The organism is Rhizobium sophoriradicis, from assembly GCF_025200795.1.
GTDB lineage: Bacteria > Pseudomonadota > Alphaproteobacteria > Rhizobiales > Rhizobiaceae > Rhizobium > Rhizobium sophoriradicis.
Map to the genome: position 1 here is coordinate 1 of NZ_CP104152.1, position 56,828 is coordinate 56,828.

The window sequence follows — 56,828 nt, forward strand, 5'->3', positions numbered from 1 at the left end:
ATGCAGATGAATACGATGACGGCAGGCGGGCACGACAATGGGGATGCGGCACCGCAGGCGTTCGGCTCCATTCGCCTTGAAATGGGAGAAGCAAAGGCGGAAATGAAGCAGAGCATATTGTTCGAGCGCGTCAGCGCGCGCTTGAAGGCCCAGGTCGGTCCTGACGTCTATGCCAGCTGGTTTGCCAGGTTGAAGCTGCATTCGGTTTCGAAGAGCGTCGTTCGCCTGTCGGTTCCCACGACCTTCCTGAAGTCGTGGATCAACAATCGTTATCTTGATCTCATCACCGGTCTGTTCCAGGCCGAAGACCCGGAAATCTTGAAGATCGAAATCCTGGTGCGCACGGCAACGCGCAGCGGCATGAAGGGCGCCGACGAGGCGGTCCAGCCCGAGCCGGCCGCTCCCGCGCAGATGCGCCGCCCGGCAAGCGCCCAGCCGGCCAGCCAGGCCGTGCAGCAGGCGGTTTCGGCTGCTGCCGCCGCAAGGCCGGCAAGCCTGGGTTCGCCGCTCTTCGGCTCGCCGCTCGATAGCCGTTTCACCTTCGATACCTTCGTGGAAGGCAGCTCGAACCGCGTTGCGCTTGCGGCTGCCAAGACGATCGCGGAAGCCGGTTCCGGCGCCGTGCGCTTCAATCCGCTCTTTGTCCATTCAACGGTCGGGCTCGGCAAGACGCACCTGCTGCAGGCGATTGCCAATGCCGCGGTGCAGAACCCGCGGGCTCTGCGCGTCGTCTATCTGACGGCGGAATATTTCATGTGGCGCTTCGCCACCGCGATCCGCGACAACGACGCGCTGACGCTGAAGGATTCGCTGCGCAACATCGACCTCTTGATCATCGACGACATGCAGTTCCTGCAGGGCAAAATGATCCAGCACGAATTCTGCCATCTCCTCAACATGCTGCTCGACAGCGCCAAGCAGGTGGTCGTCGCCGCCGACCGCGCGCCCTGGGAGCTGGAATCGCTCGATCCTCGTGTCCGCTCGCGCCTGCAGGGCGGTGTGGCGATCGAACTCGATGCGCCGGATTACGAAATGCGTCTCGAAATCCTCAAGCGGCGCCTTGCGGCTGCCCGCCAGGAGGATCCGTCGCTCGAAATTCCGGCCGATCTGCTCCAGCACGTAGCCCGCAACATCACGGCCAGCGGCCGCGAACTCGAAGGCGCCTTCAACCAGCTGATCTTCCGCCGCTCCTTCGAGCCGAACCTGTCGATCGAGCGCGTCGACGAACTGCTTGCTCATCTCGTCGGCTCCGGCGAACCGCGCCGTGTCCGCATCGAGGATATCCAGCGCATCGTCGCCCGGCATTACAATGTCTCGCGTCAGGAACTGGTCTCCAATCGCCGCACCCGCGTCATCGTCAAGCCGCGCCAGATCGCCATGTATCTTTCGAAAACGCTGACGCCGCGCTCCTTCCCCGAGATCGGCCGCCGTTTCGGCGGGCGTGATCACACCACCGTGCTGCACGCCGTGCGCAAGATCGAGGAGCTGATATCGGGAGACACCAAGCTTTCCCACGAAATCGAGCTGCTGAAGCGGCTGATCAACGAATAATTGGTGGATTTTCCAGGACATTCGGCGGCCGGAAGCGATTCCGGCCGTTTTCCTTTATAAGCTTTTTATTCTATACCTCCGCCCATTCCGTGCACGCCGATCTGAAGCGGCGCGCATCGGACAAAATGAAAGCGCCGAAGCGGGCGCGTGGGAGGATATGCATGAGTTTCAAAAAGATCGCCGTTCTCGGCCTGGGCAAGGTCGGACGGCTGGCGGCGACGCTGTTGCATGAAGGCGGCTTCGACGTCATCGGCGTCGATGCACAATTGCCGCTGGGCGATTTGCCCTTCAAGTGCCGCACCGGCGATATTTCCGACGTTCAGGTGATCGGCGAACTGCTCTCCACTGTCGAGGCGGTGCTCTCCTGCCTGCCCTATCACCTCAACATCGAACTGGCCCGCGCCGCCCATCTTGCCGGCATCCATTATTTCGATCTGACCGAAGACGTTCCCACCACCAATTTCATCATCGAACTGTCGAAGACGGCCCGCGGCCTGATGGCGCCGCAATGCGGGCTGGCGCCGGGCTTCGTCGGCATCGTCGGCGCAAGCCTTGCCGACGGCTTCGATCGCTGCCGCTCGATCCGCATGCGCGTCGGTGCCCTGCCGCAACATCCAACCGGCCTTCTCGGCTATGCCTTCAACTGGTCGCCGGAGGGTGTCGTCAACGAATATCTGAACGATTGCGAGGTCATCGAGGGCGGTGTGCGCAAGCTGGTCTCGCCGATGGAATGGCATGAGACGGTCTATGTCGGCGGCGTCAAGCTCGAAGCCTTCACCACTTCGGGCGGTCTCGGCACCATGTGCGACACCATGCTCGGCAAGATCGACAATCTCGACTACAAGACCATGCGTTACCCCGGCCATATGGAGCTGATGAACTTCTTCTTCCATGAGCTTCTGATGCGCGACAAGCGCGCACTCGCCGGCGAGATCCTGACCAATGCCAAGCCGCCCGTCGAAGACGACGTCGTCTACGTCCACGTCGCCGCCGAGGGGACGGAGAATGGCAGCCTGCGCCGCAAGGAATTCGTGCGCGCCTATTATCCGATCGAGATTGCCGGCGCGCGCCGCACGGCGATCGCCTGGACGACCTCGGCTTCGGTCGTCGCCGTCATCGAGATGGTCCGCGATGGGCTGTTGCCGGCGACCGGCTTCCTGCACCAGGAGCATATTCCGCTGGAGATGTTCCTGAAGACGCCGACCGGCAGCCTGTTCAAGGCGGGCGCTACTACAGCGCCGCGCGTCTCTTCAGGCGCGCAAAGGACGCTGTAGCACTTTGAATTGCTGCATATTTATCCTTAAATCGATTTCGATTTAAGGAATTATGCAGCGGCCACGGCTGAAAATGATATCGGCGCGGCGGTAAGGTTATCACTGGAAACAATCCGTTGTCCGACATCAGCAGGCGAGGTCGGCGACGACGGAATCGAGGATCAGCATGCCGGCCGGTGTGCAGCGCAGCCGTGAATTGCCGATCCGCTCGATGAATTTATGCTCAAGCAGAAATTCTTCGCGCTTCGGGTCGAGCTCGCGGCCGGAAAGCTGCTGCCAGCGGGCGAGATCGACACCTTCCCGCAGCCGCAGCCCCATCAGCAGCAATTCGTCGGACTGCTCCTCATAACCCAGCCGCTCCTCGTCGAGAATGCCGTGGCCGTCGCGCTCGACCATGTCGAGCCAGGCTTCCGGCTTGCGCTCGGTCGCCGTCGCGATCTTCTCGCGGCCGCGCGTCAGCCGGCCGTGCGCGCCCGGCCCGATGCCGGCATAATCGCCGTAACGCCAGTAGGTCAGATTGTGCCGGCTTTCCGCACCCGACCGGGCGTGGTTGGAGACCTCATAGGCGGGCATGCCCTCGCGCGCGGTGATCTCCTGCGTCGCCTCATAGAGCACGGCCGATTGCTCGCCATCCGGCACGATCAGCTTGCCCGCCTTGTGCAGACCGTAGAAGGGCGTGCCTTCCTCGATGGTCAGCTGATAAAGCGAAAGATGGTCGACCGCGTAGGAGATCGCCTGCCTCAGCTCGCGTTCCCATTCCTCGACCGTCTGGTTCGGCCGGGCATAGATGAGGTCGAAGGACATGCGCGGAAAAATGTCGCGCGCTAGCCGGATCGCCTTCAGCGCGTCGGCGACATCATGCAGCCGGCCGAGGAATTTCAGGTCGCGATCATCAAGCGCCTGCACGCCGAGCGAGACACGATTGACGCCGGCTGCCCGGTAGCCGCGGAAGCGCTCGGCCTCGACGCTTGATGGATTGGCCTCCATGGTGATCTCGATACCGTCAGGCACGTGCCAGTGCCGGGCAATGCCGTCGAGAATGGCGGAAACCGTTTCCGGATGCATCAGCGAGGGCGTGCCGCCGCCGAGGAAGATGCTCGTCACCGTCTTCGGCCCGCTCATCGCCCGCACCGCCGCCGTCTCCATCAGGAAGGCGGCGGCAAAGCGCTCCTGATCCACCGGCTGGTGGCGCACATGGCTGTTGAAGTCGCAATAGGGACACTTCGCGGCGCAGAAGGGCCAATGGACATAGACGCCGAAGCCGGGCTCGCCGGTATCGGGCAGCAGCGCTGCATCGCGCGGGGAGCTTGGCGTATCGAAATTGTCCACGTGGTGACCTTATGCCTCCAGGCAGGTTTCGACGAAGAGTTTGAAGGCGCGCGCCCGGTGCGACAGCGCCTGCGGCTTGCCGATATTCCAGCCGTGTTTTTCCTCGCCGCTCATCTCACCGAAGGTAACGCCGTAACCCTCCGGCTGGAAGACCGGATCGTAGCCGAAGCCCTGCGTGCCGCGCGGCGGCCAGACGACATTGCCTTCCACTTCGCCGCGGAAGAGTTCGGTATGCCCGTCCGGCCAGGCGAGGCAGAGCACGCTGACAAAACGCGCGGTGCGCTGTTCAGGCGTCGTGGCGCCGGCATCCTGCAGCGCCTTTTCCACCTTCGCCATCGCCATGTCGAAATCGCGCGTGCCGTCGGCTCTTTCCGCCCAATTGGCGGTGTAGACGCCGGGATCGCCGCCGAGCGCGTCGACCACCAGCCCGGAATCGTCCGACAGCGCCGGCATGCCGGCGGCATGGGCGGAGGCGACCGCCTTGATCGTCGCATTTTCCTCGAAGCTGGTGCCGGTTTCGTCGGGCTCGACGAAATTCAGCTCGGCTGCCGATTTTGCGGTGAAGCCGAGCGGCCCGATCAGTTCCTGGATCTCGCGGATCTTGCCGGCATTGTGGCTGGCGACAACGATGGTCTTCGTTTCAAGCTTGCGCATTCAGATATCCTGTTCGATGCCCCAGATTTTCGCCTCCGCGCATTCCAGGCTGTTGCCGGCCGGATCGCGGAAATAGATCGAGCGGCCGCCATTCGGCCAATGCACCTCGGATTCGATCGCCACACCTGCCGCCTTCAGCCGTTCGGCCATCGCATCGATATTGCGGCCGGCGACCCGGAAGCAGGCATGGCCCTCGCCGCTCGTGCCGTGCGGCGGCACCTGCAGCGCATTGGGCGCCGGCGGCTTGACCGTTTCCTCGGGGTTGAAGATCAGCAGCACGCCGGGGCCGCAGCGGAAGAAGACATGCCGGTTGGCCGCACGGGTGATCTTTTCAAGTCCGAGAACGTCTTCGTAGAAGACCTCGGCCGCATCGAGATCCCGCGCATAAAGCGCCGTTTCCAGCATGCCTTCCAGCATGGGGGTCATCCCGCAATCGCTTGTTTCTGCAGGGCGACGAGTTCGCCGATGCCGTTCTTGGCAAGACCCATCAGCGAGGTGAATTCCTCTTCGGTAAACGGCGTGCCTTCGGCCGTGCCCTGGATCTCGACGATGCCGCCGGCGCCGGTCATGACGAAATTGGCATCGGTCTCAGCCGAAGAATCCTCGAGGTAGTCGAGGTCGATCACCGCCTGGCTGGCGAAGACGCCGCAGGAGATGGCGGCGACATGATCCTTCAGGACCCGGTCAACCTTGATCATGTTGCGGCTTTCCATCCACTTCAGGCAATCGTAAAGCGCGATCCAGCCACCGGTGATCGACGCGGTCCGCGTGCCGCCATCGGCCTGGATGACATCGCAATCGAGGGTGATCTGCCGTTCGCCGAGCGCCTGCAGATCAACGACGGCGCGCAGGGACCGGCCGATCAGCCGCTGGATTTCCTGGGTGCGGCCACCCTGCTTGCCGGCGGCCGCCTCGCGCTTCATGCGTTCGCCAGTCGCCCGCGGCAGCATGCCGTATTCGGCCGTCACCCAGCCTTTGCCGGTATTGCGCAGCCACGGCGGCGTCTTTTCCTCGAGGCTTGCGGTACACAGCACATGCGTATCGCCGAACTTCACCAGGCAGGAGCCTTCCGCATGCTTGGAAAAGTTGCGCTCGAACGAGACCTTGCGCATCTGGTCGGTTTTTCTGCCTGAAGGCCGCATTCTTATCTCCTGGAGTTGCTGACCGCTTCTACGATTGGCTGCGCCCATTTGCAAATTCCCTTTTGCCACGGGGCTGAGTTTGACTATATTTTCGGGAAGCATCATCAGTGTGGGTTCGAGAGCTTCATGGGCATCAGGTCGACGTCGGTTTCAGATGCCGTTGCCGTGCTGGACGAGCGCTCCCGGGAAATCTTTCGCCGCATCGTCGAAGGGTATCTGGAAAGCGGTGAACCACTCGGCTCGCGCAATCTATCCCGCCTCCTGCCGATGTCGCTGTCGCCGGCCTCGGTGCGCAACGTCATGAGCGATCTCGAAGAACTCGGCCTGATCTATTCGCCGCATGTCAGCGCCGGCCGGCTGCCGACCCAGATCGGCCTGCGCTTCTTCGTCGATGCCTTCATGCAGATCGGCGATCTCTCCGCCGAGGAGCGCGCAAATATCGACCGTCAGGTGCGGGCCGAAAGCGGCGGCAATCCGGTCGAATCGATGATGAATGAGGCGAGCCGCATGCTGTCGGGCATTTCGCGCGGCGCCGGCCTCGTCATCACCTCGAAGAGCGATCCGGTGCTGAAACATGTCGAGTTCATCCGGCTGGAGCCGACAAAGGCGCTCGCCGTGCTCGTCGGCGATCACGACCAGGTGGAAAACCGCATCATCGAGCTGCCGGCCGGCGTCACCTCCTCGCAGCTGACGGAGGCGGCAAATTTCCTCAATGCGCACATGTCCGGCCAGACCCTGCCGGAGCTGCGCAAACAATTGAGCCGGCTGAAGGATGATGTCCGCCACGAGCTCGATGCGCTCTCGCGCGATCTCGTCGAGCGCGGCATCGCCGTCTGGGCCGGCAGCCCGGACGAAGGAAAGCCCGCCCAGCTGATCATTCGCGGCCGCGCCAACCTGCTCGAAGGGCTCGGTGGCGCCGAGGATCTCGACCGGCTGCGCATGCTGTTCGACGATCTCGAAAAGAAGGACAGCCTGATCGAGATCCTCAATCTGGCCGAAAGCGGCTCGGGCGTGCGCATCTTCATCGGCTCGGAAAACAAGCTCTTCTCGCTGTCGGGCTCATCGCTGATCGTCGCCCCCTATCGTGATGATGACGATCGGATCGTCGGCGCTGTCGGCGTCATCGGCCCGACGCGGCTCAATTATTCCCGCATCGTGCCGATGGTGGATTACACCGCCCAGCTCGTCTCCCGCCTTTCGCGCAATCCGCTTTGACGCGCTTTAGCTCATTGTTTTGATCCATGTCGTTATCCCGGAACCGCTGCACACTTCCGGGCGACATGCATTAGCGCGCAAGTCCGCGGAATTTTCGCTTCTTTGTCACGCAGGCTTGATTTTTTTCGGTCAAACCTCGATATCGGGCGCATCTGAAGACACCAACCGGAGACCGTCATGATCGATGAAACGACGAAAAACGGACCTGACGCAACTGCGGCCGATTCCGCAGCCGACGCTGCCGCCTACGTCGAGAACGATACCGTGCAGGAAGAGACCGCCCAGCCAGACCCGCTTGAGCTTCTGAAAGCCGAAAACAGCGAGCTGCGCGACCGCTACCTGCGCCTTGCCGCCGAGATGGACAATCTGCGCCGCCGCACCGAGCGCGAGGTCAAGGACGCCAAGTCCTATTCGGTCGCCGGTTTTGCCCGCGACATGCTCGCCGTCTCCGATAATCTGCGCCGGGCGCTGGATGCCATCTCTCCGGAAGCCAAGGCCACGGCCGATGCCGGCCTGACCACGCTGATCGAGGGTGTGGAGATGACCGAGCGGGCCATGCTGTCGGCGCTCGAGCGCCATGGCGTGCGCAAACTCGAGCCGGTCGGCCAGAAGTTCGATCCGAATTTCCATCAGGCGATGTTCGAGGTGCCGAACCCGGAGGTGCCGAACAACACGGTCGTCCAGGTCGTGCAGGCGGGCTTCACCATCGGCGAGCGCGTGCTGCGTCCGGCCATGGTCGGTGTCGCCAAGGGCGGGCCGAAGCCGGTCGAGGCAGAGGCCAATTCCGTCTTCGACGAGAAGGACGCCTGAGATCGCTTCCTTCTCTTTTGTTGGAGAAGGAAGACAAAATCAGATGCGGGCGAAGCGCTCGATCAAAAGATCGAAGAAGCCGTCCGCATCGACATGGCGCATCACCTTCGCATTGCGCTTGCGCTCCGTCACATGCCACCAGTCGACCACGGTCATGCCGACGGTAAGCTCGGACTGCACCTCGATTTCGACATTGCAGTCCCGGCCCTGGAAAAGCTCCGGCTTCAGGAGGTAGGCGATAACCGTGGGGTCGTGCAGCGGCCCGCCGTCGGAGCCGTATTTCTCGATATCGAAGCGCTCGAAGAATTCCAGCATCTCGACCATCGCCTTTGCCGGCGCCGTGCCGATCTCGGCCATGCGCTTCACCCGGTCCTTGCGGGTCAGCAACTGGTGCGTCACGTCAAGCGGCATCATGACGATCGAAATACCGGAGCGGAAGACGATGTCGGCGGCTTCCGGATCGACATAGATGTTGAACTCGGCCGCGGGCGTGATGTTGCCGCCCTCGAAGAAGCCGCCGCCCATCATCACCAATTCGCGAATGCGCGGGATGATATCGGGTGCCTTCTGAAAGGCCATGCCGATATTGGTGAGCGGCCCGAGCGTGCAGAGCGTCACGGTTCCTTCCGGCTCGCGGCGCAGCGTCTCGATGATGAAGTCGACGGAATGGGCCGGCTGCAGCGCCATCGTCGGCTCGGCGAGCTCGGGACCGTCGAGGCCGGTCTTGCCGTGCACGTGCTCCGCCGTCACCAGCTTGCGGGCGATCGGCTTATCGGCACCGGCGAAAACCTTCGTCTCCGGCCGGCCGCAGAGCTCGCAGACGATGCGCGCATTGCGGCTGGTGAGGGTTAGCGGCACATTGCCGGCGACGGTGGTGATCCCCAGCACCTCCAGCTCGTCGGGGCTGCCGAAGGCCAGCATGATGGCGGCCGCGTCGTCCTGGCCGGGATCCGTGTCGATGATGATTTTTCTTGCGCTTGCCATGCGATCGTCCCGTCCTTGCCATGCCCGTTGCTGCGGCATGCACCACTTCTTCATTTCCCGTCACAAATCAGCACATGTCGCCACGGGAATGTTTTGATGCGAGGCGATAGCCGCTTTGTCAAGCAAGGAGACCGGTGCCGGCCATCTTAGGCTTGAGACGAGTTAAATTCGGGAGGCGTCGCCGATGGACCGCCTGTGCCTTGCAGCGCCGGGGTCCTGTCCCCATATTAGCGGCATCCGGATGCTGCGCTTGAGGTCCGGGATGGTCGCTTGCATCAAGGACTTGAAAAGAGATGAGCCGCATTACCCCTTTCGCCAGCCCGCTGCTTCTGGGCTTCGATGCCATGGAAAAGACGCTGGAGCGCATTTCCAAGGCGAGCGACGGATATCCGCCCTACAATATTGAACGCATCGCCGCTGACAGCGGCGCGCCGGAACGTCTGCGCATCACCCTTGCGGTTGCCGGCTTCAGCGAGGAGGAACTCGACGTTTCTACCGAAGAGAATCAGCTTGTCATCCGCGGCCGCCAGGTGGAACATGGCGAGCGGGACTTTCTCTATCGCGGCATCGCCGCCCGCCAGTTCCAGCGCACCTTCGTTCTTGCCGACGGCATGCAGGTGCTCGGCGCCGGCCTGAAGAACGGCCTGCTCTCCGTCGATCTAATTCGGCCGGAACCCGCGCGCATGGTCAAGAAAATTAACATTTCGGTTTCACAGTAGCACAACGGTTTGTCGAACCGTTGGTCCCTTCTTCCGGAGGAACAGGAATGTTGATGAAAGAAGCCACGTCTCACTTGACCAAATCCGAGCTTGCCCACATCGGCAACGGCGAGGTCGCCTATATCAGAAAAATGCGCACCGAAGAGGTCGCCAAGTGTTTCCCCGAGGCGCCGGATATCGATCCGAACGTCGATCTCTGGGCGCTCTTCGGTGCCGACGGCACGCCGATCCTGTTGACAGACAACCGCTCCAGCACCTTCTTCAAGGCTGCCGAGGACGAACTGAAGACGGTCAGCCTGCACTGACCGTCAGATAGCGCCTAATGTCGCGACGTTGCTTCAGGATGGGCTGATCGCCCGATGGTGCTGTGCCTGTGGCCCCCTCATCCGACCCTTCGGGCCACCTTCTCCCCGAGGGGAGAAGAGGGAGCAAGCTGTGCAGACACTGCCTAAAATGAACCTGTCTGCTTAAAGGCACTCCGTCCAAATGGGGCAGATGCCGAAGCGGCATTCTCCTTCTTCTCCCCAGCGGGGCTATGGCATTCACACATTTAGAATTGCCTATGGAATGGCGTTCTGATTCTCTTGCTGCAAGCAGGAGAATTGAGCGATGGATGATTTGAGCCTGGGGCGGTTTGGCGACCGTCGCCTGGAAAAAGGGGGGCGTTCTTGCTGGAGCGCCTTATTGCGACGGCCGGCCAGGGAATGCGGGTGCGCAAGCTCGGCGGCAATCGGGCCGGAGAGATCCGCTTGACCCGGTTCTTACGCAATGGAGCGGTCGATCCGCAGGCGATGATCGATGAAGCGGCCTTGCGCACGGCCGGCCGCTGCGCGGATCGGCACATCCTGGCCATTCAGGATACGACGGTGGTCCGTTCCAGCGGCGGTGGCGGTCTTTATCTGCATGCGATGATCGGGGTCGACGCCGACGATGGCGCGATCGTCGGGGCGATCCATGGACAGTTTCTAAGCCGCGACCAGGGCAAGCGCGGCACCCAGCGGGCGCGTGCGATCGAAGAGAAGGAGAGCTATCGCTGGCTGGAGGGCGCCGACCGGGCGGCTGAGGTTTGCGCAGCGGCGCGCCACATCACCGTCATTGCCGACCGCGAAAGCGATATCTACGAGGCCTTCACCCGCAGGCCTGCCAATGTCGACCTTGTCGTGCGCGCCGCCAAAGACCGCAGTTTCGGCAAAGACCAGCCGTCGCTATTTGCCATGGCCGATGCCTTGCCGGTTGCGGCAAACCTTGCCTTCACCCTGCCGGCCAAGCCGGGCCGCAAGCAGCGCGACACGCAGCTGGCGATCCGCTTCAGCGCGGTGACATTGCTGCCCCCGAAGAACGGCATCTACAAGAAGACCCCGGGTGGGGTGCGCCTTTATCTGCTGGATGTGCGCGAGAGCACGCCGCCACCGGGCGAGACGCCGATCCATTGGCGGCTGCTGACGACCTACGCGGTGTCGGATGCCGACCAGGCGGCGGCGGTCATCGCCCTTTATCGCCGCCGCTGGACGATCGAGCAATTGTTCCGCACCCTGAAGACCCAGGGCTTCGACATCGAAGGCCTGCGCATCGAGGACGCGGGGGCGCTGAGCAATCTGGTGACGGCCGCCTTCGTCGCCGCCGTCATCGTGCAACAACTGGTTCATGCTCGCGACGGCGCCCCACCCGGCAGCACCTTGCGCCCCATCGAAGACGCCTTCGAGCCGAGCGACCGGCCGCTGCTGGAAGCCTTCTGCGCCAAGCTTCAGGGCAACACCGCCAAACAGAAGAACCCGCATCCCAAAGGGTCGCTGGCCTATGCCGCCTGGGTCTGCGCCCGCCTCGGCGGATGGACCGGCTACTACGGCAAGCCTGGGCCAATCGTCATGCTCGACGGATGGCAGCAGTTCCAGGCCGCCAAACGCGGCGTAGACCTCCTCTTATCAGCTTTCGACAATGTGTGAATCTAATAGCCCAGCGGGGAGAAGGTGGCCCGAAGGGTCGGATGAGGGGGCCGCACGGCACGCCCGTCACTATTGCCCTTTAGCTGCCGTCGAAACTCAAATTTTCCGAAACGTCAGATAGGCCGAAGACCGGCCCTCGCGCCGCGCCTTGGCCTCGTAGCGGGTGCTCGGCCAGCCCTCGTAGGGCGTCAGCCAGTCGGCTGCATTGTCGGCGAGCCAGTCGAAGCCGCTATGGTCCCGGCATTTGAGCAGCGTCCAGTTCACATAGGTGTCGATGTCGGAGGCGAAGCAGAACAGGCCGCCGGCCTTCAGCACGCGATGGAAGCGGTCGAGATTGGTCTTCGACACGAAGCGGCGTTTCCAGTGCTTGCGCTTCGGCCAGGGGTCGGGATAGAGCAGATCGATCTGGTCGAGCGACGCGTCCGGCAGCCAGTCGAGCAGCTGCGTCGCATCATCATTATAGACGCGGATATTGCGCGCGCCGGTGTCGCCGATGCGCGACAACAGCTTCTGCATGGAATTGACGAAGGGCTCGACGCCGATGAAGCCGGTCGCAGGCCGTTCCAAGGCGCGGTGCATCAAATGCTCGCCACCGCCGAAACCGATTTCCAGCCGCAATGTTTTGACGGGAACCGGAAAGAGGGATGTCAGCGGCTCCGGAGGAGCCGCCGAGAGGTCGACGAGGAATGCCGGGAGCAGGCTGTTTAACGTCTCAGCCTGCTGTTCGCGCAGGGCCTTGCCCTTACGGCGACCGAAAAAGGCTTCGGTCGCCCGGCCCCGGCGTTCCATATCCGTCATGCAGCAGCCTTGATCTTGACGGCTTCCTTCAGCGCCTTGACGAGGTCGGTGCGCTCCCAGGAGAACGAGCCGTCGCGGCCGGCCTTGCGGCCGAAATGGCCGTAAGCGGAAGTCTTGGCGTAGATCGGCTTGTTGAGGTCGAGGTGACGGCGGATGCCCGACGGCGACAGGTCCATATTCTCGCGGATCGCCGCTTCGACCTGGTCCTCGGAAACGCCCTTGCCGGTGCCGTGCAGATCGACATAGATCGACAGCGGCTGGGCGACGCCGATCGCGTAGGAGAGCTGGATCGTGCAGCGGTCGGCAAGGCCGGCGGCCACGACGTTCTTGGCGAGATAGCGGGCAGCATAAGCGGCCGAACGGTCGACCTTGGTCGTGTCCTTGCCGGAGAATGCGCCGCCGCCATGCGGTGCGGCGCCGCCATAGGTATCGACGATGATCTTGCGGCCAGTGAGACCGGCGTCGCCGTCCGGGCCGCCGATGACGAACTTGCCGGTCGGGTTGATGTACCACTTGCAATCATCGGCAATCTTCAGCTCGCCGAGCGCTTCGCGGATATAGGGTTCGACGACGGCGCGGACCTTCTTCGAATCCCAGCTCTCATCGAGATGCTGGGTGGAAAGCACGATCGAGGTCGCTTCCGACGGCTTGCCGTCGAGATAGCGCACGGTCACCTGGCTCTTGGCGTCGGGGCCGAGCTTGGCGACTTCGCCATCACCCTTCTTGCGGGCGGCCGCCAGCAGCTGCAGGATCTTGTGGGAATAATAGATTGGCGCCGGCATCAGGTCCGGCGTCTCGCGGCAGGCATAACCGAACATGATGCCCTGGTCGCCGGCGCCCTCGTCGCCCTGCTGGTCGGCGGCGCTGTCGACGCCCTGGGCGATGTCGGCCGATTGCGAGTGCAGAAGCACGTCGATCTTGGCCTTCTTCCAGTGGAAGCCGTCCTGCTCGTAGCCGATATCCTTGATCGCGCGGCGGGCGGCGGCCTTGAACTTGGACGGATTGATGACGTCGTTGCCGTCCTTGTCCTTCTTCATCAGGCTCGGCGGCAGGCGGACCTCGCCGGCGATGACGACGCGGTTGGTGGTCGCCAGCGTTTCGCAGGCAATGCGCACGCCCCACGGATTGACGCCGGTCTTGGCCGCTTCGCGGTAGACCAGATCGACGATCTCGTCGGAGATGCGGTCACACACTTTGTCCGGGTGACCTTCGGCAACAGATTCGCTGGTAAAGAGATAATTCGCGCGCATTCCGGGATTCCCCTCAAAGAATAAAAGCTTGCTAGTAGGTACTCAGTTCGTGCGCTGATGACAAGCGCAGAAGGACATAAATATATCTTTATATCTGCGGCAAAGTGACAAATTTTGCCCCAAAAACGCAAAAAAGCGGCCTTTCGGCCGCCTCCATGCTGCGAAGGGAGCTGTGATCAGTCGGCGTCGGCTTCCGCGGCAAGCGCCTTGACCAGTTCCACGACCTTGCGGCGAACCTTGGGATCGGAAATCTTCACGAAGGCGCGGTTCAGTTGCAGGCCTTCGGAGGAGGAGAGGAAGTCGACGACATAATTCGAGCTCGAGGTTTCGGCCATGCCGCCAATGGCGCCGGAATGTTCGCCGGGCGCATCCTCGAAGAAGAAGGAGACCGGAACATTCAAGATGCTCGAGATGTTCTGCAGACGGCTTGCGCCGACGCGGTTGGTTCCCTTTTCATATTTCTGGATCTGCTGGAAGGTGATGCCGAGGCTTTCGCCAAGCTTTTCCTGGCTCATGCCCAGCATTGTTCGGCGAAGGCGAATGCGGCTGCCAACATGGATGTCGATCGGATTTGGCTTCTTTTTGTTTTCAATCATGGTCGTGCCCTAGCTACGAATTTCAACCTGTTTCTAACCGGCATGCCCCTGATCCATCCCAAAACGCCACGTTGCAGTTGGTGGGAACCCACCTTCCAACATCCGTTAAGAACGCCGATTGTCATCACTATGCAATTTTAGGGGTTTTTGGTCAATTCAACCCTAAAATAAAACCTCCGCGTGAAATCAGCGCAATCAAAATCAGCAGAGCCTCGGTCAACCAGAAGTATGTCTGGTGGGGGTATGTGGTTCCGAACCCTTCACCGAAGCTATCGACAGTTGCATCAATAAAGCCGGTTTCTCCAAGATCGAAGCCGGCGATTATTTCTCCATGGGCGTTCACCAGCGCCGAAATACCGCTATTGGCATCGCGAATCAGCGGCAGGCCGGTCTCGACCGCCCGCACCCGCGCCTGTAGGAAATGTTGGTAGGGGCCGGGGGTCATGCCGAACCAGGCATCATTGGTGAGGTTGAGGAGGGCGTTGGCGTCTTTTATGTCGCCGGTCATTTCACCCGGAAAAATGATCTCGTAGCAGATCAGCGGATAAAGATTGAGGCCGCCGGGCAGCGCCAGCAGGTGCCGGCTTGCGGCAGCCGAAAACCCGCCCGGTATCTCCACGACGTTCTGGATTCCGAATTCGGTCAGCAGGTCTTCGAAGGGCAGATATTCGCCGAAGGGCACCAGATGCACCTTGTCGGAGGCGGCGATGATCTGACCGCGGCCGTCGATCACATAGATGGAATTATAGTAGCGCACCGGCGTGCCCGGCCCCATTTCCTCGGCGCGCACTGCGCCGGCGATCAGGATCTGGTCATCGTCGAGCGTATCGGCGATCCGCGTCAGCGCATCCTGGTTGTCGGTCAGGATGAAGGGGATCGAGGTTTCCGGCCAGACGATGATATTGGGCTTGCGCCCGCCATTTTTAGGCGCCTCGGCCGAAAGCTTCAGATCCGTCTCGAAGATCGCATTGCGATCGGCGTCGTTGTCCATCTTCGCCGCCTGGTCGATATCAGGCTGCACCAGCCGCACCACCGGCCGCTTGTCCTCGGGCAACGGCGCCGGCCGCGGCGCCAGATAGAGAGCGTAGGCGCCGTAGCCGAGATGGGCGGCAAACAGCAGGACGGCAAGCGCAATGCCGGTGCGAGCGCCCTGCCGGGTCCCGACAAGGGCGGGCGCGGAAAACACGAAAACGGCAAGGGCAGTCACCCCCATCGCCCCGATCACGTGCGCCGACTGCATCATCAGCGGAACCGGCATCAGGCCGTAGCCGATGGCGTTCCAGGGAAAACCGGTGAGGATGACGCTGCGAAGCCATTCCATTAGCCCGAAGCCAGCCGCAAGTGCGGCGATCCGCCCCATGCCGTCGGACCAGAAGATGCGGGCCAGCGCAACAGCCAGCCCGTAGAAGATCGCCAGACAGGCCGGCAGACCGAGGATGGCGAGCGGCAGCGCCCAGGCGAACTCCTCCGAATCGACCAGCAGCGCATGGCCGAGCCACCAGAGGCCGGCGACGAAATAGCCGAAGCCGAACAGCCAGCCGACCGCGAAGGCCGGCCACAGCCTGCCGATCAGGCCGCTTTCAGGCGAAGCCGCTGCCCCGTCGATCAGCCAGACGAGCAGCGTGAAGGAGAGGAACATCGCCGCGAAAAAACCGAAGGGCGGCAGCGCCAGCACCGCGAACGCGCCTGCGCCGATCGCCAGCAACGACCGTTTGAACCCCCAGACGAGGATAACCCTGTCCGCAAGCCGCTCCATGCACACTCCCGTCAAGCCGCGAATCAACCGATCCGCAGTCTTTCAAAAAAGCGGCGCTTTGTCCTGTTAGAGCATGTCGCGCAAAAGTGTGCCGCGGTTTTGCGGCAACGACATGCGCAAAAACAAAGAGCCAAATTAAAGCGCAAGGAGCGAATCTGAAAGATCGCGACACGCTTTAATGCATGTCGTCAGGAACTGTGCGGCAGTTCCTGACGACATGTTCAAGCAAGGGACTAGTTGGCGGTCGATTCGGCTGGCCGGTCGTCGCCGGTCTCGGAGCCGGGCGTGATGTCGCCGGCCTCTTTGGCGCGGCGGCGGATCGCGTGGCGCTTGCGGGTGATGCGCAGCCGTTTGATGCGGCGCGGATCGGCGTCGAGGATGTGAAACTCGAAATTCGGCAGCGCCTGAACGACCTCGCCGCGCACCGGAATGCGGCCGAGTGCCGAGAAGATCAGCCCGCCCAGCGTATCGACCTCGTCGACCTGCTCGCTGATGTCGAAATCCGGCCCGATCGCTTCGGCGATCTCTTCCAGTTCGACCCGGGCGTCGGCGATGAAAACGTCTTCGGCGACGCGTTTGAACATCACCTCTTCGTCATCATGTTCGTCGTCGATGTCGCCAACCACCATTTCGACGATGTCCTCATGCGAGGCGAGACCGTCGGTGCCGCCATATTCGTCGATGACGAGGGCCATCTGCGTGCGGTTCACCTGCATGCGGCGCAAGAGATCGGAGGCCAACATCGACGGCGGTACGAACAGGATCTTGCGGATGATGCCGGCCTCGGCCAGCGTCTTCTGCAGGTCGACGCGGGCAAGATCGAAATTCGACTTGGCCGAACGCGGCGGCTTCTGGATATTCTCAGGCGCAACCTCGATCGCCGGCACCGCGAACGAAGGTTTCGTCGGGCCGCGGCGCTTGTTGCGCGCCTGCTTGGCGACATAGGAGAGCAGGTCGCGGATATGCACCATGCCGCGCGGATCGTCGAGTGTATCGGCATAGACGGGCATGCGCGAACGGCCGGATTCCTCGAACAGGATCATCAGCTCGCCGATGGTGATGTTCTGATCGACCGCCTCGATGTCGGCGCGCGGCACCATCACGTCGGCAACGCGCACCTCGCGGAAGCGCAGGATATTGTGCAGCATCGCCCGCTCGTCGGGAGAAAAGGCGTCGTCGCCAGCCGCGTCGGTCATCAGCGCGTCGGCGAGATCCTCGCGCAGTCGTGACCCTTGTTGTGGGCGAAGTATGCGCGCGGCGCGCGACCAGAAGGATTGGGATCGGCCGGATGGCCGACTGCTACTGCCCGCCTCGTCCGAAGAAGAGGATGGCTCAGAGTCCTTGGCGTCTGCCGCCGGCTTCGTCGTAAAGTCGCTCATGGTTCCATTTTAAGGTCTTGACCCTCGTAAGGATCAGATAGGCCGAGCTGCGCCAAAATGCGAGTCTCCAGCCCCTCCATAATTTCGGCTTCGGTACTATTCATATGGTCGTAGCCGAGAAGATGCAAGAAACCGTGCACCAGAAGATGGGTCAGGTGGTCGTCGAAACTTTTTTCGAGCTCATGGGCCTCCCGCTCCACCGTCTCCCGGGCAAGGATGATGTCGCCGAGCATCGGGCCGGGCATTTTGCCCGGCTTGACCGGAAAGGCCGGAAAGGACAGCACGTTGGTCGCCTTGTCCTTGCCGCGCCATTCGGCGTTGATGTCCTGGATCGAGGCGTCGTCGGTAAAGACCAGCGACACCTCGGGCGGCATCGTCGGAAAGGGCTGCTTTTCGCTGTCGCGGAGATAGATCGCCGCTGCCCCGAGCACGTGGCCGCAAAAAGCCAGCAGCGTCTCCTCCTCGGGCCAGCCGATGTTCTCGATGCTGATCTGGATGTCGAGCTCGGCCATCAGTCGGGCCGGCTGACGTCTTCGGCTTCGACGGCATAGGTGGAATCATAGGCTCTGACGATGCGCCCGACCAGCGGATGACGCACGACGTCGGTATCCTTGAAGCGCACGATCGAGATGCCCTCGACGCCGTTCAGCAGTTGCAGGGCCTCGACGAGGCCGGATTTGACGCCGCGCGGCAGGTCGATCTGGCTCGGGTCGCCGGTGACGATCATCCGGGCATTCTCGCCGAGGCGCGTCAGGAACATCTTCATCTGCATCGATGTGGTGTTCTGCGCTTCGTCGAGGATGATCGCGGCATTGGCGAGCGTGCGGCCGCGCATGAAGGCGAGCGGCGCGATTTCGATGACGCCGGCGGTGATCGCCCGGTCGACCTTGTCGGCCGGGATCATGTCGTAGAGCGCGTCATAGAGCGGGCGAAGATAGGGATCGACCTTTTCCTTCATGTCGCCCGGCAGGAAGCCGAGGCGCTCGCCGGCCTCGACGGCCGGACGCGACAGGATGATCTTTTCGACGGCGCCGCGTTCCAGCAGCTGGGCGGCATGGGCGACGGCGAGATAGGTCTTGCCGGTGCCGGCCGGTCCGACGCCGAAGACCAGTTCGGAGCGTTCCAGCGCCCTGATATAGGCGTCCTGGGTCGGCGTGCGGGCGATGATCGTCTTCTTGCGGGTGGAAACCTGCGCCATCGTCAGCTTGGCCTTGCGCTCCATCGTCGGCAGGCTGAGCTGGTCGTCGGCGGCGACCGCCATGCGGATTGCGCCCTCGACGTCGGATCGTTCCACGCTGCCGCCTTTCTGAAGCTTTTCATAGAGATAATCGAGCGTGCGCCGTGCCTGGTTTGTGGTCACGACATCGCCCGATATGACGACGGAATTGCCGCGCGCCCGCGCATCGATGTTGAGCCGCTCCTCGAGCAGCTTGAGGTTCTGGTCGAATTGACCGAAGAGCTCGCTTGCGAACCGATTGTTCTCGAACGTCAGGACGAAGTGATTGGTGTCGCTCGGCGTGCGGGGGTGGCGCGGTGAAGAAGAAACCAATTCTTGTCCGTTCAAGCGGTCGGGCTCCTTGGGTTAGACCGCAGCCTCTGCGCGTTCGGCAAACAGGCTGTTCGTTCCGGTTCCGGTGATTCGCACTTTGATAATGTCACCGATTTGCGATGCTTTTGCATCAACATTCACAGACTGAAGCCAGGGAGAACGTCCGATCAGCTGGCCGGGCATGCGACCGGGCTTTTCGAGCAGCAGATCGATCTCTTTGCCGATGCAGAATTCGGCAAATTCCTGCTGCTGCTTCAGGAGAAGCGCTTGCAGGCGTTCCAGCCGTTCTGCCTTGATTTCTTCCGGCACCTGGTCCTTCAGTTCCGCGCCGGGCGTGCCCGGCCGTGTCGAGTATTTGAACGAGAAGGCCTGCGCATAGCGCACCGTCTTCACAAGTTCTAATGTATCCTCAAAATCTTCGTCTGTCTCCCCCGGAAAGCCGGTAATGAAATCGCCGGATAGGGCAATGTCGGGTCGCACCGTGCGGATGCGTTCGATCAGCGAGAGATATTCGGCCGCCGTGTGGCGCCGGTTCATCGCTTTCAGGATGCGATCGGAACCCGATTGCACCGGCAGATGCAGATAGGGCATCAATGCTCTGAGGTCGCGATGCGCCTCGATCAGCCGGTCGTCCATGTCGCGCGGATGGCTGGTTGTATAACGCAGGCGGGCGAGGCCGGGGATTTCGGCGAGGCGGTAGAGTAGGTCGCCGAGGCTCCATGCCTCCCCCTGCGGCCCGGCGCCGTGCCAGGAATTGACGTTCTGCCCGAGCAGGGTGATTTCGCGCACGCCGGCTTCGACGAGCTTTTCGGCTTCCTCGACGATCTGAGTGACCGGCCGCGACACTTCCGAGCCGCGCGTGTAGGGCACGACGCAGAAGGTGCAGAACTTGTCGCAGCCCTCCTGCACCGTCAGGAAGGCGGTGACGCCGCGGGCGCGGATCTTCCGGCTTTCGGCGATGGGCAGATGCTCAAACTTGTCCTCGATCGCATATTCGGTGTCGACAACGCGCTGGCCCTGTTTGGCCCGACGCAAAGCTTCCGGCAGGCGGTGATAGGTCTGCGGACCAATGACGACGTCGACGGCCGGCGCCCGGCGCAGGATCTCCTCGCCTTCGGCCTGGGCGACGCAGCCGGCAACGCCGATCATCATCTCCCGGCCGTCTGCCGCCTTCTTTTTCTTCATCTCGCGCAGCCGACCGAGCGCGGAATAGACCTTCTCGGCCGCCTTCTCTCTTATATGGCAGGTGTTGAGAAGGACGAGGTCAGCCTGTTCCATGTCTTCCGTCGGCTCGTAACCGTCGCGGGCGAGCGCATCACTCATGCGCATGGAATCATAGACGTTCATCTGGCAGCCATAGGTCTTGATGAAGACCTTGCGGCTGTTGGAGCCGTCGCGGAGCATCGGCTCCGGGGCCTGGAGAAGGGCGCTGTCCTGTGTCATGCCGCGCTATTTAGTGGGTTTTGCCGCCCGAGAAAATCGAAATCTTGTTTTCGCAGCTTGCTAGGAGATTTCCCTCCCGCGCAGGCGGCTGTTGAGCAGGTTGCGAATGCGCGAAGCAATGGTCGCGCTGACCTCCTTGCGATTGCTGTCGGCGCGGTAATCCACCGCCTCGCCGAAGGAAACCTCGGCGTCGATGGCGCCGCAGCGCACGATGTCGAGGAGGTGCGGTAAAAGCTCGATATCCCCCGGCCAGGCGGCGAGCGGCCGGTGATAGCGCCCCATGGCGATACCGTGCACCCTTGTATAGGCGACGGCCACCGGCTGAACCACGACGGTTCCGGTCGGCGAGGCGGGCACGGCCATCGCGGCGGCGCCGAACAGCGAGGATTTCACCTCCAGCAGCCGGTTGCCGTCAGAGGTCGTGCCCTCGGGGAAGAGCACGATGATTTCGCCGTCGGCCATGCGCCCGGCGATCTCATTGGCCTGATGGCCGGTTTTGCGCCTCTCCTCGCGCACGACGAAGACGCTTTTCTGCAGCTTGGCGAGCGTGCCGAAGATGGGCCACTCGGCCACCTCGATCTTGGCGATGAAGGCGACGTCGGCAACCGCCGACATCACCATGATATCCATCCAGGACGAATGGTTGGAACAGAGCATCAGCGGCCGGCGATCTTCCAGCCTGCCGGTGACGCGCACACGAATGCCGAGACAATAGCAGATGATGCGGTGCCAGACTCGCGGCAGCCGGCGGCGCAGCCGCCAGTCGAAATTGAGCGCCAGCAGTTGCAGCGGTATGAGCACGATGCTGACGGCGAGGATAACGACCGCAGCCAGAGCAATGCGCAGCCAGGCGATCAAATGTGCTGCTCCCGGGCACCCATTGCTTCAGAGATCGTCCTTCTTCAACGGAATGCCGTAGAGCTCCAGGCGGTGGTCGACCAGCTTGAAGCCATGCTCGCGGGCGATGCGCTCCTGCAGCGCCTCGATCTCCGGCGAGCGAAATTCGATAACCGTACCGGTTTTCAGGTCGATGAGGTGGTCGTGATGCTCTTCCGGCACTGTTTCGTAGCGCGAGCGCCCGTCGCGGAAGTCGTGGCGGGCGATGATGCCGGCATCCTCGAACAGTTTGACGGTGCGATAGACGGTCGAGATCGAGATTTTCGCATCGACTTTCACCGAGCGGCGGTAGAGCTCTTCGACGTCGGGATGGTCTGCCGAATCTTCCAGGATACGTGCGATCACGCGGCGCTGCTCGGTCATGCGCATGCCGCGTTCGGCGCAAAGCTCCTCAAGGGTCTTGGCTACATCAGGCATGGCCCGCCTTCAAAACTATCCACGTTTCGACAACGCCCGCACGGTCGTCGCGCCAGCCTGTCTTCTCTGCCAGGGAACTATCGAAGAACGCGCTTCATGACAAGCGCCGTGGAAAGGGCGCCGTTTTCCTGCTTGTAATAGCCCTGGCGCTCGCCGACCTTCTCGAAACCGAGCTTGCGGTAAAGGCCGAGGGCGGCCGTATTACCGTTATCGACCTCGAGAAACATGCTCTCGCCGCCGCGCGCCCGCGCTTCCCGCATCGCGGCCTGCATCAGCCGCCAACCGAGCCCGGCCCGGGCTGCCTTCGCCTGCACGGCAATCGTCAGGATTTCCGCTTCGCCGGCGACCTGGCGGGCAAGGATGAAGCCGGGAAGCGGCTTTTTCAGGATGGCATTGGTCTGGCGCGCGACGAAGCCGAACACCGTCTCCTGCGACAGCAGGCTATGGAACTCGCCGTCGCCCCAAGGCCGCGCGAACCGCTCGCCATGCAGCACGGCAACATCACGGCAATCCTCGCGCTCCATGGCGATGATTTCGAATTCGGGCTTCAGCGTCAGATAGGCTTCCAGCATCGTCATACTCGTCGGGCGATCGCATATCCGGACTGCGGTTTGGCATCCGGTCCACGCAGATAAAGGGGCTTCGGCTTTCCGGCATCGGGGGAGGCGGCAGCACCGAGGCGCGCCACAATGGAAATCGGGAATCTGTTGGCGTGGTCGCCGCCGGCGCCCGCCTTCAAGAGCGGCGTCGCCGAACCGGTAATCTCGCCGTCGAAGCCGGCGGCGAAAGCCTGGGCCTCGGCGACGCTTGCCGCCCGCGGCGCATCGAGGGCCGAACCGTCGGCTGAAAAGGATTGGAGGTAGATCTCGTCGCGCTTGGCGTCCATTGCCGCCAGCACCGCGCGGCCGGGCGTCTTCTCGCGCTGGGCTGATGCCATGACCTCGAGCGTGGTGACGCCGACGGCAGGCACATTGAGGGAAAGCGCAAAACCCCGGGCTGCGGCAACGCCGACGCGGATGCCGGTAAACGAGCCGGGGCCGACGGTGACTGCAAGCCGGTCGATGTCGGACAGTGCCAGCCCGGCCTGATCGAGTGCGCGATCGACGATACCGATCAGATGTTCAGCATGCCCCTTGCCGATCATGTCCGATGCCTCCCCCAGCATCGTATTCCTACCGCTGTCATAAACAGCGGCAGCGCAGTCTACACCTGCCGTGTCGAGCGCCAGAACAATCATGCCATCAATTTCCGAAAAATCTATTGTCGCTCGATCATAATTTCATCCGGCCGAACGGGAGATGAACGGCCGGACGAACCTACGTTTTTAAGCGGCAATCACTTCCTGCACTTCGGGGACGAAATGGCGCAGCAGGTTCTGGACGCCGTGCTTCAGCGTCGCCGTCGAAGACGGGCAGCCGGAGCAGGAACCCTTCATGTTCAGATAGACCTTGCCGTCCTTGAAGCCGCGGAAGGTGATGTCGCCGCCGTCCTGGGCAACGGCCGGGCGCACGCGGGTCTCCAGCAGCTCCTTGATGGTTAGCACGATCGATTCATCGCCTTCGTCGAAGAATTCGTCGCCGGCATCGGCGTCTTCGGAAAGGATGGAGGCGTCGCCCATGACCGGCTTGCCGGACATGAAATGCTCCATGATCGAGCCTAATATAGCCGGCTTAAGATGCTGCCATTCGGCATCGTCCTTGGAGACGGAAATGAAATCATAGCCGAAATAGACACCGGTCACCCCAGGGATTTCGAACAGCCGGGCGGCAAGCGGCGAGGCCTGAGCTTCTTCGGCGCTGCGGAACTCGGCCGTACCGTTTTCCATCACCACCTTGCCCGGCAAGAACTTTTGCGTGGCGGGATTGGGGGTGGCTTCGGTCTGAATGAACATCTGGGTCTCCATGCGGCTGCCCATGGCTTCGCCGTCTTTAGAACTCTTCAAAAGAAGATAAGCCGATTGCCGGTTCCATTCAAGAGATTTTTACTCAAGAATTTCTCAGCAGAGGGCGTCGATTTCCTCATTGGTCAGCGTATCCGGCAGCACCGTGACCGGGATCGGAAACGCCGCCGCGCGGCCGGCGATCGATGAGACCAGCGGTCCCGGACCTTCCTTCGCCGAACCGGCGGCTAGGACCAGGATCGCCACATCGCGGTCGTCCTCAATCACCGCGTTGATCTGTTCGGCCGCACCGCCTTCGCGGATGACGATCTCCGGCTCGATGCCGATCGTCTCGCGCACGATCTGGGCGATCTTGGCGACCACCGCCTCGGCCTCTTCACGCGCTTCCGCCCGCATGATCGCCTCGACGCCCAGCCATTGCTGGAAATCGCCATCGGGGATGACGTAGAGCAGCACCAGCCCGCCATTGGAATTCTTCGCGCGCCGGCCGGCATAATGAACGGCGCGCTGGCATTCGGGTGTACCGTCGATCACCGCCATGAATTTGCGGCGATGACCTTCGAGCCGTGAGAGTCGCTTCGATACCATGGGACGGACTCTGACACCCGAAGCGAAAAAATTGCAAGCTCAGTTTTTGCTCCTCTTCGCCCAGCAGGGAGAAGAGGAGATCGGCCTCAATATAGGAAGCCGATGACGTCGCGTACCTGTTTCATCGTCACCTCGGCTCGCTCCCTTGCGCGCTCGCCGCCCTTGCGCAGGATGGCGTCGATATGGCTGGTGTCGTCCATAAGCCGGCGCATCTCGCCGGTGATCGGCGCGAGCACGTTGATTGCCAGATCGACCAGCGCCGGCTTGAAGACGGAGAACTGCTGGCCGCCGAATTCGGCAAGCACTTGCGACTTCGACTTGTCGGCGAGCGCGGCGTAGATCGCCACCAGATTGTCGGCTTCCGGCCGGCCCTGCAGCCCGTCGGTCTCGCTCGGCAAACCATCAGGATCGGTCTTTGCCTTGCGGATCTTCTTCGAGATCGCATCTTCGTCGTCCATCAGATTAATGCGCGACAGGTCGGAAGGGTCGGATTTCGACATTTTCTTGGTGCCGTCGCGCAGCGACATGACGCGCGGCGCCGGCCCGCCGATCAGCGGTTCCACCATCGGGAAATAGGCATGCACCGGCTCGTCGCCGACGGTGATGTCGACGCCGTAGCCGGTCCTGCCGATATGCTCGGCATAATCGAGGTTGAACTTCATGGCGATATCGCGGGCGAGTTCCAGATGCTGCTTCTGGTCCTCACCGACCGGCACATGGGTGGCACGATAGACGAGGATGTCGGCGGCCATCAGGCTCGGATAGGCGTAAAGGCCGAGCGAGGCCTGCTCGCGGTCCTTGCCGGCCTTGTCCTTGAACTGCGTCATGCGGTTCATCCAGCCGATGCGGGCGACGCAGTTGAAGATCCAGGCGAGTTCGGCATGCTGCGGCACGGCCGATTGATTGAAGACGATATGTTTTTCCGGATCGATGCCGGCGGCGATGAAGGCGGCGGCGATCGAGCGCGTCTGGCTCGGCATGTCCTCGTGGACGAGCTGAGCGGTGAGCGCATGCATGTCGACGACGCAATAGATGCAGTCATTGCCTTCCTGCAGCGCCACGAAGCGGCGGATCGCGCCGAGATAGTTGCCGAGATGCAGATTGCCGGTCGGCTGCACGCCGGAGAATACGAGTTTCTTGAATTCGCTCATGTCGTCCTCAAAAGGCTGGTGGAGGGCCTACAGCGCGCGCGTCTTTCAGACGCGCAAAGTGGGCTTTTCGCCTATGTTGCTAACGCCGCGGCTTATGCACGGGCAACCCGTCGCAATCAAGGGGTTCAGCCTGCGGCATGCTGGATCAGATCGAAGCTGTTGCCGTAAGGATCGGCAAAGACCGCGACCGTGCCGTAAACCTCATGCCGTGGCTCCTCCAGAAAGCGCACGCCGGCTGCAAGCATCGCGGCATGATCGCGAGCGAAATCGTCGGTCTTCAGGAAGAAGCCGACCCGGCCGCCCGTCTGGTTGCCGATTGCTGCCCGCTGTACTTCGTTTGCTGCCTGCGCCAGCAGAAAGGCGGCGCCGTCTCCGCCTCGTGGCTTCACCACCACCCAGCGTTTCCCCGCCGGCTGCTTCTCGTCCTCAAGGCAATCGAAGCCGAGGGCGCCGCAATAGAAGGCCTTGGCGCGGTCGTAATCGTCGACGACGAGGGTGACCAGGAAAAGAGACTGGATCGTCATGCGACCTCCTGCGTTTGGATGTTTTTTTCATTTTGAGGCAGGCGCTGCCCCGGTTTTAAGCCGAACTGATCAGATGGTTTAGTTATAATTGAGTATAAAATTTCACAGAAAAGCTTTCATTGAACTGAAAATCCTCAACCGCGCGCAGTGTCGGCGGAAGGCCGCCGTTCCAACCGCCCGGAGGGATCATGCAGAACCTCGCTTCGCTCGCCATGGCAGGCCTTTTCGCCCTACAATCAGCAACCAGCGCCGTCGGTCAAGACAACAAAAGGCCGGCCATTCATCTGACGAAACACGAGGCGCGTCTCGCCTATACGGTCCAGACCGTCAGTGTCCGTGCCGGGTGTTTTCCAAATCGTCTTCGGGCGATCCTGTCGCATATCGCTGCAAAAACCGGCCGCCGACCGGTAATCACCTCCGGTCACAGGCCGCATCCCCGCCGTCATGGCTCCCTGCATGGCAAATGCCTTGCGGCCGATTTCAGGATGCCGGGCCTGTCGGAGCGCACCATCATCGCCGCCGCAAAAAGCGCACCCGGCATCGGCGGCATCGGCAGCTATTGCAACGGCATCATTCATGTCGACGTCGGGCCGCAAAGGCGATGGGTCGATTGTTAGAGCTTATGCATCTTCCGCCGCCGCCGGCTTGCGGTTCAGATTGCGCCGGATCATGCCGAGATTTGCCCCGCCGATCAGGAAGGCGATGGCGAAATAGACCAGCATGGAAATCGCGATCAGCAGCCCCAGCGTGCCGATCTTTGTGAGAAGCGGCGCGCCTGATGCAAGCCAGGACGCGAAATGTTGCTTGAGGAAGACGATCGCTGCGCCCATGACGGCGGCAGCGACGATCAACAGGGCGGCGCGTTTTGCCAGCGCCCATTCCCATGTCAGGTGGCCGCGGCGCAGCAGCGTGGTGAACAGCAGCACGGTGCTGATCCAGCCGGCGGTGGCTTCGGCGACCGCGATGCCGGGTGCGCCCATATAGGGGAAGAGTGTCAGCGCCGTGGCGCAGTTGGTCGCAACGGCGATCGCCGAGAAACGCATCGGCGTCTTGGTGTCCTCGCGGGCATAGAACCCGGGCTGCAGCGCCTTGATCAGCACGAAGGCCGGCAGGCCGATGCCGTAGATCGCCAGGATCGAGCCGACGACGGCGGTGTTTTCCTGATGGAAGGCGCCGCGCTCATAGAGCACGCGGATGATCTCGTCGGACAGGATCCACAGCGCGAAGGCGGCGGGAATGGTCAGGAACAGCACGAATTCGATCGAGCGATTCTGCAGGTTGCCGGCCTCGCGCAGCGCCCCGCCCTTCAGCGCCCGGGCGAGCTCCGGCAGCAGCACCACGCCGACGGCGACGCCGACGACGCCGAGCGGCAGCTGGTAGATGCGGTCGGCATATTGCAGCGCCGCGATCGCGCCGTCGCGCGAGGAGGCGATCGCCTGGCCTATCAGCTGGTTGATCTGGGTGATGCCCCCGGTGACCGCGGCCGGGACGGCCAGGATCAGCAGCCGCTTGACGTTCGGGGTCATTTTCGGGAAGCGGAAGCCGATACTCATGCCGGCGGCAAGCACGCCGACATAGACGACGGCGAGCTGCAGCACGCCGGCGGCAAGAACGCCCCAGGAGAGATACCAGGCGGTCGCCAGCGGATCGGCGCCGGTATAGAGCGCATAGAACAGCGCCCCGATCATCACCACGTTGAGGAAGACGGGAGCGATGGCGGCGGCGAAGAAATGATGCAGCGAATTCAGCATGCCGCTCATCATCGCCGTCAGCGACATGCACATGAGATAGGGAAACATCACGGCCGCCATGCGGATCGTGATCGAGAACTTCTCTGGATCGTCGGCAAAGCCCGGCGCGATGACGAAGCGCACGAGCAGCGGCATGCAGAGCTCCATCACGATGGTGATGAGGAGCAGCACCGAAAACAGGACGCCGAAGACTTCCTCCGAAAAGCGCTTGGCGCCGTCCGTGCCGTTCGCCTCGATCTCCTTGGCAAAGAGCGGCACGAAGGCGGCGTTGAAGGCGCCCTCGGCAAACAGCCGGCGGAAAAGGTTCGGGAAGCGGAAGGCGGCGTAGAAGACGTCGGCCATCGGTCCGGTGCCGAGCGCCGCCGCCATCAGGGTTTCGCGGGCGAAGCCGAAGATGCGGCTGCCGAGCGTGGCGCCGCCGACGGTCGCGAATTTCTTGACGAGACTCATGCTGGGGAATCGGCTTTCTTTTCGGCTGTGGTCGAAGTCCGGGCGGTGGCGGCGGGCGCGATGATGCCGGAAGGCATGCGCTCGCGCAGTTCGTCCTCCTCCTCGGCCATCACGGCCTTCATCCGGGCGGTGATGTTGGCGCGCTTGCTGTCGCCCGAGATTTTCTGTCCCACAAGATCGGTGACGTAGAAGGTGTCGATCACCTTCTCGCCGAAGGTGGTGATGCGGGCCGACTGGATGTCGAGCGACAGATCGGAGAGCACGGCGGTGATCTCCGACAACAGGCCCGGCCGGTCGAGGCATTCGACCTCGATGACGGTGAACTTGTTCGACAGGCTGTTGGTGATGTTGACCGACGGCGGAATGACGAAGGCCTTGTTCTTCTTGCGGTTGCGCGCCCGCGTGGCGATGACCTCGGGCAGGCGCTTGCGCCCCGACAGCACGTCCTCGATCATCCGTCCGATCGTGCCGGCACGGCGCAGCTCGTCGGCATCGTCGGCAAATTCACGGCTGACATGGATCGTGTCGAGCGCCCGTCCGTCCGAGGTCGTGAAGATCTGCGCGTCGACGATGTTGGCACCGGCCGCCGCACACGCCCCGGCAATGACGGCGAGCAGGCGCGGATGGTCGGGCGACAGCACGGTGATCTCGGTGATGGCGTGGAAACTGTCGGTGCGCACCATGGTGGCGAGCGCCTGGCCCGCCTTGTCGGCCTGGCGGATGAACTGGGCGTGGCGGAGCTGGTCTTCCAACGGTACCGAAAGCAGATAGGGCTGGTAATGCAGCTTGGTATAGGCGTTGCGATCCTTCTGGCTCCAGTCGGAGAGCGCACCGCGCAGCGCCTCGGCGGCGGCATTCGCCCGCTCCTTGCGGGAGACCTCCGAGAAGCCGCCGGCCAAGAGCAGCTCGGTTTCATAATAGAGCGTACGCAGAAGCTGGCCCTTCCAGCCGTTCCAGACGCCGGGGCCGACGGCGCGAATATCGCAGACCGTCAGGATCAGCAGCATCTTCAGCCGGTCGAGCGACTGCACGCGATCGGCGAAATCCGTGATGGTCTTGCGGTCGGTGAGGTCGCGGGTCTGCGCCACCATCGACATGGTCAGATGTTCCTCGATCAGCCAGACGACGATTTCCGTCTGCTTCTGCGACAGGCCGAAGCGGGCGCAGAGCTTGCGGGCGACGCGGGCGCCGGCGATCGAATGATCCTCCAGCCGGCCCTTGGCGATATCGTGGAGAAGAACGGCCAGGTAGAGCGCCTCGCGGTCCTCGATATTCGAAATCAGCTTGTTGGCGAGCGGGTGCAGATCCTCCGAACGCGACTTGTCGATCTCGGAGAGAACGTCGACGGTGCGGATCAGATGTTCGTCGACCGTATAGTGGTGATACATGTTGAACTGCATCATCGCGACGATTTTGCCGAAATCGGGAATGAAACGGCCGAGTACGCCGGCCTCGTTCATCCGCCGGAGGATCAGCGCCGGGTCGTGTTTCGATGTCAGGATCGACATGAACAGGCGGTTCGCCTCGTCGTTTTCCCGTAAGCTGTTGTCGATCAGGGCAAGCGAACGGGTGACGCGTTTCAGCGCATCGGGATGAAATTCCAGGCCGTTGATGTCGGCGACATGGAAGAGCCGCAGGATGCTGACCGGATCGCGCTTGAACACCTCCGCGTCGGCGAGTGCGATGCGGCCGCGGTCTTCGACGAATTCGACGCTGCCGGCGATCTTGCGGGTGCGATGGGTGAAACGGCTGATGACGCCGGTGAGGCCGGGGATCGACTTCGCCTGCTGGTCTTCGAGTGCGGCGCATAGGATGCGGGTCAAATCGCCGACATCCTTTGCAACGAGGAAATAATGTTTCATGAAGCGCTCGACGGCCGAAAGGCCGGGGCGGGTGTGATAGCCGAAGGCTTCGGCAATCTCGCGCTGGATGTCGAAGGACAGCCGCTCCTCGGCCTTGCCGGTCAGGAAGTGCATATGGCAGCGCACCGCCCAGAGGAAATCATCGGCCTTCTCGAGCAGGCGGTATTCGTGTTTTGACAGGACGCCGAGCTTGACCAGCTCCGCCTGGTCGCGCACGAGATAATAATATTTCGAGATCCAGAACAGCGTGTGCAGGTCGCGAAGCCCGCCTTTGCCTTCCTTGACGTTCGGTTCGACGAGATAACGCGTGTCGCCGGCCTTGCGGTGTCGTTCGTCGCGCTCGGCAAGCTTGGCGGCGATGAACTCAGGGCCGGTGCCGGTGACGATTTCCTTGTCGAAGCGGGTCTCGAGCTCGGTTTCCAGCTGCTGCAGCCCGCAGATAAAGCGCATCTCCAGAATGGCGGTGCGGATCGTCATGTCGGATTTGGAAAGCGCGATGCATTCCTCCACCGTGCGGGTGGCGTGGCCGACCTTGAAGCCCATGTCCCAGAGCACGTAGAGCATGAATTCGACCGCCTTGTGCGTCTCTTCCGCCGGCCGCGGCAGGAAAAGGAAGAGCAGGTCGATATCGGAGCCGGGCGCCAGCGTATCGCGGCCATAGCCGCCGACGGCGGTGACGGCGAACTTGTCCTTCTGCTGCGGAAAGACATGGGCGGTGGCGAAATTGTAGAGGACGGTGATGATCTGGTCCTGCAGCCAGGAAATCCGGTAGGCGCAATTCAAGCCGCTGCCGTCGGCGGCAAGGGCCGCGCGCGCCTTCTGCCGGCCTTCGGTGCTCGCCTTTTTCAGCACGGCGAGGAGATCGGTGCGCATGACATCGGGCCGATTGCGGTTGGCTTCGGCAACGGCGTCGCACTGCTTCCGCAGCAGCTCGGTGTCAAGGATCGTGGAGAAATCGAGGTCGCGCATTGCTTTCGCCGGAGTGGCGTCCTGTTCATGCCGGGCTGCCGGTTCGCGGCCTGCCGCTGGTTTCGTCTGCATGCGCTATAGCCTCTTTATCAGGCGATTGACACAGGTCCTCATACTGCAAGACCCTTTAAATTTGGCGAAATGGTGTTGGCCCTGCGGCAGGGTCGGGACGCTTTGACGCAAGCAGTGGCTTTCGGCAAAAGCCTCAGTCGGCCGCCTGCGCTCTCAGCGCATAGAGCACTTGGCGTGTCTCGCTCAGGATCTCCTCGAGCGTCTGCCTGTCGCATTCGCGATAACCCGCCTTGGCGATCGCGGTTGCGAGCTCCGAGATCATAGCGCAACTGCGGGTGATTTTCAGCAGGCCAATCGGGGAGGTCCAGCCGCGCGCATTGCGGTCCCGGTCGGCGCGCCGCATCGTGTCGAGCATGGAGCAGATCAGCGAGAGGCGCTCGGTTTCGCGAACCAGCTTTTCCATGAACATCGGCCGCGCTCCTATTTCAGCTTCTTCTTGAGATCGTAAAGCGCATCCATCGCCTCGCGCGGCGTCATGTCGTCGAGGCTCATCGCCTTCAACGCCTCCTCGACCTTGGACGGACCGCGGGCCGCGTCCTCGCGGCGCACGGCCACCTGGAAGAGCGGCAGGTCGTCGATCAACTGGCTCGCCGGGTTCTTGCGGTCGGCATCCTCGAGGCGGGTGAGCACGTCGCGGGCCCGCGCCACGACCGAGGCCGGAAGTCCCGCGAGGCGGGCGACCTGAATGCCGTAGGAGCGGTCGGCCGCACCCGGCCCGACCTCATGCAGGAAGATGACGTCGCCGTCCCATTCCTTGACGCGCATCGTGGCGTTCGATAGCCGGCCAAGCTTCTCCGACAGCACGGTCAGCTCGTGGAAATGCGTGGCGAACAGGCCGCGGCAGCGATTGGCCTCGTGCAGGTGCTCGACGGCCGCCCAGGCGATCGACAAGCCGTCGAATGTCGCGGTGCCGCGGCCGATCTCGTCGAGGATGACGAGCGAGCGGTCGCTCGCCTGATTGAGGATCGCAGCCGTCTCGACCATCTCGACCATGAAGGTCGAGCGCCCGCGCGCCAGGTCGTCGGAGGCGCCGACGCGCGAGAACAGCCGGTCGACGATGCCGATATGGGCCGATGTCGCCGGCACGAAAGAGCCCATCTGCGCCAGGATCGCGATCAGCGCGTTCTGGCGCAGAAAGGTCGATTTACCGCCCATATTCGGGCCGGTCAGCAGCCAGATGGCGCCATCCTTGGCGCCATCCTTCGGCGAAAGATCGCAATGGTTGGCGACGAACGGGCCGCCCGCCTGCCGCCGCAGCGCCTGCTCGACAACAGGATGACGGCCGCCTTCGATGGCAAACATCTTCGAGCCGTCGACCTGCGGCCGGCAATAGGCCTGCTCTTCGGCGAGCAGCGCCAAGCCGGCGGCGACGTCGATCACGGCAAGTGCGCGGGCGCCCGACTTGACCGCCTCGGCTTCAGCCACGACGGCGGCCGTCATCTTGTCGAAGGCTTCGAGTTCGATCGAAAGCGCCCGGTCGGCAGCATTGGCGATGCGGCTTTCGAGATCGGCAAGTTCGGTCGTGGTGAAGCGCATCGCGCTCGCCATCGTCTGGCGGTGGATGAAGCGGGCCTTGGCTTCCGCCGTATCGGTCATCGGGGCGGCATTGCCAGCGGTGACCTCGATGAAATAGCCGAGAATATTATTGTGCTTGATCTTCAGCGACCGGATGCCGGTTTCCTCGGCATATTGCAGCTGCAGCCCGGCGATGACGCGGCGCGACTGGTCGCGCAGCGCCCGGACCTCGTCGAGTTCGCCGCTGGCGCCGTCGCGCAGGAAACCGCCGTCGCGCTTCAGCAGCGGCAGTTCATCGGCGAGCGTCTCGGCAAGCAGCGTTTCCAGGCTCGCGGGAAGCGCTTGCAGCCCGGACAATGCCTCGCCGAGTTCTTCCGGCAGCATGGCGTTGGCGAGCAGATCCGCGAGGCCGCTTGCGGCCTGCAGGCCCTGGCGGATGGCCGCGAGATCGCGCGGACCGCCGCGGTCGAGCGCCAGCCGGGAGAGCGCTCGCGGCATGTCGGGCACATGTTTCAGCGTATCGCGCAGCCTGCCGCAGAGCGACGGTTCGTCGAGCAAAAAGCCGATCGAATCGAGCCTGGCATTGATGCGGGCGGGATCGGTGAGCGGCGACATCAGCCGTTCGGCCAGAAGCCTGGCGCCGCCGCCGGTGATGGTGCGGTCGATCGCCTTCAGCAGCGAACCGTTGCGATCGCCCGACAGGGTGCGGGCAAGCTCGAGATTGGCGCGGGTGGCCGGGTCGATGAAAAGCGTCGAGGCGGCACTTTCCCGCTCGGGCTGCCCAAGCGGCGGACGCTCGGCGATCTGCGTCTTCTCGACATAGGCGACGGCGGCTGCGGCCGCCGCAAGCTCGGCGCGCGAGAAGCTGCCGAAGCCGTCCAGCGTCGAAACCCCGAAATAGCGGGCGATCCGGCCTTCGGCGCTGGCACTGTCGAACAGAACCGCCGGCTGCGGCACCGCCGTTCGGCCGAGCACGTCAAAGACGGGTTTCAGTTCGGCATCGTGGAAGATCGTATCGGGCAGGATGAGCTCGCGCGGATCGATGCGCAGGATGTCGGCGAGCAGGCGCGAACTTTCCGTCTCCGCCAGCCGGAAGACGCCGGTGGAAATATCGATCCAGGCAAGCGCCAGCGCCGGTTCGGCCCCACCGCGAATGCGGGCGAGCGACATCAGATAGTTGGATTCCGAGGGCGATAGCAGCTTTTCCTCAGTGATCGTGCCCGGCGTGACCAAGCGAACGACATCGCGCTTGACGACGGATTTGCCGCCGCGTTTCTTTGCTTCGGCCGGATCCTCGACCTGCTCACAGACGGCGACGCGGAAACCGAGGGAAATCAGCTTCTGCAGATAATCGTCAGCGGCATGCACCGGCACGCCGCACATCGGTATATCCTGGCCCATATGCTGGCCGCGCTTCGTCAGCGTGATGCCGAGCGCGCGCGAAGCCTCCAGCGCATCCTCGAAGAACAGCTCGTAGAAGTCGCCCATGCGATAGAAGAGCAGCGAACCCGGATTGTTCGCCTTGATCTCGATATATTGCTCCATCATCGGCGTCGCCGACGCACGGCTTTCCGCCGTGGCAAGCTCGGCAGCCGAAAAGGCTTCATTTCCAGTGTCTATTCGTGCGTTCACGGAGGTGCAGTTTTTCCCAAAAAAACAGGTGCCAACCCTATCCGCGCGCCGCTATAGATGACAACAGCATTTGAGGAAGAGCAAAGCGTCGCCCACAGGACGTTGGAGGATTTATGCCCGATATCGATAAGAAGGACCGGCCGGCGACATCAGTAACCGACCAGGAGGCGCTTGACTTTCATGCGATGGGCCGGCCCGGCAAGCTGGAGATCAACCCGACCAAGCCGATGGCAACGCAGCGCGATCTGTCGCTGGCCTATTCCCCGGGTGTCGCCGTGCCCGTCAAGGCAATCGCCGCTGATCCGCAGACGGCCTACGACTACACTGCGCGCGGCAACATGGTCGCGGTCATTTCCAACGGCACGGCGATCCTCGGCCTCGGCAATCTCGGCGCGCTTGCCTCGAAGCCCGTGATGGAAGGCAAGGCGGTCCTCTTCAAACGCTTCGCCGATGTCGATTCCATCGACCTCGAGATCGATACGGAAAATGTCGACGAGTTCATCAACTGCGTGCGCTTCCTCGGCCCCTCCTTCGGCGGTATCAACCTCGAGGATATCAAGGCGCCGGATTGCTTCGTCATCGAAAGCCGGCTGCGCGAGCTGATGGACATCCCGGTCTTCCACGACGACCAGCACGGAACGGCGATCATCGCCGCCGCCGGCCTCATCAACGCGCTGGAGCTGACCGGCCGCGACCTGAAGACGACGAAGCTCGTCTGCAATGGTGCGGGAGCGGCGGCGATTGCCTGCGTCGAACTCATCAAGGCGATGGGTTTTGCGCCTGACAATATTATCCTCTGCGACACCAAGGGCGTCATCTACCAGGGCCGCACCGAGGGCATGAACCAGTGGAAATCGGCGCATGCGGCAAAGACCGACGCGCGCACGCTGGAAGAGGCGATGAAGGGAGCGGACGTCATCTTCGGCCTGTCGCAGAAGGGCGCCTTCTCGGCCGACATGATCCGCTCGATGGCCGATCGGCCGATCATCTTCGCCATGGCCAATCCCGATCCCGAAATCACCCCGGAAGAGGTGGCCCGCATCCGCGACGACGCCATCATGGCGACCGGCCGCTCGGACTATCCGAACCAGGTCAACAACGTCCTCGGCTTCCCCTATATCTTCCGCGGCGCGCTCGACGTCCGTGCCTCGACGATCAACGACGCGATGAAGATCGCCGCCGTCAAGGCGCTGGCAAATCTTGCCCGCGAGGACGTGCCCGATGATGTGGTCGCCGCCTACCAGGGCAACCGGCCGCGTTTCGGCGCGCAATATATCATCCCGGTTCCGTTTGATCCGCGGCTGATCTCGGCAATCCCCGTCGCGGTCGCTGAGGCCGCGATCGAGACCGGCGTCGCCCGCAAGGTCATCACCGATATGGCCGGTTATGCCCGCGAGCTCTCGGCACGCCGCGATCCGATCGCTTCGACGCTCGCCAGCCTCTACGAGCGTGTCCGCCGCCGGCCGAAGCGAATCGTCTTTGCCGAAGCCGAGGAAGAGCAGGTCCTGCGCGCAGCACTGTCCTATGCCAACCAGCAGCTCGGCACCGCGCTCCTGCTCGGCCGCGAGGACCTGATCCGGGCGACGGCGGAGCGCGCCGGCATCGATCTCAACCGCCCCGGCCTGGAGATCGTCAATGCCCGTATCTCCACCCGCGTCGACGCCTATATCGACTACCTCTATGCCAGGCTGCAGCGGCACGGTTATCTCCACCGCGATGCCCAGCGCCTGATCCACAACGACCGCAACCATTTCGCCGCCACCATGGTGGCGCTCGGCGACGCCGACGGCATGGTGACAGGCATCACCCGCAACTATTCGACCGCGCTCGAGGATGTGCGCCGCTGCATCGACGAGAAGCCCGGCCACCGCGTCATCGGCGTGTCGCTGGCGCTCTGCCGCGGCCGCACCGTCTTTGTTGCCGATACGGCGGTGCACGACATGCCGACGGCCGAGCAACTTGCCGATATCGCCGAAGAGGCCGCCGGTCTGGCGCGGCGCATGGGTTATCCGCCGCGTGTCGCCATGCTCGCCTATTCCACCTTCGGCCATCCCTCCGGCGAACGCTCCGAGCGGGTGCGCGAGGCGGTGAAGATCCTCGACAAGCGCCGCGTCGATTTCGAATTCGACGGCGAGATGGCCGCCGATGTCGCGCTGAACCGAAAGGTGATGGAGCAATATCCCTTCTGCCGGCTCTCCGGTCCGGCCAACGTGCTGGTCATGCCGGCCTTCCACTCGGCCTCGATCTCGACCAAGATGCTGCAGGAACTCGGCGGCTCGACGGTCATCGGCCCGATCCTCGTCGGCCTCGACAAGGCCGTGCAGATCACCTCGATGGGCGCCAAGGACAGCGACATCGTCAACATGGCGGCGATCGCTGCCTACGGGGCGGGTTCGTAAACTCGCCTCAGCCTCCCATTAGGCGGCATTTAGCGCCCGGCCGGCAGCACGTCGGCCGGGCGCGCCTTTTTGTGGCTTGCTCGCCGAGGATATGGTTGAAAGGGTTCATCCGATAAGTCATACTTTTGAAACAGCGCGCGCGGCATAAATTCGATATTTCATCAGCCGTTTGGATTCCCATGCCGGAAAACGCTTCCCCGAATTTCACCGCCCTATTTCAGGGGACCACGTTCGACGATATGGTCGAGGCTCTGACCAAGGGGTTCGGTTCGTTCGACGCGTGGCGAAATGGTCGCGAGAAAGCGCTCGACTGGAGGGTGGGGTTTTGGGGTGATGAGCGGGTGTCGCTGGTCAGCAACCAGGATTCCGGCGGCTGGGGTGCAAGAACGGCAGATGGAACGCCGGAAACGCTGGCAATCGTCGTTCCGCGAACGGGTGGTCTCGACGTAGCCTTTGGTCGGACTGTGGCCGAAGCGACACCCGAGCGGGTGTTGTTGATGAACAATCTTGAGCCGGAACGGGTTTCCGTGAGGGCAGCGCCTCACCGGTCAGACACACTCAGTCTGAGTTGGCCGATCTTAGCTCAGACCGTCGCCGCCGTATTGGAGACCCCGCTGATCGGGTCATTGGATTTGTCGCCGGTCGTTGATCGCTCCACCGCGGCGGGGCAGTTGATCGGCAGTCTCGCCCAGACGATGATCATCGGCATGCGCAACGACGGCCCGCTCCTTCACTCGCCAATTGCCATGTCGAACCTGACCCAGGCATTTGCCGATCTGGTCGTGCGCTTGGTTCCTCATCGGCTCTCGCATCTTCTGGACAAGAAAATCCATCTGATCGCACCGCGGCATGTCCGCCGCGCAATGGAATTCATGCATGCGAACATCGCGCAGCCGTTGACGATGCAGAATGTTGCGGAGGCGGCGGGCATTTCCACTCGCGCTCTCGAAGTCGGTTTTCGGGCTTTCAAGGCAACCACACCGTCCGCATACCTCCGGACGATCCGTTTGCAGGCGGTCCGGGAGGATCTGCGCGATCCTTCAAACCGGCAGCCATTGCGGGACATCTGTTTGAAGTGGGGATTCTTCCACTTTGGCCGTTTTGCGGCGATCTATCGGGCGGCCTATGGAGAGAACCCGTCGGATACGAGAAGGCGATCCGATCTATGAGGGCGCCGATCGGAGAGCCTGGCGGGTTTGCGCCAGGGCAGCATGCTGCAAGCCGATCAGGAAATATTTAGCTTGCGAAGCGGCCGGCGTCGGCGCCGTAATAGTTCAGGTAGCGGTCGGAAATGCTGGAGATCGGCAGCACGATCAGCACGTCTGTCGTGTTGAAGGCATGATCGACGACGGCGCTGGAGCCGACCATCGCGCCGAGGCGCAGATACCCCTTGATGAGCGGCGGCAGGGCCATCAGCGCCCGTTTCGGATTGACCGCCTCGACCGGCATCAGGTCCATGTTGCGGGCGAGATGCGGCAATGCGCCGACGGCCCATTCGTCCTTCGCCAGCACAGTGTGATAGAGGAAGGACAGCGCCAGCGCGTGGCTTTCGAGATAGACGCCGGGGAATGAGGCGCAGCCGAACATGGCGCTCATGCCATGCTTCAGCGCATAGGCCCAGTTGCCCTGCCACAGTAGCTCGACGGTGCGCTTGGTGCGGTATTCCGGCAGCACGCAGGAACGGCCGAGCTCCATGAAGCGCTTGTCCGGATGCTTGGCGAGAAGCCCCTCGATCTCAAATTCGGAAGCCGAGTAAAAACCGCCATTGGCCATGGCGACATCCTGGCGCAGCAGCCGATAGGTACCGACGATCTGGTCTTCAGAGTCGCCCTCTATCGCACGGTCGAGAACAAGAAGATGATCACAGACAGCATCATAGGCGTCGACATCACGCTGGCGGCGCATGGCGTCCAGCGGCAGCTGCGCTTTCATTTCGTCGACGAAGACACGGTAGCGCACCGCCTGGGCGGCGTCGATCTCGCGTGTCGTGCGGGCAAGGCGCGTTTCCAGATTGCCTATGCGGCCAAGGATATCGCCGTCCTTCTGGGCAGCAGCCGTCGACGGCCGTGCAGCCTCCGCGGTGACGTCACGATTGAGGATGTCGATGGAGGACATGGCGATTCTCCGGTTGCCGGCTTATCGACGCCATAAAACACTTCTGTACGACAGGAAAGTGACATATTGCATTTCCCGAGGCAAGGCGCGTGGTGGCCGCACAGGCTCTATCGCGCCTCTGCCCGACGGGCCGAAAGTGCGGCGACGGCCTGTACTTCGGTCAGCAGCCGCAGCGGGTCGACCGGCTTCACCATGACGCGGTTGGCGCCGTTGAGCAAGACCTGGCGGCGGGATTCGTCGCTCTTGTCGGCGGTCAGCACGATCACCGGCACGGGCGCAAGATCGAGCCGCCGTTCGTGGCCGCGCAGCCGTCCCAGCATGTCGATGCCGTTGCCGCCCGGCATCGACAGATCGCTGATGATGATGTCGGGGCGGGCGTCCGCCTCACCGAGGGCGCAATCGAGCAGCGTCTCGAAATCTTCGACATGGCGCACCTTGTGCCCACCTTTTTCCAGGACGACGCGCACTAGCATGGCGTTGATCGGATCGTCCTCGCCGAGCAGGATGCTGAGCCCGCTCGCAGCCACCCTCGTCTCCGCCACCGAAAGCCCGAAGCCCGGCTGATTGTCGTTCAGCGCGTCGCGCTTTTCCATGCCCCGCATGCGCCCGCGCAACACATCGATCAGCGACTGCTCGCGCAGCGGCCGGATGAGCCAGGCGTCGAACAGGTCGAGCGGATGGGCGCTGCGCTCTTCCGGGTTGACCAGCAGAACCTTGCGCAGGCCGAGGGCGGCGATTTCGGCGCGATCGGCAAGATGAGCGGAAAATTCCGCCGACATGCGATGATCGACGATAATATCGGTCGGGCCGCGGCCGCCATTGGCCATTCCGAGCAGCTTTTCCCGCGCCGTCTCGCCGTCACCGACGAGATGGCAGATGCCGCCGAGCGTGGTGATGGTCTCGGCAATGGCGGTGCGCGCCGCACCTGCCGGCGCCAAAAGCACGACGCTGTTGCCGGCAAGCAGCGTGTTTCGCCGCTCGGACCTTTCGCCGCCGACATCGACGGGAAAGCGGATGGTGAATTCGCTGCCCAGGCCCTTTTCGCTGGCAACCGTCAATGCGCCGCCGAATTCGCGCATGATGCGGGCCGAGATCGCCAGGCCGAGCCCGGTGCCGCCGCTCTTGTCGGCGACGGTGCCGCCCTGCTCGAACTCGCCGAAGACGCGCGCCTGCTCCTCCGCCGTCATGCCGGGACCGCTATCGGCGACGGTGATCAACAGGTTGCCGGCGTCAAGCGAGACACGGATGAAGACGCCGCCAACCTGGGTGAACTTTACGGCGTTGCCAATGACGTTGAACAGAACCTGGCGCAGCCGGGCCGGATCGAAGCTCATCTGCTCCGGCACGTCCGATGACACGGTGGCGCCGATCTCGATACCCTTTTCATGCGCCCGGTGGGCAAGCATCTCGACGACGCTCTCGAGAAGCTTGCGCAGCGATTCGGAGCGCGGGTGCAGTTCGAAACGGCCGACCTCGATGGTGGAGAAATCCAGCAGGTCTTCGACGAGTTGTGTCAGCGCGTGGCCGGATTGGCGGATATTCGCCAGATAATTCTGCTGCTCCTGTGTCAGCCGCGTCTCGGCGAGCAGATGCGTCATGCCGAGGATGCCGGAAAGCGGCGTGCGCACCTCGTGACTGACGGTGGCAAGCAGCCTGGACTTGGCGGCGCTGTTATACTCGGCCTTCTGGCGGGCTTCCTCGCGGCCCTGCGCGATCAGCCTCTCTTCGGTGACGTCGCGGGCAACGCTCTGCAGCAGCAGGCGGCCGCTCGCAGGATCGCGGGTGACGACGTCGCGCCAGACGAAAATCCGCTGGCCTTCCGGTGTCGAGATTTCGACATCGTAGCAATGCGGGATCGGACCGGGGCGGAAGGCGAGGCCGATCTCCTCGCAGCTGCGTCCCTCCGGATGCAGTCGACCGGTCAGACGGCGAAACGTATCGTTGGCGGAGATGATGCGCCGGTCCATTGTACGGCCGAGGGTGATGTCGCCGAGCACGTCGTGCACGTCGGCGAAGAGCTTTGCGCCGTCGTTGCGCTCCGGCAGGGATTGGCGGCCGGGCTTGTTTGCCCCGTGCCGGCGGATCGTCAGGAGGAGGTATCCGGCAATCACCGCAAGACCGAGAACGACAAGCCCGCCTGGAAGCAGCAGCGGATCGCCGGCATGGGCAAGCAGCATGAGGATCGTTGCGGCAAGCAGGCCGGCGCCGCTCAGCCAGTAGAACAGCAGGCGCCGTGTCGGCGCTGGCGCTCGGGCCTGATTGGCTTCCTGAGGTGCCGCTGTACGTGGTCGCGGGGAGGACTGCCCCATCCGCTCCTGATGCGGCTTGGCGGCGGGTCCGCCGAAGGCGGCGGACAATCTTTCCTGCAACTGTCCCAGGTTCTGCATGCTATATGGCTAACATGAGGCCCGTTCCGAATGCCTTCAGGAATTCGATAAGATTTTAGCGGCCGACCTTTTTCGGCAGCAGCAGCTCGTCGAGAATGACGCAGGCCGCACCGATGGTGATGAAACTGTCGGCGAGATTGAAGACCGCGAAGGACCAGCTTTCGGTGTAAAAGAGGATGTAGTCGATCACATGCCCGTAGGCGAAGCGGTCGATCAGATTGCCGATCGCGCCGGCGATGATCAGCGCGTAACCGAGATGGGCGAGCCAGCGGTCCTTGGCGGTGCGATACCACAGCCAGATGACGAAGGCGACGATGATGAGCCGCATGCCGACGATGAACCAGCCGTCCATGCCCGACAACATCGAAAAGGCGACGCCGAGATTATAGGTGCGGTAGAGCGCCAGCATCGGGATGACGGGCACTACCTCCTGCAGCGGCAGGTAGTGGTCAACGGCGATCTTGACGATCTGGTCGATCAGAACGGCGGCGACGATGAAGAAGAAGATCGGCGCCGGACGCGAAAACAGCGCGGGGCGCACATAGGTCTGTTCAGTCATTTGCCCTCGGCAAGTGAGAGGAGATGGCGGCGCGCCTCGAAAAGCATGACGGCGGTGGCAACGGCGAGGTTCAGGGAATCGGCGCGGCCCTGCTGCGGAATGCGGGCAAGCGCGTCGGCCTCTTTGGCGAGCTGCTCGGGCAGGCCGGATTGCTCATTGCCCATCAGGAGCACGATGGGCTTTTTCCGGTAGTCGATCGTGCGGTAATCGACCGAGCCGGCAAGATGGGTCGCGACGACGGAAACGCCGGCCGATTTCCGCCAGGCGAGGAATTCCTCCGGCGTTGCACGTGCGACAGGCACGGCGAAGACCGAGCCCATGGTGGCGCGCACGGTCTCGAGGGAGAAGGGATCGGTTGCCTCTCCGACCAGAATGACCCCGGAAGCCCCGGCCGCATCCGCTGTGCGGATGATGGTGCCGAGATTGCCGGGATCGCGCACGCGGTCGAGCGCCACCCAGGTTTCGCCCTCCCTGGGTCGGATGTCTTTGAGCGGCTTCCAGCGCTGGTCGAAGATGCCGACGACCATCTGCGGATTGTCGCGGCGGGTGATCGAGCCGATCACCTTTTCGCTGACTTCGAGCACCAGCCCGCCCGAGGCGACGGTCTTGGCCGCCATCTGCTCGACCAGCGGCTTGCCCTTGGCGGCCTTGGCGTAGACCAGCGTGCGGATCGTCCAGCCGAGTTCGATCGCATCGATGACGAGCTTCAGCCCTTCGGCGAGGAAAGTCCCGCTTTCCTCCCGCGACTTCTTGTTCGTCAGCGCCTTGATGTCCTTGATGATGGGATTGGCGAGCGAGGTGACTTCCTTCACCTGGCCGACCCTGCGCGGTCCCTGATCGTGGAAGTCCTTGCTCATTTCGGCACCCAGCGGGAAAAGAGGGAGGTGGAAAGTGCGCGGCCCGGCGTTTTGCCGTCGAGGCCGGCCTCGCGGATCACCAGCTCGCCGGATTCGACCGCGCCGCCCGCACCCCGCATCGTCTCGCGCATCAGCTCGTGGATCGAAAAGAAGCTGGCGCGGATCGAATAGGCCGTCAGCACAAGGCCGGCCGCCTGCGGCGACAGGATCGCGCGGCAGACATCGAGCATCAGCGGCAGATGCTCGAAGAGATGCCAGACTTCGCCATTCGGGCCGCGGCCGAATTTCGGCGGATCGGTAAGGATGATGTCGTACTGGCTGCCGCGGCGCTCCTCGCGCAGGATGAATTTCATCGCATCCTCGCAGATCCAGCGGATCGGCAGCTTTTCCATGCGTCCGAGCGCCTGGTTTTCGCGTGCCCAGCCGATCGCCTTTTTCGAAGCGTCGACATGGGTAACCTCGGCGCCGGCTGCGGCGGCGACCAGCGAGGCGACACCGGTATAACCGAAGAGGTTCAATACCTTCAGCGGCCGGCCGGCCTTTTCGACCTGATCCTTCATCCAGCTCCAGTGGACGATCTGCTCGGGGAAAACGCCGACATGGCGGAAGGAGGTGAAGCGGCCGAGGAAATCGACGCCGAGCAGGTTGAGCGGCCAGGTCTCGCCGAGTGCGGCTTTCGGGAAGCGCCAGCGGCCGGTGCCTTCCTCGTCAGTATCGCCGGTAAAGACGGCATCGACCTTTTCCCAGACATGAGAGGGCAGCGAAGGCTGCCACAGCGCCTGGGCCTCCGGCCGGATGATGCGATAGGGGCCGTATTGCTCGAGCTTCTGGCCATCGCCGCTGTCGATCAGGTGGAAATCGCCGGCGCCGAGCGAGTCGAGAATGACAGGTACGCGCTCGGCCGGACGTTCGCCGCTGCGCGCCGTCAACGGACGCTCGACGGCGGCAGGCACGGCAGCTTCGCGCACCGTCTCGCGGCTGGCCGCAGGCCGCGCAACCGGCTTCGGCGGCCGTCCGCCCCGGTCGTCCCTGCGGCTTTCGCCGGAAGGACCGGAGGTTTTCTTCTGGCCCGGCCGGCGTTCTCTTTGTTTCAACGTGCTCTTCCGCGTCTCTATCGGGGTATGTTGACGGGGCTGCGTCCTCTGCCGCACCCTTTGAATTATGCAGTAGCCTAGAAAACCGTGCCGGATCAACTGCGTGTCGGCGCGGGCGTCTATTTCAAGCCGTCTGAGGCGCGCGTAGTCAAAATATCAGCATAGCTTTGACTGGACGTGCATGCGCGGAAGGGCAGCGGACACGGACTGCGGCTCAGGATGAGGAGCCTTAGAGAATGCCGCGCCGCCTATTGCCTGCTCGGGATTGGCAGATAACATTCCTCTGCGCCTTGGCAAAAGGCCTTCCCACTGGGATAAGATAGGCGAATCGGAGATAGGGCTGTCGAATGGATTTCACCGGCGAAGAACGCATCGCCGCGCCGCGGGACGTCGTCTGGGCGGCGCTCAACGATCCTGAGATCATGCGCGGCTGCATTCCGGGCTGCCAAAATATCGAGCGGCTGTCGCCGGAAAACTTCGAGGCGACGATCAAGGTCAAGTTCAGCCTGCTGTCGGCTACTTTCCATGGGCTGCTGACGCTTTCCAATGTCGATGCGCCGAGAAGTTATACGCTGTCCGCCGAAGGCAAGGGTGGTCTTGCCGGCTTCGCCAGGGGAGCCGCCGATGTCGTGCTCGAAGAGCGGGGCGCGGAGACGATCCTGCATTACCGGGGCAGGGCCGAACTCGGCGGCAAGCTCGCCCAACTCGGCGCGCGCCTGCTCGATTCGACCTCGCAAAGGCTGGCCGAAGGTTTCTTCTCCGATTTCAATGCCGCCGTCGTTGCAAAAATGGTGGCCGATTGAGTGCCGTTCGCTGTGAACTTGGCGCCGGCAGGAGCTTGGTTTAAGGGCTCATCATGACGTGGACCATCAGGCCGCCGCGGGCAGAAGACCAGGACATGCTCGCGGATATCTATCTGTCCGTTCGGCGCCAGACATTCGTCTGGGTCGATCCCGGCAAATTCCATCGCGAGGATTTTGCCGCCCATACCAGTGGCGAAACGATCCTCGTCTGCGAGCATGCCGATGGCAGACTTGCCGGCTTCCTGTCGCTCTGGCCGGAAGACGATTTCATCCACATGCTTTACATAAGAGCGGAATTCCAGGGTCTCGGTGCCGGCAAGGCGCTGCTGCAGGCGCTGCCGGAATGGCCGCAACATAAATACCGGCTGAAATGCCTGGTGAACAACCGGCGAGCGAAGGCCTTCTACCTCTCGCACGGTTTCCAAGTGACCGGCAACGGCGCGTCGCCGGAGGGGGATTATGAGGAGCTGAGCTTCTTGCCGGTTTGACGCGCCGGCAACAACATTACCGCGACGGCAGCTGGCCGGCGATATCTTCGGCGCGCGTCCGGTGGCGGTCGGCCTCTCCCTGCCAACGAATGGCTTCCTTGGCCTCTGTGCGGGCCCGTTTGCGGTGTTTGCCCTGGGTGAACCAGGTGGCGGCAGAGCCGATCAGCATGCCCGCGATCAGCGCGATGAACAGGAAGACGAAGAAGGGCGCCGAAACCGCAAGCACCGGATCGTCAGGCCGGAACGGATTGAAGGCGAGGGTGACGCTCTGCCGGTTGGCGACGCAGAAGACGATGAGAATGACGCCGAGCGGCAGCAGAATCAAGAGGTTGACGATCTTCTTGGCCATTTGAGGTCTCCATGCGCGGCGTTTTGTATCTACGCATCGGCCCGAAAATCGCTTCCGATTTTCGGGCCGATGCGTCAGCAGAATAGGAAAACCGCCGTCGAGTTCAAGTGCGGTTTCGCCGCAGACAGCCTGCGCTGCTCAATCCTCTTCGTCGGCCTGGCCGGGATTGAGCCGCTCGCGCAGCTCCTTGCCGGTCTTGAAAAAGGGAACCCACTTCTCCTCGACGAAGACGGTATCGCCGGTGCGCGGGTTGCGCCCGGAGCGGGAGGGGCGGTTCTTGACCGAAAACGCGCCGAAGCCGCGCAATTCGACGCGGTTGCCCGCGGCCAGTGCATCGGTGATCTCGTCGAGAACCGCGTTGACGATGTTTTCGACGTCGCGGTGATAGAGATGCGGGTTGCGTGCCGCAACAATCTGCACCAATTCGGATTTGATCACAGTCGCCCCCTTAAATTATTGATTTCTTATCAATCGTGGCCAACCTGCCAAACTGAAAGCAGCCCGTCAAGAAGCAACTTTGGGGGTAGGATTCCATTAATATCCTGGCCTTTGACGAGATCATCATAACCGAGGATCGTAATCAACCGCGAAACAGCCCCAGCGAGCAGAAAGGGCGTGTTGCTCTTCTTGTCCCAGTCCACCATCGGCAGATCGGCATCGACGCCGCGGGACTTGAGATAGGCGCGGATTTCGGGCTCGCCGCCGATCGTATCGATGAGCTTCGCCTGGAGTGCCTGCCGGCCGGTAAAGATCGTGCCGTCGGCGAGCTTCAGCGCCTCCTCTCGCGGCAGCTTGCGCCGGTCGGCGACCAGGTCGACGAACCAGTTGTAGCTGTCGATCACCATGTTGCGGATCATCGCCTTGGCTTCCTCGCTCGCCTCGTGGAAGGGCGAGGGCTCGGCCTTCAGCGGCGAGGATTTGATCTCCTGCAGCGACACGCCGATCTTGTCGAGCAGCGGCTGGATCTGCGGATATTGAAAGATGACGCCAATCGAGCCGGTGATCGAGCTGTCGCCGGCAATGATCGTATCGCCGGCAGTGGCGACCATATAGCCGGCCGAGGCGGCAAGTGTGCGTACGTCCGAGACGACGGGCTTCTTGGCCGATATGGCACGGATCGCCTTGAAGATTTTTTCGCCGCCATAGGTCGTGCCGCCGGGCGAGGAGATCGAAATTACCGCTGCCTTGACCTGATCGCTGGTCTCGACCTTCTTCAATCGCTCCAGAAGCTCGTCGTCATCGACGATCAGTCCGGAGATCGTCACATGGGCGATATGCGGGCGCTCGGTTCCGGCACCGCCGAAGGCGAAGCCGTAGAAGGCCAGACCAAGCGCCACGACGAGGGCCACCGCGACGATGCGCCAGAAGCCGAGCTTGCGGCGCAGCCGCCGGCGATCGGCGATGATCGAACTGTCCATGAGGTACCTCCAGCGCTGGCCCGGCGTCGGCATGGCGCCGGTCGTCGGTGAAATAGATGGCAGCGGCGCGTACGAATGCCACTTTTTAATGTTTTTCCATTTTGTTGCTTGTTGCAGAAAAAATTCCATATTGGCAAGCCAATGTAATAATGCGAAACGAACTGTGATTGGCGGCCGGCTTTGTTACGAAGGCGCGGCGATCACCGCACATGGAACGAGACCTATGCTCGATACCCTGAAGAACAACGGACAGGCCGCCTATGCGGGCTCCGGCAGGAGCGCCTATGGCGACGCGTTGTTCCATTCCGCCCGGGTGCGGCGGCTGAAGATCCTGCTGCCGGTGGCGGCCCTCATCGTCGCCGCTGGCCTCACGGCGGTGGCGCTGGTCAGCATCTACCTGCCCGAAAACGTCAAGTTCGAAGGCGCCAAGATCGAGAACGGCAAGGTCGTGATGGAAAAGCCGGCGATCGCCGGCCGCAATTCCGACGGCATCAACTATTCGATGCTCGCCGAACGGGCGCTGCAGGATATCCGCAATCCCGATTTCATCACGCTGGAGACCATCAAGGCCGCCGTGCCGATGAATGACGGCCTGATCGCCCGCGTCGTCGCCTCGACCGCCGATTACAACCGCGCCACCGACAATCTGCATATGACGGCTCCCTTCACCCTGGTGCTGAGCAGCGGCCTCAACGCGCAATTCCAGTCCGCCCGGCTCGATATCAAGGGCGGCAACATGCGCAGCGACGACCCCGTCACCATCACCAAGGATAATGCCTCCATTGTTGCGAAGACGCTTGAGATAACAGATAAGGGGCGGGTAATCACATTCGAGGGGAATGTTCGCATGAATGTCGATCCATCCACCATCCATAAACAGGGCACCTAACCAGCCGGGACATCATGACAAAAGATTGTCGCATTTCAGCTTGCAAGACTGGCTTAGCATTCATTGCCGGCGCATTTGCCCTTATTCTGACGGCCGCGGGCGCGGGCGCACAGTCGACGACCATGTCGGGCATGAAGCTTTCCAACGACCAGCCGATCCAGATCGAAAGCGATAAGCTGGAGATCCACGACCAGGAGCACACGGCCCTTTTCACCGGCAATGTCAAGGTCGTCCAGGGCACAACAACGCTGCAGTCCGGAAAGATGACCGTCTATTACAAGGACAAGGCGGCAAAGCCGGGCGCCGACGCGGCGGCGCAACCCGAAGCCAAACCGGAGCAGTCGGCCTCGCTGGCATCGGGAAGCGCCGATATCGACAAGATCCTGGTGACGGACAAGGTCTACCTGGTCTCGGGCACGCAGACGGCGACGGCCGATGACGGCAGTTTTGACATGGCCGCGCAGACGTTCATCCTCACGGCGGACCAGGGAAACAAGGTTATTCTTTCGGATGGGCCGAACGTCTTCACCGGCTGTAAGCTGACCGTTCACATGCAAACCGGCCGGGCGGAGCTTGAAAGCTGCGGCGGGCGTGTCCAGATTCAGCTCGATCCGAAATCGCAGCCGAACTCGCAGAAGCAGAACTGAACCGGCCTCCCACGTGAAATTATCATCGCTATCCACCATGTTCGGCCAGCCCGAGCCACAAGCTGCGGGTGCCGCCGACAAGAGTCGCTATCAGGGAACGCTGATCGCCCGCGGTCTGACGAAGACCTATGCGACGCGTCGCGTCGTCAACGGCGTTTCGCTGGTGGTGCGCCGTGGCGAGGCCGTCGGCCTTCTCGGTCCGAACGGTGCGGGCAAGACGACCTGTTTCTACATGATTACCGGCCTTGTGCCGGTGGATGAAGGCACGATCGAAATCGACGGCAACGACGTCACGACCATGCCGATGTACCGCCGCTCCCGCCTCGGCGTCGGTTATCTGCCGCAGGAAGCCTCGATCTTTCGTGGGCTGACGGTGGAAGAAAACATCCGCGCCGTCCTCGAAGTGCATGTCAAGGACAAGGCCGAGCGCGAGCAGAAGCTGAACGAGCTGCTGGAGGAATTTCATATCCAGAAGCTCAGAAAGAGTGCTGCCGTCGCTCTTTCCGGCGGCGAGCGCCGTCGTCTCGAAATCGCCCGTGCGCTGGCGACCGACCCGACCTTCATGCTGCTCGACGAGCCCTTTGCCGGTGTCGACCCGATCTCGGTCGCCGACATCCAGAACCTCGTCCATCACCTGACGGCGCGCGGCATCGGTGTTCTCATCACCGACCACAATGTGCGCGAGACCCTCGGTCTCATCGACCGCGCCTATATCATTCATGCCGGCGAAGTGCTGACCCATGGCCGGGCGAACGATATCGTCAATAATCCGGAAGTGCGCCGGCTCTATCTCGGCGACAAATTCAGCCTCTGACGCTGGATCAGGCTGATTTTGGGCTAAAACGGCCTGAAATCGGCATCCGTCATGCTCTCGCCGGCGCGGAAATTCACCTTGCCACTTAGTTCCGCTTGACCAAATGAGATAAAAAAGCAATTTTTGGGCCAACTGGATTTCCGTGGCCCGAGGCGTTAACTGGACGCGGTTTCCCGGAGGAATTGAGGGGAGTTTCGCGTCCGTCATGGCACTGTCCGCCAATCTTTTCCTGCGCCAGAGCCAGTCCCTGGTGATGACGCCGCAACTGATGCAATCCATCCAGTTGCTGCAGATGACGCATTTCGAGCTCAATCAGTTCATCGCCCAGGAAGTGGAAAAGAACCCGCTGCTCGAATTCCCTTCTAACGACGGCGAAGCGGGTGACGAACGGGGTGCCGGCGAGGACGAGCCGTTCGGCCAGCCGCCGGAAGATGCCGGCTCTGACGACGGCGCCGACAATCGCGCTGAGGCGCTCTCCAGCGACTGGTACGACAATGGCGGCAGCGAGAGCACCGGCCGGCTGAACGACGAGCTCGACGCCAACTATACCAATGTCTTTCCCGATGACGGCGGCCCGCAGCGCCTCGATGCGCCCGAGCTTGTCGGCCAGTGGAAGTCGATGCCGGGCAGCACCGAGGGCGCCGATTATGATCTCGACGATTTCGTCGCCGGCCAGCTGTCGCTGCGCGACCATCTCGCTCAGCAGATCCCCTTCGTCCTGCCTGACATGACCGAGCGGTTGATCGCGCAGAATTTCATCGATCAACTCGACGATGCCGGCTATCTCCAGACCGATCTCGTCGAGACCGGCGAGCGGCTCGGCACGAGCGTCGAACAGGTCGAACACGTGCTTGCCGCCCTCCAGACGCTCGATCCGCCGGGTGTTTTCGCCCGCAGCCTGGCCGAATGCCTGGCGATCCAGCTCAGGCAGAAGGACCGCTACGACCCTGCCATGCAGGCGCTCGTCGACAATCTCGAACTGCTGGCGCGGCGCGATTTCGCCACGCTGAAGCGGCTCTGCGGCGTTGACGAGGAAGACCTTCTCGACATGCTCGGTGAAATCCGCCAGCTTAATCCGAAGCCCGGCAGCGGCTTTGAGGCGGGTGTTTCCGAAGCGATCATGCCCGATGTCGTCGTCAGGCCCTCCGCGGACGGCGGCTGGTTGGTCGAGCTCAATCCGGATACGCTGCCGCGCGTGCTGGTCAACCAGTCCTATTTTTCGCGCGTGACCAGGAACGGTGAGGATCATGCCTTCCTTTCCGAGTGCCTGCAGAGCGCCAACTGGCTGACGCGCAGCCTCGATCAGCGGGCAAAGACGATCATGAAGGTGGCAAGCGAGATCGTCCGCCAGCAGGATGCCTTCCTGCTCAACGGCGTCGACCACCTGCGGCCGCTGAACCTGAAGACGGTGGCAGAGGCGATCAAGATGCACGAATCCACCGTCAGCCGCGTCACCTCGAACAAATACATGCTGACGCCGCGCGGCCTCTTCGAGCTCAAATATTTCTTCACAGTGTCGATCAGCGCCGTCGAAGGCGGCGACAGCCATTCGGCCGAGGCTGTGCGTCACAAGATCCGCGCCCTCATCATGCAGGAGAGCCCGGACGCGGTGCTCTCCGATGACGATATCGTCGACATGCTGAAGAAGGGCGGCATCGATCTCGCCCGCCGCACGGTGGCGAAATACCGGGAAGCGATGAACATCGCCTCCTCGGTCCAACGCCGCCGCGAGAAGCGGGCGCTGGCCAAGGTTGCGGGCTTCTGACGCGGGTCTCATCCAAGTGCCGGGCTCGGTCGGAACCGCATCGCCAGCCGTCCGAATTTGGTGGACTCGCTGCACGGCGTTGATTCTACTGGTATCAGACGTTTCTCAGCGTTTAGACAATTCAATTGTCACTCTAAGAGATCGCCGCCCGCCACCAACCGGGTCGAGCCGCGGCCTCGACCCCGGTGGGTTAGGGTGAGGGGCAGCCGTCGACGCCAGCCGGCCAGCAGTGATCACCGCCATAATGTTACCCGTAAGGCGGCACAGCTTAAGCGCGAAGCGTTGAAAGCCACTAAGCGGTGATCGGCGTGGGGCGCCTGTCGGCAAGGAATCCTCCGCACGTTTCCCGCGCATCGGCGCAGGCGATTTTCCGCCCTATTGACTTTTTGGTAAGCTCTGGTTAGAAGCCCGCCGCAATCGACGCCGTGAGCGCCTTTTGAAGTTATCCCCATCATCCCAAGGGCACCGAGGGCCCGCAGGCCCACGCCGATCTTGCTTGAGATTGCGCGAAGTGCTTGGATGAACCTGAGGCTTGGCGTAAACTGATACCCGCAAACGACCATAAGAAGGGAAACTCCATGAGTGTGCGTGTATCCGGGAAACATATGGAAATTGGTGAATCGTTCCGTCAAAAGATCGAGGACCAAATTGGTATGGCCATCACGAAATACTTCGACGGGGGGTATTCCGGCCAGGTGACCGTGGAAAAGGCGAGTTCTCGTTTCTCGGCAGACTGCAAGCTTCATCTCGACAGCGGGGTGGTGCTGCATGCCGCCGGCGAAGCAACCGATCCGCAGCTTGCCTTCGACGCCGCTTCCGAGCGCATCGAGAAGCGTCTGCGCCGCTACAAGCGCAAGCTGAAGGACCATCATGCCGGAAACCACCTGAATGGTTTTGCAGAAGTCTCCTACACGGTCATGGACTCCGTTCCTGATCACGAGGATGAAATTCCCGACGATTTCGCCCCGGCGATCGTCGCTGAAAGCACGAAGCAGCTGAAGACCATGTCGGTCGCCACCGCCGTGATGGCGCTCGACATGACCGACGAGCCGCTTCTCCTGTTCCGCAGCCCCGGCAAGGAACATCTGAACATTGTTTACCGTCGCCACGACGGGAATATTGGCTGGATCGATTCGGCCAATATCAAAGGCTGAGATCAGGGCGGTAAGCGGCGGTATCGCCGCCGCTTCCCCGCACATCTGATCCCGGCGACAGAAGGAAAAAGAAATGGCATTGGCAGATTTGCTCCATCAGGATGCGATCATTCCCGCCCTCAGAGTAAATTCCAAGAAACAGTTGCTTCAGGAATTGGCGGCAAGAGCCGCAAGGATCGCCGGGCTCTCCGAACGGGAGATCTTCGACGTCATCCTGCAGCGTGAACGCCTGGGCTCGACCGGCGTCGGCAACGGTATCGCCATTCCCCACGGCAAGCTGGTGAACATTCATTCGATCGTCGGCATCTTCGCCCGGCTGGAGCAGCCGGTCGATTTCGAGGCGCTGGACGACCAGCCGGTCGATCTCGTCTTCCTGCTGCTGGCGCCGGAAGGCGCCGGCGCCGATCATCTCAAGGCGCTGTCGCGCATCGCCCGCGTCCTGCGTGATCACGATCTCGTGGCAAAGCTGCGCGCCACCGATTCCGCCTCGGCGATCTACGCCTTCCTCAACGAAGAGCAGACCTCGAACGCGGCCTGAACTGCGTCTATTCCTGACAAAAAAGGCGCCTGATTTCGCAGGCGCCTTTTTTCATTATAGACGGAACGGAACGATCAGAACTCTTCCCAATTGTCCTGCGCCAAGGCGGCGGAGCCGTGCGATGGCGCGGCCGGTCGGCGGGCTGCCGGGGCTGCGGTCCTGGGCGAAGCGGCTGAGGTTGCCGGCGCGCGCATCTGCTGGGCGACGGCGGTGAGCTGAGCGGCGTTGCCCGAACCGGAGACCCGGAAGCGTGTGGCGAGCGCTTTCAGCGTCTGTGCCTCGTCGTTGAGCGCTACGCTGGCGGCGGTTGCTTCCTCGACCATCGCCGCGTTCTGCTGCGTCACCTGGTCCATCTGGTTCATGGCCTGGTTGATTTCCTTCAGCCCCACGGCCTGTTCGCTGGCGGAGGCCGAGATCTGCCGGATGAGGTCGTTGATGCCCATCACCTGTTCGGCGATCTTGTGCAGCGTGCCGCCGGCGCGCCCGACGAGATCGACGCCTTCCTTGACCTGGACGGCCGAGGTGTTGATCAGCGTCTTGATCTCCTTGGCGGCGTTGGCCGAGCGCTGGGCGAGTTCGCGCACTTCCTGGGCGACCACGGCAAAACCCTTGCCGGCCTCACCGGCCCGCGCCGCTTCGACGCCGGCATTCAGCGCCAGCAGATTGGTCTGAAAGGCGATCTCGTCGATGACGCCGATGATCCGCGATACCTCCGTCGAAGACTGTTCGATCCCCTGCATCGAGGCGATCGCCTTCTGCACCACTTCGCCGGACCTTTCGGCGTCCTGGCAGGCGAGGCTGACGTTGTCGGCCGCCGTTCGGGCATTATCGGCGCTGGAATCGACCTGCGCGGTGAGCTCGTTGAGCGCGGCCGCCGTCTCCTCCAGGCTTGCCGCCTGCTGTTCGGTGCGCTTGGCGAGGTCGGACGCGCTGTTGCTGATCTCGCCGGTGCCGGAGCCGATATTGGCGACGCTGAGGCTCATGGTGTTGATGGTCTCTTCGAGGCTAGCAAGCGCCGCGTTGAAATCCTGCTTCAGCTTGCCGTATTCGCCGGGGAAGTCCTCGGTGATGCGGTGGCCGAGATTGCCCCGCGACAGCTCGGAAAGGCCGGCGCCGACGATCGAGACGATACGGCGCTGCAGCGACACCGATTCCTGGCGTTCCGATTCCGAGCGGCCGCGCTCGGCCTCCGCCGCCTGCCGCTCTCTGGCAGCCTCGTCTTCGAGGCGCCTTGTATCGGCGAGCGCAAAGCGGAAGCCTTCGAGCGCCTTGGCGACCGAACCAACCTCGTCGCTCCGATCCTGAGCTGCGACCGGCTCCTCATATTGGCCGTCGCTCAGCGCCTTGACGCTGGCCACCAGCCCGCCGAGCGGCCGCTGAACGAGGGAACGGACGGCGAAATAGAGCGCAAGCATAACCGCGCCGAGCACGATCAGGCCGTTGATGATCATCATGTAGGTCTGGTCGTTAACCGGCGCGTTTATCGCGGTGTGCGGGACATCGGCGAGCACGACCCAGGTGGCGTTGACGCCGGGAACGGCGAAGGGATAGACGACGCGGTCGAAGGGATCGAGGCCGTCATAGGCGAGGTTCCTGACGAGGCCGGGCTGCTTGTTCGACAGCGCCGCCTTGACGACGTCGGCGCCTTCGCCGTCATATTGCTTGGTCATCAGGTCAGGGGTCGGGGCGACGATCCAGTTGCCGGCCTGCGACAGCAGCGTCACGCGGCCGGAGTCGAAAGGATGCAGCGCCTGCAGCTTGTCGGTAAGCGACTTCAGCGAAATGTCGACGCCGGCGAGACCGATCATCTTGCCGCCCGCCGTGACGGGATAGGCGATCGAGGTCAGCAGCGTCGGGACATCGGTTCCCTCGGCAAGGTAAGGCGTGGTGATCGCGCCCTTGCCGCTGTCGGCGGCGAGCTTCCACCATTCGGCGGTATAATCATTGTCGAAGGTCGAGTACTGGACGCCGCCATCCTTGGTCTTCGACCAGTAAGGCGTGAAGGCGCCGTTCTTGTTCGTGCCTTCGTCATTATTGTTGGCGATTTCGGTGGTCTTGCCGTCGAGCGCGCCGAGCTGCTCGCAGAACCAGCTGCCGAAGGCGAAGGCGTTCTGCTCGAGATTGGCCTTCAGCACATTGATCATGCCCTTGCGGTCGAGCGACTTGCCCTCATGGCCGCGGCCGATCACGCCCGACATAGTGCGCGCGGCACTGGCGAGTTCGCCGACATTGGCGGCGATTTCGTTGGCGATCGATTTCGCCTCGAGGTTGGCCTGATCCATCGTCAGCGTCTGGACGCGATCCCGTGTCTGGCCGATGAGAAAAAAGTTCGAGACGATGAGAACAAGCGCGATGGCGATGCCGGTGATGACGAGAAGTTTCGCCGCAAGCGATTTCATGCGAAAAATAAACATGGGTGTCCTCGGGCAAGGATACGCCGAACGGGCATTCTCCGGCGCAGGAGCGAAGGCATCGCCCGTCATGGAGCAGCCGCCTGCAGCGGCGCGCGTCTTTCAAGACACCACGGGACGCTGCAGCACTTTGAACTGGCGGCCGGCTGCAAAAACGAAGGGCGCCGGCGACCATGAGGAAGATCGCCGGAAATACCTTAAATTTGAATGAAACTCGACTGGTCGAGGCAAGGAAAGCCGCAGAAATTCCCTTAAAACTAACGGGGTTTCTCGGCGGCTTCGCAAAGAGACTGAAACTATATTCTGTCCGCGACGTCCTTGCTTGACGGGATCGAAGGCTGCGCCCCCGCCTTGAGGCATGCGAGCGAGCCGGCGACGGCCGCGCGGCGTAGCGCCGAGGCAAAATCGAGGCCTTCGTCGAGGCTGGCGGTGAAATAGCCGCAGAAGGTATCTCCCGCACCGACGGTATCGACAGGTTCGATTTTCAGGCCTTGCGCCCTGGAAATAACGCCGTCGCGAATGGCGATGACACCATCACCGCCGAGTGTGACGATCAACGTCTGGCCGGTCTCCTGGTGCAGGCGGTGAAGGGCCGCCTCGCGTGCCTCGGCGTCCATGCCGTCCTGTCCGGCGAGCCGCTCGAACTCGGTTTCGTTGGCGATGACGATATCGGCCAGGCGCCCGAGACGCGGCGCATCGGCAATCAGCGGCGCCAGGTTGAGGATGCTGGTGACGCCCTTGGCGCGGGCAGCCGAGAGTGCACGTTCAACGGCATCGACCGGCACTTCGAGCTGCAGCATGAGGATATCGCCTTCGCTCATCCTGCCGACCGCGGTCTCGGCATCGGCAGCCGTCACCCGGCCGTTGGCGCCGGGGACCACGGCGATCATGTTCTCGCCATCGCCGCCGACGAGGATCAGCGCCGTGCCGGTGGGGCCGTCGACATGTTTGACGAGGGAGAGGTCGGTTCCGGCGTCATCGAGCAGGGCGAGCGCGTCGGCGGCAAAGCCATCCTTGCCGACGGCGCCGACCATATGCACATAGCGGCCGGCGCGCCGCGCCGCCAGCGCCTGATTGGCGCCCTTGCCGCCGGCGGCCGTGGCAAAGCTATTGCCGGCCACCGTCTCGCCGGGCTTCGGCAGGCGGCCTGTCGTGGCGATGAGATCCATGTTGATGGACCCGAAAACTGTGATCATGAGGATGTCCCGTCCTTTGGAACATGCCGGCGACGTCATGCTCCAACTCTTGTCTGAAATGCGCGGCAGACACTGCCCGAAGCGGTCACTCCTCGTCAACCACCCGAAGCTTGAGAAGACCGGTGCGGCTTTCCACCGATTTGGCCGGGGCTTCGTCGTCGCGGGCCGGCCTGATATCGCCGCCCGCCTCGAATTCCAGCGCTTCGATCTTGGCGCCGCGCCTGGTCAGCTTGTCGGCCGAGGTGACCACCATGTCGATATCCTTCTGCGCCATGGCGAAATGGCCCTGCAGCTTGCGCACCCGCTCGTCGAGACGGCCGAGATCGTCCATCAGGGCCGCGACCTCGCCCTGGATCAGATGCGCCTGCGCCCGCATGCGCTGGTCCTTCAGCACGGCCTGGATGACCTGGATCGACAGCATCAGCAGCGACGGCGAGACGATGACGATGCGCGCCCGGTGCGCCTTCTGCACGACCGGCTCGAAATTTTCGTGGAGTTCGGCAAAGATCGATTCGGACGGCACGAAGAGAAAGGCCGTATCCTGGGTTTCTCCCTGGATCAGGTATTTCTCGGCAATATCCCTTATATGGATTTCCATGTCGCGGCGGAACTGCTGACCGGCGAGCTTGCCGGCCTCGGGGCTGCCGGCGTCGCGAATGGCGTTCCAGGCTTCGAGCGGGAATTTCGCGTCGATGACGAGCGGCGGCGCGCCGTTCGGCATGCGGATCGTGCAATCCGGCCGCGAGCCGTTCGACAGCGTCTGCTGGAAGGCATAGGCGCCCATCGGCAGGCCGTCGGCGACGATCGTTTCCATCCGCGACTGGC

The 56,828-nt window shown here is 62.6% G+C and carries 54 protein-coding genes (1 of these 54 running past the window's edge); 18 read left to right on the forward strand and 36 right to left on the reverse strand.

Annotated elements, in window-relative coordinates:
- On the forward strand, positions 1-1,551 hold the full coding sequence (gene dnaA, locus N2597_RS00005; RefSeq protein WP_096763027.1) for a chromosomal replication initiator protein DnaA: 1,551 nt from the start codon (positions 1-3) through the stop codon (positions 1,549-1,551).
- A gap of 161 nt (positions 1,552-1,712) precedes the next feature.
- The gene (locus N2597_RS00010) at positions 1,713-2,825 is read left to right on the forward strand and encodes a saccharopine dehydrogenase family protein (RefSeq protein ID WP_096763026.1); all 1,113 of its coding nucleotides are present in this window, start codon (positions 1,713-1,715) and stop codon (positions 2,823-2,825) included.
- Between the two features lie 126 nt (positions 2,826-2,951).
- Here the strand turns inward: N2597_RS00010 and hemW are convergent, their stop codons facing one another.
- Genes hemW through rph form a run of 4 tightly spaced genes read right to left on the reverse strand, consistent with a single transcriptional unit; the run spans position 2,952 to position 5,950 of the window.
- Positions 2,952-4,154, reverse strand: coding sequence for a radical SAM family heme chaperone HemW (gene hemW, locus N2597_RS00015; RefSeq protein WP_183600033.1), 1,203 nt, complete (start codon positions 4,152-4,154; stop codon positions 2,952-2,954).
- A gap of 9 nt (positions 4,155-4,163) precedes the next feature.
- Complete coding sequence (gene rdgB / locus N2597_RS00020; protein ID WP_009988396.1) at positions 4,164-4,808, reverse strand: RdgB/HAM1 family non-canonical purine NTP pyrophosphatase; 645 nt, start codon at positions 4,806-4,808, stop codon at positions 4,164-4,166.
- Positions 4,809-5,234 carry a VOC family protein gene (locus N2597_RS00025; protein ID WP_183600031.1) on the reverse strand — a complete coding sequence of 142 codons (426 nt, stop codon included), beginning with the start codon at positions 5,232-5,234 and terminating at the stop codon, positions 4,809-4,811.
- Positions 5,231-5,950, reverse strand: a complete 720-nt coding sequence (gene rph / locus N2597_RS00030; RefSeq protein WP_038686459.1) for a ribonuclease PH — start codon at positions 5,948-5,950, stop codon at positions 5,231-5,233. The genes N2597_RS00025 and rph overlap by 4 nt, the downstream gene beginning before the upstream one ends.
- 126 nt (positions 5,951-6,076) lie before the next feature.
- Here rph and hrcA point away from each other — a divergent pair, with 126 nt between their 5' ends.
- The gene (gene hrcA / locus N2597_RS00035) at positions 6,077-7,165 is read left to right on the forward strand and encodes a heat-inducible transcriptional repressor HrcA (RefSeq protein ID WP_038686460.1); all 1,089 of its coding nucleotides are present in this window, start codon (positions 6,077-6,079) and stop codon (positions 7,163-7,165) included.
- A 177-nt stretch (positions 7,166-7,342) separates the two neighbouring features.
- A complete protein-coding gene (gene grpE / locus N2597_RS00040) occupies positions 7,343-7,975 on the forward strand; it encodes a nucleotide exchange factor GrpE (protein WP_183600029.1) in 633 nt (210 codons plus the stop codon).
- A gap of 39 nt (positions 7,976-8,014) precedes the next feature.
- Here grpE and N2597_RS00045 read toward each other — a convergent pair whose 3' ends face one another.
- Positions 8,015-8,959 carry a nucleoside hydrolase gene (locus tag N2597_RS00045; RefSeq protein ID WP_096763105.1) on the reverse strand — a complete coding sequence of 315 codons (945 nt, stop codon included), beginning with the start codon at positions 8,957-8,959 and terminating at the stop codon, positions 8,015-8,017.
- 293 nt (positions 8,960-9,252) lie between these two features.
- Between N2597_RS00045 and N2597_RS00050 the strand changes: the two genes are divergently transcribed.
- The 3 genes from N2597_RS00050 (at position 9,253) to N2597_RS00060 (ending at position 11,621) form a co-directional block, all read left to right on the forward strand.
- A complete protein-coding gene (locus N2597_RS00050) occupies positions 9,253-9,678 on the forward strand; it encodes an Hsp20 family protein (protein ID WP_009995207.1) in 426 nt (141 codons plus the stop codon).
- Positions 9,679-9,725: 47 nt separating this feature from the next.
- Positions 9,726-9,983 (forward strand): BQ00720 family protein, encoded by a 258-nt coding sequence (locus N2597_RS00055; RefSeq protein WP_008524631.1) that lies wholly within the window; start codon positions 9,726-9,728, stop codon positions 9,981-9,983.
- A 363-nt stretch (positions 9,984-10,346) separates the two neighbouring features.
- Complete coding sequence (locus N2597_RS00060; RefSeq protein ID WP_341356211.1) at positions 10,347-11,621, forward strand: IS4 family transposase; 1,275 nt, start codon at positions 10,347-10,349, stop codon at positions 11,619-11,621.
- A 96-nt stretch (positions 11,622-11,717) separates the two neighbouring features.
- Here the strand turns inward: N2597_RS00060 and trmB are convergent, their stop codons facing one another.
- The 16 genes from trmB to N2597_RS00140 form a co-directional block, all read right to left on the reverse strand.
- Positions 11,718-12,419, reverse strand: coding sequence for a tRNA (guanine(46)-N(7))-methyltransferase TrmB (gene trmB / locus N2597_RS00065; protein WP_096763022.1), 702 nt, complete (start codon positions 12,417-12,419; stop codon positions 11,718-11,720).
- On the reverse strand, positions 12,416-13,669 hold the full coding sequence (gene metK / locus N2597_RS00070) for a methionine adenosyltransferase (protein ID WP_038686468.1): 1,254 nt from the start codon (positions 13,667-13,669) through the stop codon (positions 12,416-12,418). Before metK ends, trmB begins: the two co-directional genes overlap by 4 nt.
- A 176-nt stretch (positions 13,670-13,845) precedes the next feature.
- On the reverse strand, positions 13,846-14,265 hold the full coding sequence (locus N2597_RS00075; protein WP_038686469.1) for a helix-turn-helix domain-containing protein: 420 nt from the start codon (positions 14,263-14,265) through the stop codon (positions 13,846-13,848).
- Between the two features lie 151 nt (positions 14,266-14,416).
- Positions 14,417-16,021, reverse strand: a complete 1,605-nt coding sequence (lnt, locus tag N2597_RS00080; protein ID WP_183599646.1) for an apolipoprotein N-acyltransferase — start codon at positions 16,019-16,021, stop codon at positions 14,417-14,419.
- A gap of 233 nt (positions 16,022-16,254) precedes the next feature.
- Complete coding sequence (locus N2597_RS00085) at positions 16,255-17,400, reverse strand: hemolysin family protein (RefSeq protein WP_183599648.1); 1,146 nt, start codon at positions 17,398-17,400, stop codon at positions 16,255-16,257.
- The gene (gene ybeY / locus N2597_RS00090) at positions 17,397-17,912 is read right to left on the reverse strand and encodes an rRNA maturation RNase YbeY (protein WP_086155872.1); all 516 of its coding nucleotides are present in this window, start codon (positions 17,910-17,912) and stop codon (positions 17,397-17,399) included. Before ybeY ends, N2597_RS00085 begins: the two co-directional genes overlap by 4 nt.
- Entirely contained in the window at positions 17,912-18,964 is a 1,053-nt protein-coding gene (locus N2597_RS00095) for a PhoH family protein (protein ID WP_038686477.1), read from the reverse strand. Before N2597_RS00095 ends, ybeY begins: the two co-directional genes overlap by 1 nt.
- Before the next feature lie 18 nt (positions 18,965-18,982).
- On the reverse strand, positions 18,983-20,392 hold the full coding sequence (gene miaB, locus N2597_RS00100) for a tRNA (N6-isopentenyl adenosine(37)-C2)-methylthiotransferase MiaB (RefSeq protein WP_183599650.1): 1,410 nt from the start codon (positions 20,390-20,392) through the stop codon (positions 18,983-18,985).
- A 60-nt stretch (positions 20,393-20,452) separates the two neighbouring features.
- Positions 20,453-21,250, reverse strand: coding sequence for a lyso-ornithine lipid O-acyltransferase (gene olsA, locus N2597_RS00105; RefSeq protein WP_106797029.1), 798 nt, complete (start codon positions 21,248-21,250; stop codon positions 20,453-20,455).
- Between the two features lie 27 nt (positions 21,251-21,277).
- The gene (locus N2597_RS00110; RefSeq protein ID WP_009983216.1) at positions 21,278-21,706 is read right to left on the reverse strand and encodes a Fur family transcriptional regulator; all 429 of its coding nucleotides are present in this window, start codon (positions 21,704-21,706) and stop codon (positions 21,278-21,280) included.
- 77 nt (positions 21,707-21,783) lie between these two features.
- The gene (locus N2597_RS00115; protein ID WP_010004257.1) at positions 21,784-22,284 is read right to left on the reverse strand and encodes a GNAT family N-acetyltransferase; all 501 of its coding nucleotides are present in this window, start codon (positions 22,282-22,284) and stop codon (positions 21,784-21,786) included.
- Complete coding sequence (tsaB, locus tag N2597_RS00120; protein ID WP_039617532.1) at positions 22,281-22,943, reverse strand: tRNA (adenosine(37)-N6)-threonylcarbamoyltransferase complex dimerization subunit type 1 TsaB; 663 nt, start codon at positions 22,941-22,943, stop codon at positions 22,281-22,283. The genes N2597_RS00115 and tsaB overlap by 4 nt, the downstream gene beginning before the upstream one ends.
- Positions 22,944-23,030: 87 nt before the next feature.
- Complete coding sequence (locus N2597_RS00125) at positions 23,031-23,597, reverse strand: NifU family protein (RefSeq protein WP_009993091.1); 567 nt, start codon at positions 23,595-23,597, stop codon at positions 23,031-23,033.
- A gap of 105 nt (positions 23,598-23,702) precedes the next feature.
- Positions 23,703-24,194, reverse strand: a complete 492-nt coding sequence (locus N2597_RS00130) for a universal stress protein (RefSeq protein ID WP_003583845.1) — start codon at positions 24,192-24,194, stop codon at positions 23,703-23,705.
- A gap of 86 nt (positions 24,195-24,280) precedes the next feature.
- Complete coding sequence (gene trpS / locus N2597_RS00135) at positions 24,281-25,345, reverse strand: tryptophan--tRNA ligase (RefSeq protein ID WP_039617539.1); 1,065 nt, start codon at positions 25,343-25,345, stop codon at positions 24,281-24,283.
- 125 nt (positions 25,346-25,470) lie between these two features.
- Positions 25,471-25,869, reverse strand: coding sequence for a VOC family protein (locus N2597_RS00140; protein WP_039617540.1), 399 nt, complete (start codon positions 25,867-25,869; stop codon positions 25,471-25,473).
- Between the two features lie 188 nt (positions 25,870-26,057).
- Here N2597_RS00140 and N2597_RS00145 point away from each other — a divergent pair, with 188 nt between their 5' ends.
- On the forward strand, positions 26,058-26,486 hold the full coding sequence (locus tag N2597_RS00145; protein ID WP_009987329.1) for a YcbK family protein: 429 nt from the start codon (positions 26,058-26,060) through the stop codon (positions 26,484-26,486).
- 3 nt (positions 26,487-26,489) lie between these two features.
- On the opposite strand, the gene murJ is transcribed toward N2597_RS00145, so the two are convergent.
- The 4 genes from murJ to mutS all read right to left on the reverse strand — a co-directional run bounded on the left by murJ (position 26,490) and on the right by mutS (position 34,120).
- Positions 26,490-28,070: a murein biosynthesis integral membrane protein MurJ gene (gene murJ, locus N2597_RS00150; RefSeq protein WP_183599652.1), complete on the reverse strand. Its 1,581-nt coding sequence runs from the start codon at positions 28,068-28,070 to the stop codon at positions 26,490-26,492.
- Positions 28,067-30,973, reverse strand: coding sequence for a [protein-PII] uridylyltransferase (locus tag N2597_RS00155; protein WP_183599654.1), 2,907 nt, complete (start codon positions 30,971-30,973; stop codon positions 28,067-28,069). Before N2597_RS00155 ends, murJ begins: the two co-directional genes overlap by 4 nt.
- 133 nt (positions 30,974-31,106) lie before the next feature.
- Positions 31,107-31,382: a hypothetical protein gene (locus tag N2597_RS00160; protein WP_038686496.1), complete on the reverse strand. Its 276-nt coding sequence runs from the start codon at positions 31,380-31,382 to the stop codon at positions 31,107-31,109.
- Between the two features lie 11 nt (positions 31,383-31,393).
- Positions 31,394-34,120 carry a DNA mismatch repair protein MutS gene (gene mutS / locus N2597_RS00165; protein WP_183599656.1) on the reverse strand — a complete coding sequence of 909 codons (2,727 nt, stop codon included), beginning with the start codon at positions 34,118-34,120 and terminating at the stop codon, positions 31,394-31,396.
- 113 nt (positions 34,121-34,233) lie between these two features.
- Between mutS and N2597_RS00170 the strand changes: the two genes are divergently transcribed.
- Together N2597_RS00170 and N2597_RS00175 are read left to right on the forward strand one after the other, a co-directional pair.
- Positions 34,234-36,519, forward strand: a complete 2,286-nt coding sequence (locus tag N2597_RS00170; RefSeq protein WP_183599658.1) for an NADP-dependent malic enzyme — start codon at positions 34,234-34,236, stop codon at positions 36,517-36,519.
- Between the two features lie 179 nt (positions 36,520-36,698).
- The gene (locus tag N2597_RS00175; protein WP_106797033.1) at positions 36,699-37,688 is read left to right on the forward strand and encodes a helix-turn-helix transcriptional regulator; all 990 of its coding nucleotides are present in this window, start codon (positions 36,699-36,701) and stop codon (positions 37,686-37,688) included.
- A gap of 67 nt (positions 37,689-37,755) precedes the next feature.
- Here the strand turns inward: N2597_RS00175 and olsB are convergent, their stop codons facing one another.
- The 5 genes from olsB to N2597_RS00200 form a co-directional block, all read right to left on the reverse strand.
- Positions 37,756-38,634: a l-ornithine N(alpha)-acyltransferase gene (gene olsB, locus N2597_RS00180; protein WP_077991204.1), complete on the reverse strand. Its 879-nt coding sequence runs from the start codon at positions 38,632-38,634 to the stop codon at positions 37,756-37,758.
- A gap of 107 nt (positions 38,635-38,741) precedes the next feature.
- The gene (locus tag N2597_RS00185; RefSeq protein ID WP_183599661.1) at positions 38,742-41,021 is read right to left on the reverse strand and encodes a hybrid sensor histidine kinase/response regulator; all 2,280 of its coding nucleotides are present in this window, start codon (positions 41,019-41,021) and stop codon (positions 38,742-38,744) included.
- 55 nt (positions 41,022-41,076) lie between these two features.
- Positions 41,077-41,580 (reverse strand): signal peptidase II, encoded by a 504-nt coding sequence (lspA, locus tag N2597_RS00190; RefSeq protein ID WP_038686508.1) that lies wholly within the window; start codon positions 41,578-41,580, stop codon positions 41,077-41,079.
- Positions 41,577-42,437, reverse strand: coding sequence for a TrmH family RNA methyltransferase (locus tag N2597_RS00195; RefSeq protein WP_183599663.1), 861 nt, complete (start codon positions 42,435-42,437; stop codon positions 41,577-41,579). Before N2597_RS00195 ends, lspA begins: the two co-directional genes overlap by 4 nt.
- A complete protein-coding gene (locus N2597_RS00200; protein WP_096770672.1) occupies positions 42,434-43,531 on the reverse strand; it encodes a class I SAM-dependent methyltransferase in 1,098 nt (365 codons plus the stop codon). The genes N2597_RS00195 and N2597_RS00200 overlap by 4 nt, the downstream gene beginning before the upstream one ends.
- A gap of 347 nt (positions 43,532-43,878) precedes the next feature.
- Here N2597_RS00200 and N2597_RS00205 point away from each other — a divergent pair, with 347 nt between their 5' ends.
- Together N2597_RS00205 and N2597_RS00210 are read left to right on the forward strand one after the other, a co-directional pair.
- The gene (locus tag N2597_RS00205) at positions 43,879-44,334 is read left to right on the forward strand and encodes an SRPBCC family protein (protein WP_077991198.1); all 456 of its coding nucleotides are present in this window, start codon (positions 43,879-43,881) and stop codon (positions 44,332-44,334) included.
- 53 nt (positions 44,335-44,387) lie between these two features.
- Positions 44,388-44,822 carry a GNAT family N-acetyltransferase gene (locus tag N2597_RS00210; RefSeq protein WP_077991197.1) on the forward strand — a complete coding sequence of 145 codons (435 nt, stop codon included), beginning with the start codon at positions 44,388-44,390 and terminating at the stop codon, positions 44,820-44,822.
- A gap of 16 nt (positions 44,823-44,838) precedes the next feature.
- Here N2597_RS00210 and N2597_RS00215 read toward each other — a convergent pair whose 3' ends face one another.
- From N2597_RS00215 to sppA, 3 genes are all read right to left on the reverse strand, one after another.
- Positions 44,839-45,171 (reverse strand): LapA family protein, encoded by a 333-nt coding sequence (locus tag N2597_RS00215; RefSeq protein ID WP_064693582.1) that lies wholly within the window; start codon positions 45,169-45,171, stop codon positions 44,839-44,841.
- A 138-nt stretch (positions 45,172-45,309) separates the two neighbouring features.
- The gene (locus tag N2597_RS00220) at positions 45,310-45,609 is read right to left on the reverse strand and encodes an integration host factor subunit beta (RefSeq protein WP_003544934.1); all 300 of its coding nucleotides are present in this window, start codon (positions 45,607-45,609) and stop codon (positions 45,310-45,312) included.
- Between the two features lie 29 nt (positions 45,610-45,638).
- A complete protein-coding gene (gene sppA, locus N2597_RS00225) occupies positions 45,639-46,589 on the reverse strand; it encodes a signal peptide peptidase SppA (RefSeq protein WP_096770671.1) in 951 nt (316 codons plus the stop codon).
- 223 nt (positions 46,590-46,812) lie between these two features.
- On the opposite strand from sppA, the gene lptC reads away from it, so the two are divergent.
- The 6 genes from lptC (at position 46,813) to ptsN (ending at position 52,396) form a co-directional block, all read left to right on the forward strand.
- Complete coding sequence (gene lptC / locus N2597_RS00230; RefSeq protein WP_038686522.1) at positions 46,813-47,478, forward strand: LPS export ABC transporter periplasmic protein LptC; 666 nt, start codon at positions 46,813-46,815, stop codon at positions 47,476-47,478.
- Between the two features lie 14 nt (positions 47,479-47,492).
- Positions 47,493-48,125: an LptA/OstA family protein gene (locus N2597_RS00235; protein WP_183599665.1), complete on the forward strand. Its 633-nt coding sequence runs from the start codon at positions 47,493-47,495 to the stop codon at positions 48,123-48,125.
- Between the two features lie 37 nt (positions 48,126-48,162).
- On the forward strand, positions 48,163-48,939 hold the full coding sequence (lptB, locus tag N2597_RS00240; RefSeq protein WP_038686526.1) for an LPS export ABC transporter ATP-binding protein: 777 nt from the start codon (positions 48,163-48,165) through the stop codon (positions 48,937-48,939).
- 205 nt (positions 48,940-49,144) lie between these two features.
- The gene (gene rpoN, locus N2597_RS00245) at positions 49,145-50,704 is read left to right on the forward strand and encodes an RNA polymerase factor sigma-54 (RefSeq protein WP_183599667.1); all 1,560 of its coding nucleotides are present in this window, start codon (positions 49,145-49,147) and stop codon (positions 50,702-50,704) included.
- Positions 50,705-51,282: 578 nt separating this feature from the next.
- On the forward strand, positions 51,283-51,858 hold the full coding sequence (gene hpf, locus N2597_RS00250) for a ribosome hibernation-promoting factor, HPF/YfiA family (protein ID WP_003570772.1): 576 nt from the start codon (positions 51,283-51,285) through the stop codon (positions 51,856-51,858).
- 73 nt (positions 51,859-51,931) lie between these two features.
- A complete protein-coding gene (gene ptsN / locus N2597_RS00255) occupies positions 51,932-52,396 on the forward strand; it encodes a PTS IIA-like nitrogen regulatory protein PtsN (protein WP_183599669.1) in 465 nt (154 codons plus the stop codon).
- Positions 52,397-52,470: 74 nt separating this feature from the next.
- On the opposite strand, the gene N2597_RS00260 is transcribed toward ptsN, so the two are convergent.
- The 3 genes from N2597_RS00260 to N2597_RS00270 all read right to left on the reverse strand — a co-directional run.
- Positions 52,471-54,810: a methyl-accepting chemotaxis protein gene (locus N2597_RS00260; protein WP_183599671.1), complete on the reverse strand. Its 2,340-nt coding sequence runs from the start codon at positions 54,808-54,810 to the stop codon at positions 52,471-52,473.
- A gap of 293 nt (positions 54,811-55,103) precedes the next feature.
- Positions 55,104-56,003, reverse strand: coding sequence for a ribokinase (locus N2597_RS00265; protein ID WP_106797038.1), 900 nt, complete (start codon positions 56,001-56,003; stop codon positions 55,104-55,106).
- An 85-nt stretch (positions 56,004-56,088) separates the two neighbouring features.
- A protein-coding gene (locus tag N2597_RS00270; RefSeq protein ID WP_077991190.1) for a DNA recombination protein RmuC crosses the window boundary here: on the reverse strand, positions 56,089-56,828 show its 3' portion. Its footprint extends 484 nt past the window's final position; only the last 740 of its 1,224 coding nucleotides appear in the window; its start codon lies off the right edge, out of view; the stop codon is at positions 56,089-56,091.

Bases quoted from the DNA above. Each gene is read 5' to 3' on its own strand.
- dnaA (WP_096763027.1), top strand. From the start codon at position 1: ATGCAGATGAATACGATGACGGCAGGCGGGCACGACAATGGGGATGCG.
- N2597_RS00010 (WP_096763026.1), top strand. From the start codon at position 1,713: ATGAGTTTCAAAAAGATCGCCGTTCTCGGCCTGGGCAAGGTCGGACGG.
- rdgB (WP_009988396.1), bottom strand. From the start codon at position 4,808: ATGCGCAAGCTTGAAACGAAGACCATCGTTGTCGCCAGCCACAATGCC.
- N2597_RS00025 (WP_183600031.1), bottom strand. From the start codon at position 5,234: ATGACCCCCATGCTGGAAGGCATGCTGGAAACGGCGCTTTATGCGCGG.
- rph (WP_038686459.1), bottom strand. From the start codon at position 5,950: ATGCGGCCTTCAGGCAGAAAAACCGACCAGATGCGCAAGGTCTCGTTC.
- hrcA (WP_038686460.1), top strand. From the start codon at position 6,077: ATGGGCATCAGGTCGACGTCGGTTTCAGATGCCGTTGCCGTGCTGGAC.
- grpE (WP_183600029.1), top strand. From the start codon at position 7,343: ATGATCGATGAAACGACGAAAAACGGACCTGACGCAACTGCGGCCGAT.
- N2597_RS00045 (WP_096763105.1), bottom strand. From the start codon at position 8,959: ATGGCAAGCGCAAGAAAAATCATCATCGACACGGATCCCGGCCAGGAC.
- N2597_RS00050 (WP_009995207.1), top strand. From the start codon at position 9,253: ATGAGCCGCATTACCCCTTTCGCCAGCCCGCTGCTTCTGGGCTTCGAT.
- N2597_RS00055 (WP_008524631.1), top strand. From the start codon at position 9,726: ATGTTGATGAAAGAAGCCACGTCTCACTTGACCAAATCCGAGCTTGCC.
- trmB (WP_096763022.1), bottom strand. From the start codon at position 12,419: ATGACGGATATGGAACGCCGGGGCCGGGCGACCGAAGCCTTTTTCGGT.
- metK (WP_038686468.1), bottom strand. From the start codon at position 13,669: ATGCGCGCGAATTATCTCTTTACCAGCGAATCTGTTGCCGAAGGTCAC.
- N2597_RS00075 (WP_038686469.1), bottom strand. From the start codon at position 14,265: ATGATTGAAAACAAAAAGAAGCCAAATCCGATCGACATCCATGTTGGC.
- lnt (WP_183599646.1), bottom strand. From the start codon at position 16,021: ATGGAGCGGCTTGCGGACAGGGTTATCCTCGTCTGGGGGTTCAAACGG.
- N2597_RS00085 (WP_183599648.1), bottom strand. From the start codon at position 17,400: ATGAGCGACTTTACGACGAAGCCGGCGGCAGACGCCAAGGACTCTGAG.
- ybeY (WP_086155872.1), bottom strand. From the start codon at position 17,912: ATGGCCGAGCTCGACATCCAGATCAGCATCGAGAACATCGGCTGGCCC.
- miaB (WP_183599650.1), bottom strand. From the start codon at position 20,392: ATGACACAGGACAGCGCCCTTCTCCAGGCCCCGGAGCCGATGCTCCGC.
- N2597_RS00110 (WP_009983216.1), bottom strand. From the start codon at position 21,706: ATGCCTGATGTAGCCAAGACCCTTGAGGAGCTTTGCGCCGAACGCGGC.
- N2597_RS00115 (WP_010004257.1), bottom strand. From the start codon at position 22,284: ATGACGATGCTGGAAGCCTATCTGACGCTGAAGCCCGAATTCGAAATC.
- tsaB (WP_039617532.1), bottom strand. From the start codon at position 22,943: ATGATTGTTCTGGCGCTCGACACGGCAGGTGTAGACTGCGCTGCCGCT.
- N2597_RS00125 (WP_009993091.1), bottom strand. From the start codon at position 23,597: ATGTTCATTCAGACCGAAGCCACCCCCAATCCCGCCACGCAAAAGTTC.
- N2597_RS00130 (WP_003583845.1), bottom strand. From the start codon at position 24,194: ATGGTATCGAAGCGACTCTCACGGCTCGAAGGTCATCGCCGCAAATTC.
- trpS (WP_039617539.1), bottom strand. From the start codon at position 25,345: ATGAGCGAATTCAAGAAACTCGTATTCTCCGGCGTGCAGCCGACCGGC.
- N2597_RS00140 (WP_039617540.1), bottom strand. From the start codon at position 25,869: ATGACGATCCAGTCTCTTTTCCTGGTCACCCTCGTCGTCGACGATTAC.
- N2597_RS00145 (WP_009987329.1), top strand. From the start codon at position 26,058: ATGCAGAACCTCGCTTCGCTCGCCATGGCAGGCCTTTTCGCCCTACAA.
- murJ (WP_183599652.1), bottom strand. From the start codon at position 28,070: ATGAGTCTCGTCAAGAAATTCGCGACCGTCGGCGGCGCCACGCTCGGC.
- N2597_RS00155 (WP_183599654.1), bottom strand. From the start codon at position 30,973: ATGCAGACGAAACCAGCGGCAGGCCGCGAACCGGCAGCCCGGCATGAA.
- N2597_RS00160 (WP_038686496.1), bottom strand. From the start codon at position 31,382: ATGTTCATGGAAAAGCTGGTTCGCGAAACCGAGCGCCTCTCGCTGATC.
- N2597_RS00170 (WP_183599658.1), top strand. From the start codon at position 34,234: ATGCCCGATATCGATAAGAAGGACCGGCCGGCGACATCAGTAACCGAC.
- N2597_RS00175 (WP_106797033.1), top strand. From the start codon at position 36,699: ATGCCGGAAAACGCTTCCCCGAATTTCACCGCCCTATTTCAGGGGACC.
- olsB (WP_077991204.1), bottom strand. From the start codon at position 38,634: ATGTCCTCCATCGACATCCTCAATCGTGACGTCACCGCGGAGGCTGCA.
- N2597_RS00185 (WP_183599661.1), bottom strand. From the start codon at position 41,021: ATGCAGAACCTGGGACAGTTGCAGGAAAGATTGTCCGCCGCCTTCGGC.
- lspA (WP_038686508.1), bottom strand. From the start codon at position 41,580: ATGACTGAACAGACCTATGTGCGCCCCGCGCTGTTTTCGCGTCCGGCG.
- N2597_RS00195 (WP_183599663.1), bottom strand. From the start codon at position 42,437: ATGAGCAAGGACTTCCACGATCAGGGACCGCGCAGGGTCGGCCAGGTG.
- N2597_RS00205 (WP_077991198.1), top strand. From the start codon at position 43,879: ATGGATTTCACCGGCGAAGAACGCATCGCCGCGCCGCGGGACGTCGTC.
- N2597_RS00210 (WP_077991197.1), top strand. From the start codon at position 44,388: ATGACGTGGACCATCAGGCCGCCGCGGGCAGAAGACCAGGACATGCTC.
- N2597_RS00215 (WP_064693582.1), bottom strand. From the start codon at position 45,171: ATGGCCAAGAAGATCGTCAACCTCTTGATTCTGCTGCCGCTCGGCGTC.
- sppA (WP_096770671.1), bottom strand. From the start codon at position 46,589: ATGGACAGTTCGATCATCGCCGATCGCCGGCGGCTGCGCCGCAAGCTC.
- lptC (WP_038686522.1), top strand. From the start codon at position 46,813: ATGCTCGATACCCTGAAGAACAACGGACAGGCCGCCTATGCGGGCTCC.
- N2597_RS00235 (WP_183599665.1), top strand. From the start codon at position 47,493: ATGACAAAAGATTGTCGCATTTCAGCTTGCAAGACTGGCTTAGCATTC.
- lptB (WP_038686526.1), top strand. From the start codon at position 48,163: ATGTTCGGCCAGCCCGAGCCACAAGCTGCGGGTGCCGCCGACAAGAGT.
- rpoN (WP_183599667.1), top strand. From the start codon at position 49,145: ATGGCACTGTCCGCCAATCTTTTCCTGCGCCAGAGCCAGTCCCTGGTG.
- hpf (WP_003570772.1), top strand. From the start codon at position 51,283: ATGAGTGTGCGTGTATCCGGGAAACATATGGAAATTGGTGAATCGTTC.
- ptsN (WP_183599669.1), top strand. From the start codon at position 51,932: ATGGCATTGGCAGATTTGCTCCATCAGGATGCGATCATTCCCGCCCTC.
- N2597_RS00260 (WP_183599671.1), bottom strand. From the start codon at position 54,810: ATGTTTATTTTTCGCATGAAATCGCTTGCGGCGAAACTTCTCGTCATC.
- N2597_RS00265 (WP_106797038.1), bottom strand. From the start codon at position 56,003: ATGATCACAGTTTTCGGGTCCATCAACATGGATCTCATCGCCACGACA.